This window comes from Pseudophaeobacter sp. C1-32P7, from assembly GCF_041008775.1.
GTDB classification, from domain to species: domain Bacteria; phylum Pseudomonadota; class Alphaproteobacteria; order Rhodobacterales; family Rhodobacteraceae; genus Phycobacter; species Phycobacter gallaeciensis_A.
Map to the genome: position 1 here is coordinate 171,521 of NZ_JAXGFR010000003.1, position 56,920 is coordinate 228,440.

Consider the following 56,920-nt stretch of genomic DNA (forward strand, 5'->3'; position numbering starts at 1 on the left):
ACATGAAATCGGTCTACCTGACCGCCCGCGCCCTGGTGCCGCACATGAAGAGCCGCAAAACCGGCGCCATCCTCAATGTCGCCTCCACTGCTGGCGTGTCGCCGCGCCCCAACCTCAACTGGTACAATGCCTCAAAGGGCTGGATGATCACCGCGACCCGTACCATGGCGGTGGAGCTGGCCCCCAGCGGCGTACGCGTCAACGCGATCAACCCGGTGGCCGGTGAAACGCCGCTGCTGAAATCCTTCATGGGCGAGGACACTCCCGAGGTGCGCGCCAAGTTCCTGTCGACCATCCCGCTGGGCCGGTTCTCCACGCCCGAGGACATGGGCAATGCCGCCTGTTTCCTGTGCTCGGACGAGGCCAGCATGGTCACCGGTGTCGCCATGGAAGTGGACGGCGGTCGCTGCATCTGACCCCGCGCAATCACCACTCGGAAACGACACGTCAGGAGAGCCGCCATGCGTCCCGGACCCCGCAACCTGATCACCGACGTGCCCGGCCTGCTGGTCGGCAATGCAGCGGATGATGACCTGAAATCAGGCACCACGGTGCTGACGGCCAAGGACGGCCTGACGGCCTCGGTTCACGTCATGGGCGGGGCCCCGGGGACGCGGGAAACCGATCTTCTGGCGCCCGACAAATCGGTTGCCAAGATCGACGCGCTGGTGCTGTCCGGCGGCTCTGCCTTTGGCCTTGATGCTTGTTCCGGCGTGGTGGATGCGTTGCGCGCAGCGGGCCGGGGATTCCGGCTGGGACCGGCGGTGATCCCGCTGGTGCCCGGCGCCATCATCTTTGACCTGCTGAACGGCGGCAACAAGGACTGGCAGGACAACCCCTATCGCGCCCTTGGCCGCGCCGCGTTCGAGGCCGCAAGTGAGGAGTTTGCCATCGGCACCGCCGGGGCAGGCACCGGCGCACTGACCGCCATGGTCAAGGGCGGGCTTGGCTCGGCTTCCTTCGTGCTGGACTGCGGTGTCACCGTTGGTGCCCTTGTCGCAGCCAACCCGATGGGCGCCGTGACCACGCCGGGGGATCGCCATTTCTGGGCCGCCCCGTTTGAGGTGGATGGCGAGTTCGGCGGTCTGGGACCGGACCCGAGGGGTGGATTGGGTCAGGCGCTGAACAGCCGCAAGATGCAGACCATGCGGGCGCAGGCCGGGGCCGAACCAATCCCCGAGGAGCGCGGCAACACCACCATTGCCATCGTCGCCACCGACGCCGATCTGACCAAGGCGCAGTGCCAGCGCATGGCCACCGCCGCCCACGATGGCATTGGCCGTGCCACCGTTCCCGCCCATGCGCCGGGCGATGGCGATCTGGTCTTTGCCGCCACCACCGGCGCCCGCCCTCTGGCATCGCCCGAGGCCGAGCTGGGCCAGATCGGCCATGCTGCGGCGCTGTGCCTCAGCCGCGCCATCGGTCGTGCAATCTATAACGCAGAGCCCGCCGACGGCGACCTTTTGCCCTGCTGGAGCGGTGCGTCCGGCACCCTGTCGCAGTAGCAAGATCACGCGAACTTGGGGCGGCGCGTCAAAACGTCCATTGACTATGCGCGCCAAAGACCTCGTATTCCCTACAGCCAACTCAAATTGGAGCAAGCATATGAAACGTCTGATGTCCGCCGCCGTAATTGGCCTTCTCGCCGTCCCCGCCTTCGCCGAAGGCGATGCCGCCAAGGGCGAAAAGGGATTCAAGAAATGCAAATCCTGCCACATGGTCGTCTCGGACAGCGGCGAAACCATCGTCAAGGGCGGCAAGACCGGGCCGAACCTCTGGGGTGTCGCTGGTCGTCCGGCAGGCAGCTACGAAGGGTTCAAATACGGTAGCGACATGACCGCCGCCGGTGAAGCAGGCCTGGTCTGGACCGAAGAGAACTTTGTCGCCTTCACCCACGATCCCCGTGCCTTCCTGCGCGAATATCTGGACGACAGCGGCGCGAAATCGAAAATGTCCTTCAAGCTGAAAAAAGGCGGCGAAGACATCTACGCCTTCCTGGCCTCGCACGGACCCGCCGCCTCTGAATAAGCGATAGGCGCGGATTTAATCACTACAGGCCGCGGCCCAAGGGGCGCGGCCTTTCGCGTAATTGCGCTTGATCGTGTTTGCGAATAACGAATTGAAGATGCGGTGAGCGGACCCTTGTCCAAAGCCGCTGACGGGAATTGAAACGGACCTGAACCCGCGATGACTCATCCGATCCCGGCCTGGGTGAACGGCGAACTGACGCCGGTTGAAAAGCTTGCGGCCCATGAACAAGGGCTGAAGCACAAGGCCGTGTCGGTCTTCGTGGTCAAAGGCACCGAAATCCTGATGCAGCGCCGCGCCATGGGCAAGTATCACACCCCCGGCCTGTGGGCGAACACATGCTGCACCCATCCGATGTGGGACGAGGCCTCCTCCGCCTGCGCCGTGCGTCGCATGGGCGAAGAACTTGGCATCACCGGCCTTTACCCCGAATTCCGCCACCAGCTGGAATACCGCGCCGATGTCGGACACAGCATGATCGAACACGAGGTGGTCGATGTCTTTCTGGCCCATGCCCATCGGCCGCTGAACCTGGAGCCCAATCCGGACGAGGTGATGGACACGCGCTGGATCGACTATCACGACCTGATCGCAGAGGTGCAGCGCCACCCCGACCGGTTTACCCCTTGGCTGAAGATCTATCTTGGCAACTACGCCGATGTCATCTTTGGCCCCGATCTGATCATCGCCGCTCAGGATTGAGCCTGCACAGACCGGTGCCCGGGTCTGTGCCTTCGGGGTGAGTCAGCGCGCACTTGCTCTGATCAGATGAAGCATGTTTTCTAGGGCACCAGACCGAACAGGAGAAACGCGGAATGACCCTTCTCATCGCAGGTGGCGGCATTGCCGGCCTGACACTTGGATTGACGCTGCACCAGATCGGTGTGCCCTTTCACATCTGCGAATCCGCGCCCGAGCTGAAACCGATGGGGGTTGGCATCAACCTGCAACCCAATGCGGTGCGGGAACTCTTGGATCTGGGGCTGGAAAAAGAACTGGACGCCATCGGAGTGCGCACCCGGCAGCTGGGGTTCTACACCAAGCTGGGCAAGACGATCTGGGAAGAACCGCGCGGCATGGATGCAGGCTATGCCTGGCCGCAGTATTCGGTGCACCGCGGCGCCCTTCAGATGATGCTTTATGAGGCGCTGGTGGCCCGCGCCGGTGCAGATTGCATTTCGACCGGTGCCCGCGCCACCGGCTTTGAAACCACACCCGAGGGCGCCGTGCTTTTGCTCGACGATGGGCGGCGTCTCGAGGGACGGTTGCTGATTGCGGCCGACGGCATCCACTCGGCCCTGCGCAAACAGATGTACCCGAACGAAGGCGAGCCGATCTGGAACGGCCGGATCCTGTGGCGCGCCACGACGCAGGCCCCGGTCTGGAGCGGTGGCGGCGCCATGGTGATGATCGGCCACAACGCCCTGCGCATGGTGGCCTATCCGATTTCGGACCCCGGCAACGACGGTCTGGCAACGATCAACTGGATCGCCGAGAAAAGCTTTGATCCGAGTGCCGCCTGGAAGAAGGAAGACTGGAACCGCGCGGCGGATATCGAGGATTTCGTCGGCGATTTCGAGGACTGGACATTCGACTGGATCGACGTACCCGGCCTGATCCGCGGCGCTGATGTGGTTTATGAATACCCGATGGTGGACCGCGATCCGTTGCCGAAATGGACCGACGGATCAGTGACGTTGATGGGCGATGCGGCGCATCCGACCTATCCTGTCGGCTCGAATGGGGCGAGCCAGGCCATTCTTGATGCCCGCCTGATCGGCGCCGAACTGCTGCGGCACGGGCTAACCCCTGCCGCGCTGGAAGCCTATGAGGCGGCGGTGCGCCCGCTGACCACCAACGTCGGCCTCGCCAACCGCAGCGCCGGCGGACCGGATGCGGTGCTGCAGATGGTCGAGGATCTCTGTGGCGGCGATTTCGAGACCGTCGAGGATGTGATCCCCATGGAGGATCTGGCCGCCCATGCGGCGAAGTACAAATCCATCGCCGGCTTCAGCATCGAGGAGCTGAACGCCCGTCCCCGCACGATTGCCGAAGGCGCGCAGCTGGACTGAACCACCTCGGCTGCTACAGGGGCGCTCCCGCCGCTTTCCCGTGTCATCAACGATGACGCGGTCTGCGTTGGGCTCGGCGGCGCACGATGTGCGCCGCGACAGGTTTTGCTGAGAAGCGTTTCAGGGGCAGGTCTGCCCTGAAAGCGCCTGTTCCAGTTTGGGACTGCGCCGAGTCGCCTCAAGGGTGCCCCCGCCTGCGGCGGGGCCGCTCGAGCGGCCCTTGACCCGAATCGGCGCGGGTTTGACCCGCAGGATCAGACGCCGATCACCGCCTGCACCGCCCGTTTCCAGCGACCGTAGGCGGCCTCTCTCTGGTCCGCCTCCATCGCGGGTGTAAACTGGCGATCCCGGGCCCAGGTTGCGGCAAAGCCGCTCTGGTCGGGATAAATACCGGCCTTCATGCCCGCCAGCCAGGCCGCGCCCAGCGCCGTGGTTTCCTGCATTACCGGCCGGTCCACCGGGGCGCCGAGGATGTCCGACAGGCTTTGCATGGTCCAGTCGCTGGCGCTCATCCCGCCATCGACGCGCAGGGTGACGCTATCTTCGGCGGCCTCCTGCCAGTCGGCGCGCATCGCCTCCCACAGATCGCGGGTCTGATAGGCGACGCTTTGCAATGCGGCACGGGCGAATTCCGCCGGGCCGGAATTGCGGGTGAGACCAAACATGCCACCACGGCAATCCGGTTCCCAATAGGGCGCGCCAAGGCCGGTGAAGGCCGGCACCAGGATCACGTCCTGCCCGGGGTCTGCCGAGGCCGCCAGCCCACCGGTTTCCTGCGCCGAGCCGATGATGCCCAGCCCGTCGCGCAGCCATTGCACTGCCGCACCTGCGATAAAGATCGATCCTTCCAGCGCATAGGTCGGCTGGCCATCCAGCTGATAGGCGATGGTGGTCAGCATCCGGTTGCGGGATTCAACCGGTGTCGCGCCGGTATTGAGCAATGCAAAACAACCGGTGCCATAGGTGGATTTCATCATGCCGGGCTGGAAACAGGCCTGACCGATGGTGGCCGCCTGCTGATCCCCCGCCACGCCGAGGATCGGGATTTCAGCGCCGAGATGCTCGGACGCAGCGATGCCGAAGTCTGCGGCGCAATCTTTCACTTCGGGCAGCATCTGCATCGGCACATCCAGAACCTCGCAGATCTCGGCGCTCCAGCCACCTTTGCGGATATCATACATCAGCGTGCGCGCAGCATTGGTGGCATCGGTCACATGGGCGGCGCCACCGGTCAACCGCCAGATCAGAAAACTGTCCACGGTGCCGAACATCAGCTTGCCCTCGGCCGCGCGACTGCGGGCGCCGGGCACAGTGTCGAGGATCCACTTGACCTTGGTGCCGGAAAAATAGGGATCGAGCAGCAGACCCGTCGTCTTGTGTACCAGATCGCCATGCCCGGCGGTCCGCAGCTCTTCGCAGATCGCCGAGGTGCGGCGGTCCTGCCAGACGATGGCCTTGTGGATGGCCTGACCGGTTTCCCGATCCCAGACCACCGTGGTTTCGCGCTGGTTGGTGATGCCGATGGCGGTGATATCAGATGCCGAAATGCCCTGTTCCGCGATCACCCGGCGGCAGACCTCCAGCGTGGAGGACCAGATCTCCTCGGGGTCGTGTTCCACCCAGCCGGCCTGCGGGAAATACTGCGGGAACTCCTGCTGCGCGGTATGGGCGACCTGCATCTCCCCGTCGAACAAAATCGCCCGCGTCGAGGTCGTGCCCTGGTCGATCGCCAGAATAAAACTCATCTCCTGCCCTCTCTCCTGTCTTCTGAGGGCAGACTTTAGACGCAAAAGTGTTAGCGCGACCAGACCCGACTAATCACTTAGTTGCGGAACCGCGATATTGTCGATCAGCCGCACCCCGTCGAGCCAGGCCGCCACCAGCAGCCGCGCGGGCCGGGTTGGCACCTGCAGAGGTGCCAGAGTATCGGCGCAGCGCAGATCCAGATATTCCACCTCGCCAAAGCCCACGGCCTGCAGGGCGGCACGCGCCTCAGGCTCGATCTGATCGAAGGTTTCCCCGGCAGCCAGACGATCCGCGCAGCCCGCCATGACGGGATAAAGCCGACCGGCCTTCTCCAAAGCCTCCGCCGACAGGCGCATATTGCGCGAGGACATGGCAAGACCAGAGTCTTCGCGTACGGTGGGGCAGCCTACGACTTCGATCGGGATATCGAGATCCCGCGCCATGCGGCGCACCACCATCAGCTGCTGAAAATCCTTTTCGCCGAAAAACGCCTTGTGGGCGCCGGTCTGCAGGAAAAGCTTGGCCACAACGGTGGCAACACCATCGAAATGTCCGGGCCGGAAGGTGCCCTCCAGAACGTCTGTGATACCTTCGACCGAGACCGAGGTGGCATAGCCATCGGGATAGATCTGATCGGGGTCCGGAACATAGACCACATCGACATCAAACGGCGCGAGTTTTTCGGCATCCGCCTGTTCGGTGCGCGGGTATTTGGCCAGATCCTCGGGGCTGTTGAATTGCCTCGGGTTCACGAAAATGGTCACGATGACCCGGTCGCAGGTAGCCTTGGCCGCCTCGACCAGCGACAGGTGACCGGCGTGCAGGGCGCCCATCGTGGGCACGACACCGACGAGTTCACCAGCGCGGATCCAGGTGGCATGTTGTTCGCGCAGATCCGCAAGGCGGCGCAGAATAGGAGCAGTCATCGTTTTGGTCAGTCCTTCTTGGCGCCGGGCGCCGCATCCGCGAAAACATGTTCAGCCGCCGGGAAGCTACGGCTGCGCACCTCGGTCGCGTACTCCTTGATCGCGGCCTCGGCCATGGGGGCAAGATCGGCGTAGCGTTTGACGAATTTCGGTTTGAAGGCGGCGAACATGCCCAGCATGTCATCCAGCACCAGAACCTGCCCGTCGCAGCCTGCCGAGGCGCCGATACCAATAGTCGGAATGACGATCTCTGCGGTGATCTGATCGGCCAGGACCTGCGGCACCTTTTCCAGCACCACGGCAAAGGCGCCAGCGTCGGTCACGGCGTGGGCATCGGCAATCACCGCCTCTGCCTGCTCATCGCGGCCCTGCACCTTGTAACCGCCCAGCGTGTTGATCGACTGCGGCGTCAGACCGATATGCGCCATCACCGGGATGCCGCGTTTGACCAGGAACCGGATGGTCTCGGCCATCTCGACCCCGCCTTCCAGCTTGACCGCGCCAGCACCGGTTTCGCGCATCAGCCGCGCCGCATTGCCAAAGGCCTGTGCCGGGCCTTCCTCGTAGCTGCCAAAAGGCATGTCGATCACCATCAGCGCCCGTTTCAGCCCCCGCGCCACCGCCTGACCGTGCAGGATCATCATCTCCATGGTGACGCCCAGAGGCGAGGGCAGCCCATGCAGCACCATGCCGACACTGTCCCCCACCAGAACGAAATCGCATGTGTCATCCATCAGCCCCGCCATCGGGGTGGTATAGGCTGTCAGGCTGACGATGGGATCCTGGCCCTTTCGGGCGCGGATATCTTCGGCCGTGATGGCCTTGGTCTGGAGGTTCGCGCTCATCTTCTTCCCACGTTGGTTTTGGGTTGCGGAGGGGTATCATTTCGCACCCGCAGCATCCAGTGCGCGAAATGTCTCCCCCCTGTCTCTTTCTGCCGCAACGCCAAAACGCGACAGGCTCTTGATTAACACTGCAAAATCAGGACAGACTTCTGGCAAGCCCGCCAACAAGGGCGTGTTTCCAACATCAGGGAGTTTCAAAGTGACATTCAGATCCATCCTCTTTGCCGCCGGTTCCGCGCTGGCGCTGAGCACCGCAGCCGCATGGGCCAAAGACAGCGTCACCATCGGTCTGCAGCTGGAACCGCCGCATCTGGACCCGACCAGCGCCGCTGCCGGGGCCATCGATCAGGTCCTCTACTCCAACGTCTTCGAAGGTCTGACCCGCTTCATGGGGGATGGCTCGGTTGTGCCGGGTCTCGCCAAAAGCTGGGACATTTCCGAGGACGGTCTGACCTATACATTCCACCTGCACGACGGCGTCACCTTCCATGACGGCACCACCATGGACGCCGAAGACGTGAAATTTAGCCTGGACCGCGCCCGCGCCGAAGACAGCACAAATGCGCAAAAGGCGCTGTTCTCGGACATCGCAGATGTCACCGTGGTTGATCCGATGACCGTCAAAGTCACGCTGAGCCAGCCCAACGGCAGCCTGCTGTTCAATCTGGCCTGGGGCGATGCCGTGATCGTAGCGCCGGAAAGCATCGAGGACATCAAGACCGCGCCGATGGGCACCGGTGCCTTCAAATTCGCAGGCTGGGTGCAGGGCGACCGCATCGATCTGGAAAAGAACGCCGATTACTGGGGCGCCCCCGCGAAACTGGACAAGGCCACCTTCAAGTTCATCTCGGATCCCACCGCCGCCTTTGCAGCCGTGATGGCCGAGGATGTGGATGCTTTTTCCGGCTTCCCCGCGCCCGAGAACCTGCCGCAGTTCGACGCCGATCCGCGGTTCCAGGTTCTGGTCGGTTCGACCGAGGGGGAAACCATCCTGTCGACCAACAACAAACAGGCGCCCTTTGACAATGTGAAGGTGCGCGAGGCGCTGGCCCATGCCATCGACCGTCAGGCCATCATCGATGGCGCCATGTTCGGATATGGCACTCCGATCGGCACCCATTTTGCGCCGCACAACCCGGCCTATGTGGATCTGACCGGTCAGTCCGCCTTTGATCCGGAAAAGGCCAAGGCGCTGCTGGCCGAGGCCGGTCTGCCGGACGGATTTGAAACCACCCTGCACCTGCCGCCGCCCTCATATGCCCGCCGTGGCGGTGAGATCATCGCCGCCCAGCTGGCAAATGTCGGCATCAAGGCCGAGATCATCAACGTAGAATGGGCGCAGTGGCTGGAAACCGTCTTCCGCGGCAAGAACTTTGGCCTGACCATCGTCAGCCACACCGAGCCGATGGACATCGGGATCTATGCCCGCCCGGAATACTACTTCCAGTATGACAATCCGGACTTCCAGCAGCTGATGACCGACCTGAACGGCACCACCGATCCCGATCAGCGGACCGCGATGCTGCAGCAGGCGCAAAAGATCATCGCCGACGACTACGTCAACGGGTACCTGTTCCAGCTGGCTTCTCTCAGCGTGGCAAAGGCTGATCTTCAGGGTCTTTGGGCCAATGCGCCGACACAGGCGACCGACCTGACTGCTGTCAGCTGGGCCGAATAAGCCCTGCCAATCTACCCCAACAAAGGGCGCGCTGCGGCGCGCCCTTTTTCATGCCCGCACCGTACTTTCACCCCTCCGTCGGCCAGCGGCTCGGACCAGACGGATTCGCATATCGAATCGTGAATGCCCTGAAGAAAAAATGGCTTTGATGTCTGCTGCTTAGCTCGGATTCCGCACGCTTCACGACGGCTGCGCGTTAGCCGCACAAAAGATGACCAAAATGGCGATTTTTCACGGCCAGATCACAAAAATAATAGCGCCAGTTTCACCCTCTGCGCTGCTTGCTCTGGACCGATCCCTCTGCTGATTCTAGCCTGTGTCACAATGATACAATATTCTTTCAAACGACTGCTTTCGTTGTGCCTCAGCCTCGCTGTGGCCTCTATCGTGATCTTCGCGGTGATCGAAATCGCGCCCGGCGATCCGGCATCCTTCATGCTGGGCATCAACGCCCAGCCTGACACCGTGGCGGCCCTGCGCAGTGAGCTGGGGCTCGATGAATCGAGGCTTCACCGTTACCTGACCTGGATCGGCGGCATGCTGACCGGCGATTTCGGCACCTCTTATACCTACCGCACCCCGGTGGCCGAGATGATCGCCGACCGACTGTGGGTATCGCTGCCGCTGGCGCTTTATGCGCTGGCGCTGTCGACGCTGATCGCCTTTCCCGCCGGGATCTATGCCGCCGCGCGGCGTGGGAAACCCGGGGACATGGCGGTGATGGGCGCAACCCAGTTGGGCGTCGCCATTCCGAACTTCTGGTTTGCGATGCTGCTTGTGCTTGTCTTTGCCATCAACCTGCGCTGGTTCAGCGCCGGGGGCTTTGGCGGCTGGGAAAACGGCATCTGGGCCGGGATGAAATCCCTGACCCTGCCCGCCATCGCGCTGGCCCTGCCGCAGGCGGCGATTTTGGCGCGAGTGATGCGCTCCGCCCTGCTGGATATTCTGGGGGAGGACTTCATGCGCACCGCTCGTGCCAAGGGTCTGACCCGCAGGCAGGCGCTGTGGCGGCACGGGCTGCGCAACGCGATGATCCCGGTGCTGACCATCATCGGTCTGCAGTTTTCCTTTCTGCTGGCCGGGGCGATCATCATCGAGCAGGTGTTCTACCTGCCCGGCCTTGGTCGGTTGGTGTTCCAGGCGATTTCCTCGCGCGATCTGATCGTGGTGGAATCAGTGGTGATGCTTCTGGTCTTTGCCGTGATCACCGTGAACTTTCTGGTCGATCTGGCCTATGCGCTGGTCGATCCCCGGCTGAGGAGCCGCACATGACCCCAAGCATTCCGACCTTCACTGGTCCGGCACAGCCAGACTGCGCCCGACCCTCCCCACGGGAGGACGCTTTGTTCCCTTCCAGGGACGGGCACAATCCTCAGTTCTCTAAACTGCAGGCCCGCACATGAGCCGCAGTCTAATCCTTGGCATATTCCTGTCCTCGCTGGTGGTTCTGGCGGCGTTGCTGTCCTTTGTCTGGACGCCCTTTGACCACACGGCGATGGCCATCCCGGACAAGTTGCAGCGGCCGAACGCCGTGCATTGGCTGGGCACCGATCACTTCGGACGCGACATCTTTTCGATGATCATGGTGGGCGCGCGCACCTCGCTGGCGGTAGCGCTGGTGGCCGTCGGTATCGGCATGGCCATCGGCATCCCGCTGGGGCTAACGGCGGCGGCGCGCAAAGGCTCTGTTCTGGACGAGTTGATCATGCGCGGCAACGATCTGGTCTTTGCCTTCCCGTCGCTGGTGATCGCGATCCTGATCACCGCCATCTTTGGCCCCGGCGCCATCAACGCGATCATCGCCATCGGCATATTCAATATCCCGGTCTTCGCCCGCATCACACGGGGGGCGGCCCTGTCGCTCTGGCAGCGGGAATTCATTCTCGCGGCGCAGGTCGCGGGCAAAGGCGCAGCGCGGATTTCAGCCGAGCATATCCTGCCCAACGTGGCGAACCTGCTGATCGTGCAGGGCACCATCCAGTTCAGCCTTGGCATTCTGGCCGAAGCAGGCCTCAGCTATGTCGGCCTTGGCGCGCAGCCGCCGACCCCCAGTTGGGGACGCATGCTGGCGGATGCGCAGACCATGGTCAGCTTTGCCCCGCATCTGGCGATCATTCCCGGATCGGCCATCGTGCTGACCGTACTTGGCCTCAACCTGATGGGCGACGGGCTGCGCGACTGGCTGGACCCCAAACTGCGGGAGGCCCGCACATGAGCCTGCTGAATATCACCGACCTGTCGCTCTCCATCGGCAGCCATCCGATCCTGAAGAACGTGACCCTTTCGGTCGCTGCCGGAGAGATCGTCGCCGTCACCGGCGAAAGCGGCTCCGGCAAATCCATGACCGCCTTTTCCGTCATGCAACTGCTGCCCGAGAGGACCACGATCCAAGGCCAGATCCTGCTGGAAGACACCGATCTGACCCGGCAAAGCGAAGCGCAGATGTGCGCCCTGCGCGGTCAATCTATTGGCATGGTCTTTCAGGAGCCTATGACCGCGCTCAACCCGGTCAGGACGATTGGCGATCAGGTGATGGAGACCATCCTGATACACGGCGCCATGACGAAACAAGAGGCCGAACAGCGCGCCCGCGACATGCTCGACCGGGTCGGTCTGCCTGCGGATCGCTTCCCGCTCAGCCGCTTCCCACACGAGCTGTCCGGTGGTCAGCGCCAGCGGGTCGTCATCGCCATGGCCATCGCCCTGCGCCCGAAACTGCTGATCGCGGATGAACCGACAACTGCGCTGGACGTGACCACCCAGGCCCAGATCCTCGACCTGCTGAAGGATCTGGTGCAGGAATTCGGCATGGGGCTGCTGATCATCACCCATGATCTGGCCGTGGTGGCGGATCTGGCCGACCGGATCGTCGTCATGCGCCACGGCGAAGTGGTCGAAACCGGGGAAACCGATTGGCTGCTGCACAACATGAGCCACCCCTATACGCGGATGCTCTTCGCCGCCTCCTCGCATCAGGTCACCCTGCCAACGGCCCCGGAACCGAAACCGCTGCTGGAGGTCAAGGGCGCCGTACGTGACTACCGCCTGCCGCGCAAATCACCCTTTGTGCCGCAGCAGCATTTCCGCGCCGTGAACGAGGTCACCTTTACCCTCAACCGCGGCGAGCGGCTGGGCCTTGTCGGCGAGTCAGGCTGTGGGAAATCGACCCTGACACGGGCAATTCTGGGGCTGGAGCCACTTCAGAGTGGTGAAATCCTGCTTGACGGGAAGCCGATTTCGACCGGCCACGCAGCCGAGGCGCGCCGCAAGATGCAGGTGGTGTTTCAGGATCCCTTTGGCAGCTTCAACCCGCGTCACCGGGTCGACCGGCTGATCACCGAACCCTTCTACAGCCAGCCCGATGCCCCCACCGGCAGCGCCCGCACCGATCTGATCGCGGAGACCCTGACCGCCGTCGGCCTGGGGCCGCAGGATGCGAACAAATACATTCACCAGTTCTCCGGCGGTCAGCGCCAGCGCATCGCCATTGCCCGCGCTCTGATCACCCGGCCCGAGCTGATCCTGTTCGACGAAGCGGTTTCGGCCCTTGATGTCTCTGTCCGTGCGCAGATCCTCGACCTGCTGGCCGAGCTGTGTGAGGCCTATGAGCTCACCTACCTGTTCATCAGTCACGATCTTTCGGTGGTGCGCACAATCACCGATCGCTGCCTGGTGATGCAGAAAGGCCAGATCGTCGAGGAAGGCGCCACCGAAGAGGTGCTGTCGGCGCCCCGGCATCCCTATACGCAGGCCCTGATTGCCGCCGCCCCTGTTCTGCCCGATCTGACGCAGGGAGCGGCATGAGCCTGACACTGTCCCTGATCCTGCCAAAGGAGCACGCGGTTCTGACCAGTGTTCTGGCGGGGTATTTCGAAGAAACCGCAAGCCAGGCCCGGATCGATCCGGGCGACAGGGCACGGCAGATGCTGCACCGCAAGGATGTCACCGCCTTCTGGGTGCTGAATGCCGGAAAACGCATCGGCTTTGCCCTGGTTCTGAACCTGCCCGACGACCGGCGCGAGCTGTCTGAGTTTTCGATCTTTGCCCCGCATCGCCGCCATGGCTTTGGCCGGGTGGCGGCAGAGATCCTGTTTCAGGAGTTTCCGGGGCGCTGGCGGATGGGCATTTCGGCCCAGTCCCCATCGGCCCTGGCCTTCTGGGGCACCTGTCTGAGCGTCCTGCCCGGGGTTACCGAGCTGCGCGAGGGCGCTCCTTTTACCGAGCTGCAAAGCAAAAGCTATTCCTTCCAGATTACAGGACCCACTCATGACTGAAAAAAACAATATCTGGTTCGATCCCAGTTTCTGCCTGATCGGCGGCAGCTGGCAGGCCTCGGCAAGCGGGGAGACCCTGCCACTGGTCAACCCGTCGAACGGCAACGAACTGTGCCGGATCGCCCGTGGCGGCGCCGAGGACATCGACGCCGCCGTGCGGGCTGCCGAAGCGGCGCTAGACAGCGGTTGGGGCCAGATGCCCGCATTGGAGCGTGGCCGTATCCTGTGCCGCATCGGCCAGCTGGTGCTGGAGCGGGTGGATGAGCTGGCCGCGCTGGAAGCAATGGATGTCGGCAAACCCCTGACCCAGGCCCGTGCCGATGCGGTGGCGCTGGCGCGCTACTGCGAATTCTACGGCGGCGCTGCGGACAAGGTACACGGGGAGACCATTCCCTATCTGGACGGCTACACCGTCTATACGCTGCGCGAACCGCATGGGGTCACCGGCCATATCGTGCCCTGGAACTACCCGATGCAGATCATCGGCCGCTCGGTTGGCGCAGCGCTGGCGATGGGCAATGCCTGCGTTCTGAAACCGGCAGAGGAAGCCTGCCTGACCGCGCTGGCCTTTGCCCAGCTGGCGCTGGATGCGGGCCTGCCGGACGGGGCGCTCAACGTGGTGCCGGGACTGGGCGCCGAAGCCGGCGCGGCTCTCACCGCGCACCCCGGCGTGCATCACATCTCTTTCACCGGCTCGGTGGCCACCGGCGCCCTGGTGCAGCAGGCCGCAGGCAAGAACGTGGTGCCGGTGACGCTGGAGCTTGGCGGGAAATCCCCGCAGCTGGTGTTTGACGATGCTGATCTGGATGCAGCGTTGCCGTTTCTGGTCAACGCGGGCATTCAGAACGCCGGCCAGACCTGTTCTGCCTCCTCGCGCATTCTGGTGCAGCGCGGTGTCTATGAAGAGGTCAAGACCCGCATGTCCGCCGCCTATGCAGAGCTGACTGTAGGACCGGCCCCCGAAGACCTGCGTTTGGGGCCGCTGATCTCGGCCCGGCAGAAGGAAATCGTCGAAGGCTTCCTGGCCAAGGGCGCGGATCTGACCGTGGCCGCGCAGGGGGTTATCGTTGACGGCGCGCCCGAGGACGGTGCCTATGTGCGCCCGACCCTGTTTGCCGATGTGCCCGCCGATCACGCGCTGGCGCGGGATGAAATCTTTGGCCCGGTGCAGGTGATGATCCCCTTTGACACCGAAGAGGAAGCCGTAGAGATCGCAAATTCCACCGACTACGGCCTCGTGGCCAGCGTCTGGAGCAGCGATGGCGCCCGCCAGATGCGGCTGGCAAAGAAGCTGCGTGCGGGTCAGGTCTTCCTCAACAACTATGGCGCCGGGGGCGGTGTGGAGCTGCCCTTTGGCGGTGTCGGCAAATCCGGCCATGGCCGCGAGAAAGGCTTTGAAGCGCTTTATGGCTTCTCCCAGCTGAAAACCGTCGCTGCCTATCACGGCTGACACAGCTCAACAGAAGAGGTTTTGCGCTGCGCTTTGCGCATCGCGAGGCCGCAGGCCGCGCCTTCGGCGCGGCCTGCGGGGCCCAAGGGGAAGGCTCGCATGGAACATGCAAGTCTTCCGCGCGGGAGCCACCGCCTCCGTTAGAAGCGCTTCAGACGATGACGTCGATGCGTTCCTGTTCGCCCACGCCGAATACGCGCTTGTAACGGGCAACTTCATCCGCCGGTCCCATCGCCTTTTCGGGATTGTCCGACAGTTTCACCGTGGGGCGGCCATTGGCGCTGACTGCCTTGCAGACCAGCGAGAACGGCGCCAGCGCGTCATGCGGCACCAGCCCGCGGAAATCATTGGTCAGCAAAGTCCCCCAGCCGAAGGACACCTTGACCCGGCCCGCGAACTGCGCGTGCAGCTCGGCGATCTTGTCCACGTCGAGACCATCCGAGAAGATCACCCGTTTCTGTTTCGGATCCTCTCCGCGGTCCTGCCACCATTTGATCGCGACCTCGGCGCCCGCAGCGGGGTCGCCGCTGTCGATGCGGATCCCGGTCCAACCCGCCAGCCAGTCCGGCGCGTGCTCCAGGAACCCCTTGGTGCCATAGGTGTCGGGCAGGATGATGCGCAGGTTGCCGTCGTGTTCATCATGCCAATCCGACAGCACATCATAGGGCGCGCGGGCCAGATCCTCATCCGTTTCGGCTAGGGCGGAATAGACCATCGGCAGCTCATGCGCGTTGGTGCCGATCGCCTCAACCTCGCGACGCATGGCGATGAGGCAATTGGAGGTCCCGGTGAACTTCGGTCCCAACCCCTCCATCATCGCCTGTACGCACCAGTCCTGCCACAGGAAGCCATGCCGCCGCCGGGTGCCGAAATCGGCAATCGACAGTCCGTCGATCCCGCGCAGGGCTTCGATCTTTTCCCAGACGCGGGTCATGGCGCGGGCATAAAGGACCTGCAATTCGAACCGGCCCATGTCGTTCAGAACCGCGCGCGAACGCAGCTCCATCAGCACCGCCAACGCCGGGATCTCCCACAGCATGACCTCGTGCCATTTGCCTTCGAAGGTCAGCTCGTACTGATCACCCTTGCGCTCCAAATGATAGGGCGGCAGACGCAGGCCTTCGAACCACTCCATGAAATCGGGGCGGAACATCTGGCGTTTGCCGTAGAAGGTGTTGCCGCGCAGGAAGGTGCTTTCTCCGCGGGACAGCGACAGCGACCGGATGTGATCCAGCTGTTCGCGCAGCTCGCCCTCGTCAATGAGCCGGGCCAGCGGCACCTGCGACGACCGGTTGATCAGCGAAAAGGTGACCTGGGTGTCCGGCTTGCTGCGGAACACCGACTGGCACATCAGCAGCTTGTAAAAATCAGTATCAATCAAGGACCGGATGATCGGATCGATCTTCCATTTGTGATTGTAGACGCGGGTTGCAATATCCACCGGCGGCCTCGCTCCGTTGTTTCACAACGTGATAGGGCAGGCCCACGCCCGGAGCAAGGAAATCAGCCTGCGCGCAGGTTGTGTCTGTGGCCCCCGTGGGTCAGCAGGACATCGATCAATTGTTTGCGGTTGATCGGTTTGGTGAGGAATTCGTCCATGCCCGCCGCCAGGCAATCCGCCTTGTCGGTGTCAAAGGCGTTGGCTGTCAGGGCGATGATCACCGGCTGGCGGATCTGCAACGCCCGGATTGCCCGGGTCGCTTCGAGACCGTCCATGACCGGCATGCTCATATCCATCAGGATGATATCGGGCTGAAAAGACTGGGTCAGTTCCAGCGCTCTGGCGCCATCCTCAGCCAGTTCGATCTGCACCGGGAAATCCTTGAGGAACTTCTGGACCAGGATCTGATTGACCTTGTTGTCCTCCGCCACCAGCAAACGCAATCCGTTCAGCGCCGCGGGCACCTCTTCGTCAACAACGGAGGCGCCACAGGCCTGCTGGGCAGCGGCGGCAGGATCTTTCGCTTCCTGGAAGGGCAGGCGCACCGTGAAACAGGATCCCTGCCCCGGCTCAGACGCGACGGTGATTTCCCCGCCCATGGCCACTGCGAGGCGACGCGAGATGGCAAGCCCCAGACCGGTACCGCCAAAGCGGCGGCTGATGGCGGCGTCTGCCTGCGAGAACCGTTCGAATATCTTGCTCAGCATGTCCTTGCTGATCCCGATCCCGGTGTCGGCGACATGTATCGTGATGTCCCGGCCGCTGTCGCTGTTTTCCGCCATCAGCGTGACCTTGACCTGGCCGGTCTCGGTGAACTTGATGGCGTTGCCAACCAGATTGGTCAGGATCTGACCAAGCTTGCGGTCATCGCCATTCAGCAACGCCGGAACGGTATCATCGCACTCAAAGACCAGCTTCAGCCCCTTGGCATCGGCCTGCGACTTCAGCAGGCGGATGGTGTTTTCACAGCAGCGGCGGGCATTGAAATCCACGGCATCAAGGGACACCTCGCCCGAGTTCAGCTTGGACAGGTCAAGGACATCGTTGATCAGATCCAGCAACGTCCGGGCCGAACTAAGGATGGTATCCGCATAGAGTTTCTGATCTTCATCCAGGTCGGTGTCTTCGAGCAGCTGCGCCATGCCGATCACCCCGTTCATGGGGGTGCGGATTTCGTGGCTCATGGTGGCAAGGAATTCGGATTTTGCCCGCGCGCCTTCCTCGGCGGCGAGGCGGGCCTTTTCCAGCTTGGCGGCGTATTCCTTGGACTCGGTGATATCGCGTTCTACCGCGATATAGGTGGTGACGGCGCCGGTATCGTCGCGCATCGGCACCTGATTGGTCTCCAGCCAGAGCGTTTTCCCGTCCCGCCGCTGGTTCAGCACCTGTACCCTGAAGGGCTCCTCCCTCTTGCGCCCTTCGACAATGACGTCAAGGCTCGCCGGGTCGGTGTCCGGGTGGTTCAGAAGATCACCGGGCTGACGGCCGATCGCCTCTTCCGCGCGCCATCCCGTGATCCGCGTGAAGGCATCGTTGACCCAGATGATATTGCCGGTCTTGTCCATCAGCATGACACTGTCATTGGCGTGACGGGCCACCAGCGCCAGCCGCTGGGTCTCAAGTTGCTGCGCATAAAGGCGCTGATAGGCGGTCTCCAACTCCTGCCGCTGAAGGGCCTGGGCCAGCAGGCTGCTACGGGTGCGGTGGAAACCGCGCGTCGTAAAGGTCAGCAGCCAAATCAGCGAGCCAAAGAATACCAAAAGCCCGGCGAAATGAAGCTGCGTGTCCGTGCTGCTGCCGCGCAGCACCGGCCCCCGCACGATAAGTATCAGGATAGGCGTCGCCGTATAGATCGCCAGACGGAAGAACACCGCGATCCGGTGGAAGGGAAACAGCAAGCCTGCGTTGATCGCCGCGCTGGTCAGCAGGGCAATGGAAAACAGCTGGTCATGCCGTTCCGAAAACTCCGGCGACCCTGCATCCACATAAACGGACCAGAGCGGCGCCGTGGCCGCGATGGCAACGCCAATCCCGTGAAGGGCTGCCGTCGCGGAACTGACGCTCCGCACCCGTTTTTCAGCGGCGGCATCCCGGCGCAGGCGATTGCGGGCCTGATGCAGATACCAGCAGTCCAAAAGGTCGGGGAGCATCGACGCCAGAAAGCTGAGAAGAGCGACAGCAGGCAAGATGAGATAGGCCAGCGCAAGGGACACCAGCACCGCAAACACAAGGCGCGACTTGAAACCCTTGATGCGCCCTCTGGAATAGCGATCAAACAAGCCGGCCGAGCTATACTTCTGGTAGTGGCTTGTCAGCGGTCCATTACCAGACATGCGCTGCTCATTCATCGTCTATCCTTGCGCGTGTCAATCCGCTCTTTGAATTAACGAAACTCCCTTTAAGAAACACTAAGCAGGTCCCTGGCCCAAATGGACACCCGCCTCCTGCATGTCCTTCAAGGCTGTATTGAGCGATCCCTCCAGATCGATGGCACGGCAGGCCGAGAGATCAACCCGGACATCAAATCCCAGCCGCGCGGCATCCAGCGCCGAGAAGGCAACGCAGAAATCCGTTGCCAGGCCTACCAGCGTCAGATCCATCAAGTCCCGATTGCGCAGGTATCCTTCAAGCCCGGTCGGCGTGGTCTTGTCGTTCTCGAAAAAGGCCGAATAGCTGTCCACTGCCGCACGAAACCCTTTACGGATGATCAGATCCCCGTCCTGCCGCAGATCCTTGTGAAAGGCAGCGCCGGGGGTACCCTGCACACAGTGATCGGGCCACAGAACCTGCGGTCCATAAGGCATCTCGACCAGGCCAAAGGCAGCTTCGCCCGGATGGCTGGAGGCAAAGGAGGAGTGTCCCGCCGGGTGCCAGTCCTGGGTCAGGATGACCGCATCATAGCGATCCATCATGGCGTTGATCGGGGCGGTGACCTCTTCGCCGCCGGCCACTGCAAGCGCACCACCACAGCAAAAGTCATTCTGAACATCTATAACGATCAAAGCACTGGGCATGAAACTATCCTGTCTCGTTTCACAAGGCGTAGGGCGCAGCATCTGTTGCGTCAATCCCCGCGCCCACTGCGGGACGCAGCATTCCGACATGCTGCCTGATCGGCAACGCGACCAATTACCACGCTGAAAAGCCGGGCCGTCACGACAGCCCATCTTGCAGGATTTTCGGACTCTGGTGTAAAGGGCTGGCTATGTACACCATCGCTGCCTTGTATCACTTCACCCGTTTTTCCGACCCCGACGCTTTGCGGGGGCCGCTGCTGGATCTCTGCCTCGCACAGGAGGTCAAAGGCTCTCTGTTGCTGGCGCGTGAGGGGATCAACGGCACCATTGCCGGTCCGCGCGCCGGGATCGACGCCGTGCTGGCGCATATCCGCGCCCTGCCCGGATGCAGCGATCTGGAGTGGAAAGAAGCGACCGCTACCGATGCGCCCTTTGGACGGATGAAAGTCCGTCTGAAAAAAGAGATCGTGACCATGGGCCAGCCCGATGTGGACCCCAAGGCCCGCGTCGGCAACTACGTCGAGCCGGAAGACTGGAACGATCTGATCCGCTCGGACGATGTGGTGGTGATCGACACCCGCAACGATTACGAGGTGGCGATTGGCACCTTCGAAGGCGCGATCGACCCCGAAACCAGCAGTTTCCGGGAATTCCCCGCTTGGTGGGAGGCCAACAAGGACCGTTTCCACAACAAGCGGGTTGCGATGTTCTGCACCGGCGGAATCCGCTGCGAGAAGTCCACCAATTTCCTGCTAGGTCAGGGCGTAGAGGATGTCTACCACCTGAAAGGCGGCATCCTGCGCTATCTAGAGGAGGTTCCGGAACAGGACAGCAGCTGGCAGGGGGAGTGCTTTGTCTTCGACAACCGTGTCTCTGTCGGGCACGGGCTGAAGGAAGGTCCGCATGAGCTGTGCCACGGCTGTCGTCGCCCGCTGCTGCCCGAGGACAAGTCGCGCCCCGAGTACGAGGCCGGGGTCTCCTGTCATATGTGCATCCATGAGACCAGCGAGGCCGACAAAGCCCGGTTCCGGGAGCGGCAGAAGCAAATGCAACTGGCCCGGGCGCGCGGGGCGGATCATCTGGGCACGATTGCCCTTTAAGGTGGACCGTTCTGTAAACCCTCAGAAATACGCCTTAAAGCAGAATAGTTTCCTCCACGATACCGCTCTTGGTGGAATTTTAATCTTGCATTCTCTTCACGACTTTTTCATTTTATTTAATTGTAGCCAGCGACTCCTATCAAGGCTTGCGTATTTCAAAGCTCGATCGCTGGTGCTTGTGCCATTTTGCACAGTCAATTTTAGAAATGTTGAGATGAGGTGATTTCGATGATCAATTGCTCAGCCGAGCTGCTGCACCGTCCAGAGGAAGCGGCCAATATTAAACTTGGAAAAGTATCGATCCCCAGCCTGTTCCGCGACCTGCCCGAAGCCGTCATCGTAGCGGATGAAAACCGCCGCATCGTCTGGGCCAACAATGCCGCGTTAAGCATGTTTGGCCACACCATCGATCAGATGGTCGGCCACAGCACCGCCATTCTTTACCCCACTGAAGAAGGCTACCTGTCCGCAGGCGCGGCACATTTCAATCCATCCGGATCCGCAGAGCAACATAATTACGAAAGCAACTATTTGCGATCAAATGGAAAAACCTTTTTAGGCGAAACAACAGGTGGCCCAATTCGCGATTCCCGTGGCGTCGTTCTGGGGTATTTCGGTATTACCCGCGACATTTCAAAACCGCGCGCTTTTGACGAATTGCTCGCCAGGCTCTATCAGGTTTCTTCGGATCAAGAGCTTGAGACCAATGAAAAGATCCGTGAAATTCTCAAAATGGGTTGCGCCCATTTTCAAACGGATTCGGCTTTGGTTAGCTGGGTTCACGGCGAAGACTACACCGTGCTCTACAGCTATTCCCAGATCGCGGAAATCGAACGCGGCAGCCGGTTCAAGATCGCCGATTGCTGCTGCGCACGCGCGATGGAGGCCAATGGCCCGATTGCCTGCAGCTCGGCGCAGGAGGTCGGAGACGCGCCCCACCCCTGTTACAGTCTGTTTGTTCTTGAAACCTATATCGGGGTACCGTTGGTGGTCGATGGCGAACGGTTCGGCACGGTCAACTTCACCTCATCAGAACCGCGCACGCCCTTTGAGAGCAGCGATCTGGAGCTGATCAAGATGTTTGCGGCCTGGATTGCCCAGCAGCTGAGCATCGAAAAGGCGACAAACCAGTTGCTCGAAATCAGCTGATCGCCCACCCCGCGACACGCAGGCTCGTCAGCCGACATATAGACCGGCTGACGGAACGCAATTCTGTGGATCAGAAGTCCAGGTTTTCCACGCTCAGCGCGTTTTTCTGGATGAATTCGCGGCGCGGTTCGACCACATCACCCATCAGCTTGGTGAACAGATCGTCGGCCTCGACCATGTCGTCCACGCGCACCTGCAACAGGGTGCGGGCGTCCGGGTCCAGCGTGGTTTCCCACAGCTGATCCGGGTTCATCTCGCCCAGCCCCTTGTAGCGCTGCAGCGACAGGCCTTTTTCACCCTCTTCCAGAATCGCCTTCAACAGCTCCAGCGGACCGTGGATCAGCTGGCTGCGCTCCTTGCGTACCAGCGTCGCGGTCTGGCCGTAGATCTCCTGCAGGCTTTGGGTAAAGCTGCCGGTCTTGCGCGCCTCACCCGAACGCAGCATCGGACCATCCAGCGTGCGGACCTCCTCAACGCCGCGCAGGATGCGGGCCAGACGGATACCGTGATCCTGGGTGATGCGGCCCTGCCAGCCCTTTTCATACTCCAGTGCAATCAGGTCGAGCCGCTTGGCAACCCTGTCGGCAACGCCCTGCAGGTCGGCATCCACCGCGCCGGGAACAAAGGCACCTGCAACGGCGGCCTGCTCCAGAATATGGCGGGGGTAATGGGTCGGGAAGGCATCGATGACACGGCGCAGCTGACGCGCCTCATCCACCACGCGGGCCAGATCCTGCCCGACGATTTCCTCGCCCGATCCCAGCTTCAGAACCGCGCCTTCAACGCCCTGATGGATCAGGTAATCATCCAGCGCCGCCTGATCCTTCAGGTAGACCTCGGATTTGCCACGGGCCACCTTATAAAGCGGCGGCTGGGCGATATAGAGATAGCCGCCCTCGATCAGCTCAGGCATCTGGCGATAGAAGAAGGTCAGCAGAAGCGTCCGGATATGGGCGCCGTCCACGTCCGCATCGGTCATGATGACGATCTTGTGGTAGCGCAGTTTGGAGATGTCGAACTCATCCCGGCCAATACCGGTGCCCAGCGCCATCACCAAGTTACCGATCTCCTGGCTTCCCAGCATCCGGTCGAAGCGCGCGCGCTCCACGTTCAGGATCTTACCGCGCAGGGGCAGGATTGCCTGCGTCTGGCGGTCACGACCCGTCTGAGCAGAACCCCCAGCGGAGTCACCCTCGACGAGGAAGACTTCGGTTTTCGAGGGGTCTTTCTCGGAACAGTCCTTCAGCTTGCCGGCGAGGAAGTTCACATCCATTGCCGTCTTGCGCCGGGTCAGCTCGCGCGCCTTGCGGGCGGCTTCGCGGGCCAGGGCGGCTTCGATGATCTTGCCGACAATTTCCTTGGCCTGGGTCGGGTTTTCCTCGAACCACTCGGCCAGTTTCTCGTTCACCAGGCTTTCCACCACCGGGCGCACCTCGGAGGAGACCAGTTTGTCTTTGGTCTGAGAGGAGAACTTGGGATCCGGCACCTTGACCGACAACACACAGGTCAGACCTTCGCGGGCGTCGTCACCGGTGAAAGAGACCTTCTCCTTCTTGGCGATCCCGGAAGACTGCGCGTAGTTGTTGATGGTCCGCGTCAGCGCACCGCGGAAGCCCGCCACATGGGTACCGCCATCGCGCTGTGGAATGTTGTTTGTAAATGGCAGCACGGTTTCATGGTAGCTGTCGTTCCACCACATCGCCACTTCGACGCCGATGTCGTCCTTTTCACCCACGATATAGATCGGGGCATCCATGACCGGGCTTTTCGACCGGTCGAGGTACTTGACGAATTCCTTCACACCGCCTTCGTAGAACAGCTCTGTCTCAAGCCGCTCGGCCGGGCGTTCATCGATCAGGATGATCCGCACACCAGAGTTGAGGAAGGCAAGTTCCCGCAGACGCTTTTCCAGCGTTTCAAAGGAGTATTCGAGGTTCGAGAACGTGTCGGTCGACGCCAGGAAGCGGACCTCGGTGCCGGTACGGTCACCGCAGTCGCCCACGACCTCAAGGTGCTTGGCCGTGTCGCCGCGCTCGAACCGCGCGATGTGCTCCTTGCCATTGCGCCAGATGCGCAGCTCCAGCCAGTCGGACAGGGCGTTCACAACCGAAACACCCACGCCGTGCAGACCGCCAGAGACCTTGTAGGAGTTGCTGTCGAATTTGCCGCCCGCGTGCAGCTGAGTCATGATGACCTCGGCCGCCGAGACGCCCTCTTCGGCGTGGATATCCACCGGAATACCGCGCCCGTTGTCGCTGACAGAAACGCTGGAATCGGCGTGAATTTTCACCGTCACGGCGTCCGCGTGGCCCGCCAGTGCCTCGTCGATGCCATTGTCGACGACCTCATACACCATATGGTGCAGGCCCGATCCATCGTCGGTGTCCCCGATATACATGCCGGGGCGTTTGCGAACCGCCTCCAAGCCTTTGAGAACTTTGATGGAATCCGCACCGTATTCGGCGGGGGCGTGCTCGTTTCCGGACATTCGCGCGTTCCTGTTTTTGCTTTCAGATTTTATACGCAGTCCGGGGGGGAATGTCACGCGCACGCGCCCCTTTTATTCTTGGATTCAAGCGGCTTTTGCCCCCAGACCGGCGACTTTTTGCAGCCACCCCTCGACCTTCTTGCCCTTGGCATCCGTGGCAGGCGCAAAGGAGGAGAACCGGGTCGGCTTCACACCGACAAAGCCAAGGATCTGACGGCTGATGATTTTCTTGATCGCATTGCTGTAAATCAGCCTCAGCAGCAGTGGGGGCGTGTCCGATGTCAGCAGCACCCGGGCGGTCTTGCCGGTCAGCATCGGTGCCGGAACTCCCATCATGTTCGGGTTGCGGGTGTCAAACGTCCGGCCCGGCAGTAGCGCGCGATCAAAGACGCCTTTCAGCTTGGCCGGGATCGCACCCCACCACAGCGGCGTTGCCACCACCACGTGGTCGGCCCACTCCAGATCTGCAAGGAAGGCTTCCAGATCCGGCTCCAGCGGCTTGGGGTTCTTATAGCCGCCCTGCCCGTAATCCATGTCGAACTGCATGGCAGAGATATCGTGAAAGCGCACCGCGTGACCCTTGGCCTTGGCCGAGGTGGCATAGGTATCGCACAGCGATTTCGACAGCGAGGTTTCACCGGGGTGACCATTCAGGACGATGATTTTCTTGGTGGACATCTGACACTTCCTACAACTAAATTGACCTTGGTCAGTTTATTGACTCAATAAATGACCCTGGTCAATATTTAAATTGACCAGGGTCACATTTTCTTGATGAGGACGCAGATGCCGCGACAGCCCCAGAAACGCCGACTAGAAACCCGTGCCAAACTGCTGGAGGTCACAGCCGAGCTTGTTGCGACCGAAGGTTACAGCGGTCTCAAAGTTGAAGACGTTGTAAACCGCGCAGGCGTGGCCAAGGGCACGCTGTTTTCCCACTTCCGAGACAAGGACGGACTGCTCGCGGTGCTGATCGGGGCCGAGGTGATGCGCCATCTTGACCAGATGGAGGAAAAGGGGGCGCCAGACAGCCGAGAGGCCCTGCTGGAACGTATCGCACCCCTGCTGGAGTATGTGGCCGGAGACCGGGTGATCTTTGATCTGCTGCTGCGTTATTCAGGATCCACCGGCACCGAAACGGATGAGGTGGTGACCGAAGGCTTTTATCGCCAGATCGCCATCTGGGGCGATTGGATCACACAGCTGCAACAGGCAGGGCTGGTGCGCGACGATTACCCGGCGCAATTCCTGGCCGAAGGCATTCAGGCCTTTCTCAATCAGGTGATCGCGATCTGGTTCTGCATGTCCAGTCCCAACGAGCAGACCCCACTGGACGCGCTGCGCCCATTTCTAGAGGCCTGGTTGGCGCCGCAGGCCTGACCCGGGGCCAACAAGGCGTCAGGAAAAGGGAATGATCAGCCCGACGCAGATCAAGAGGCCGCCGGACACCAGATTGACCTTCTTCAGGGCTGATGGCGACGACAGCAACGCCCGCAACCGGTGCACCAGCGCCGCCAGTATCAGGTTGCCCATCAGCGGCACCAGAAAGGACAGCGTCACGATCACTGCCACATCCACCTTTGTGACCGAAGACAGATCAAAGAACCCGGGCAGCAGCCCCATGTAGAACAGGATCGCTTTGGGATTGCCCAGAATAACGGCAATCCCGGCCATGAACCCAGCCCAGGTGCCGGGGCGGAGCAAAGCGCTGTTTTCCTGAATGCGCGCGCCCGCGTGGCGGATCAGGGTGATCCCCATGAACAGGAACATCAGGCAGGCGACCCAGCGCAGGGCGGTCATGATGCCTGCAAACTCGGACACCAGCCAGGACATGCCCGCCACCGCCACCAGCGGCCACAGGATATCGCCGCAAGCCACTCCCAGCGCCAGTGGCCAGGCGGCATGAAACCCGCCGGACACCGCCCGCGCCAGCAGCGCCAGCCAGACCGGACCCGGGGTGAGGAACAGAACGAACAGCCCGCCCGCATAAAGCACCAGATCCCAGATCGACAGGGTCATGACCGCACCTCTACCTTTGATCCGCCTTCGCCCTCGGTGATTTCCAGCATCTGGGCGCGACCACCCATTTCTGCAAACAGCTCTGCCTCGGTCCCCGTCATCCAGGCCTGCGCCCCCAGCGCACAGATCTCATCATAAAGCGCGGCGCGGCGGGCCGCGTCCAGATGCGCTGCGACCTCGTCCAACAACACGATCGGCGGCGCCCCTTCGCGCCCCGCAAGCGCACGGGCATTGGCAAGGATCAGCGAGACCAGCAGCGCCTTCTGCTCTCCGGTGGAGCAATCGCGGGCCGGTACGCCCTTGGCCGCATAGGTCCCGATCAGATCGGTGCGATGGGGGCCGACCAGCGTGCGCCCCGCCGCCAGATCACGGAACCGGCTTTCGGCCAGCGCCTCGCGCAGGTCCTCTGCGCTTGCGGGCATGGTTCCTTCGGTCTGGATCAGCTCCAGTTCAGCCACGGGAAAGGCGGTTTCGGCGGCCGCCTGCGCCTCTTGCAGCAGCGACACCGCCGCAATACGCGCGGCGCTGATGCGGTGGCCGGTCTCGGCCATCTGCGTTTCCAACACCCGGTACCAGGCCGGATCGCGGTTCTGATCTTTCAGCAGGCGGTTGCGTTCGCGCATCGCCTTTTCATAGGCCAGCGTCGCCTCGGCATGGGAGGGATCAAAGCTGAGCACGATACGATCCAGAAACCGGCGACGGCCCTCGGCGGCTTCGATCCACAGGCGGTCCATCGCAGGGATCAGCCAGACCACGCGGCAGATCTGCCCCAGTGCGATCTGGTTGGAGGCCTTGTTGTCGATCCTGACCTGCCGGGCGTTGCCGCCTTCGGACCAGGTTTCCACCTCGTAGGACTGTGTGGGGGCCTGCAGAGTCGCCTTCAATTTCCACCCCAGCGCCTCGGGGCGGCGGGTCATTTCCGCAGCGCTGGCGCGGCGCAGGCCGCGGCCCGGGGAAAACAGCGATACCGCCTCAAGGATATTGGTCTTACCCGCCCCATTTGGCCCGAACAGCGCCACGGGCCGCCCATCCAAATGCAGTTCCGCCCGCAAATGCGAGCGGAAGTGAGACATTGTCAACTCTGTCAGGGCAAGCACTTAGGGCGCCCCTTTCCTGATAGTGAGAACCCTATGCCGGGTCCGTAGCGCCGGATCGGTGCAGTCAGACGCGCATCGGCATGACGACGTAAACCGCGCTTTCGTCATTGCCTTCGCGCATCAGGGTCGGATCGCCGGAAGAGTTGAACAGGAACACCGCGTTTTCCCGATCCACCTGGCTGGCGATCTCCAACAGATACTTGGCGTTAAAGCCGATTTCCAGGCGCTCGTCGCTGTAGGCAACCGCCAGCTCTTCCTCGGCAGCGCCGCTGTCGGGCGCGTTGACCGACAGGATCAGGCGATCTTCTTCCAGCTGCAGCTTGACCGCGCGGGAACGTTCCGAAGAGACGGTAGCGACCCGGTCCACAGCCTTGGCGAATTCGGCTGCATCCACTTCCAGACGGCGGGTGTTCCCCACCGGAATGACGCGGGTGTAATCCGGGAAGGTGCCGTCGATTACCTTGGAGGTCAGGGTGATGTTCGGGGTGGCAAAGCGAACCTTGGTCTCGGAGACGGAGACGGCGATGTCCATCTCGTCATCGTCCAGCAGCTTGCGCAGCTCACCCACGGTTTTACGCGGCACGATCACGCCCGGCATATCCTCGGCGCCCATCGGCAACGGCGCGTCGATCCGCGCCAGACGGTGACCATCGGTCGCCACGCAGCGCAGCGCCTTGCCGCCCTCAGAACTGTCGGCCACATGCATGTAGACACCGTTCAGGTAATAGCGCGTCTCTTCGGTCGAAATCGCAAATTTCGACTTGTCGAACAGGCGCCGCAGCATGGCCGCGTTGGCGGTGAAATTCGAATGATACTCGGACGAGGCCATTACCGGGAAATCTTCGCGCGGCAGGGTCGCCAGCGAGAAGTTCGACCGGCCTGCCTCGACCGTCAGGCGGCCTGTGGCGGCATCGGCAGTCAGCGTCACGAGCGCGCCATCGGGCAGTTTGCGCACGATTTCATGCAGGGTGGTCGCAGCCACGGTGGTCGCCCCGGCGCGCTCAACCTGCGCGGGGGCCTTGTCGACCACTTCGATGTCCAGATCGGTGGCGCGGAACTGGGCGGTATCGCCCTCGGCTTCGATCAGCACATTGGCGAGGATCGGAATGGTGTTACGCCGCTCTACGACCGATTGTGCCTGGGCCACAGCCTTGAGAAGCGTGCCGCGTTCGATGCTGATCTTCATGTCCCTTGTCCTTTTTGTCTTGCCTCAGGCAGTGGCCGGGATAAGCAAATTAGCGGTTTACCCCTGCCATACAAGGCTTTTTATCGACTTCTCCAAGGGAAAGGAGGCAGCGTCAAGGGGCCTGTGATCGGCAGGGCGCAGAACACCGTCAAACGTTGCCCGCTGGCATACAAATGGCATCCCGGTCCTGCATGGAAAAACGGCCCCGGATTTCCGGGGCCGCATTGTCACGTCTCGGTCGGATCGCGCTTACGCCTCCAGGGAGCGGCGCAGCATTTCGACGTCTTCGGCGATCTGGCCGTCGGTCGTCTTCAGCTCTTCAATCCGTTTCACACCATGCATCACGGTTGTGTGGTCACGCCCGCCAAAACGGCGGCCGATTTCCGGCAGCGACCGGCTGGTCAACTGCTTGCACAGATACATCGCCACCTGACGCGGCCGCGCATAGGAACGCAGGCGCTTGGGGCCGATGATATCCGACATACGGATGTTGTAGTATTCCGACACCTTGCGCTGGATCTCTTCGACGGTGATTTTACGTTCCGAGGCGCGCAGCACATCGGCCAGACAGTCCTGTGTCAGATCCATGTCGATCTCGCGCCCAACGAGCGAGGCAAAGGCAAAGAGACGGGTCAGAGCGCCTTCGAGAACACGCACGTTGGTCGAGATGCGATGCGCCAGGAATTCGAGCACGCCATCAGCGATTTCAAGGCCCGGATAGGTTTCGCGGTGCTGCTGCACCTTGGTCTGAAGGATGCCGAGACGCAGTTCGTAATCGGTGGGGTGCAGATCCACCACCAGACCACATTGCAGACGCGATTTCACGCGGTCCTCAAGATCCTTGATCTCACCCGGGGCACGGTCCGCCGAAATGATGATCTGCTTGTTCTGGTCCACCAGCGCATTGAAGGTATGGAAGAATTCTTCCTGCGTAGAATCCTTGCCCGCAATGAATTGCACGTCATCCACCATCAGCACGTCGACCGAGCGGAAAAGGTGTTTGAAGTCCATCATCTTGCGTTCGCGCAGCGCCTGCACAAAGCGGTACATGAACTGTTCCGCCGACAGATAAAGCACGTTCAGCTGCGGGTTCTGTTCTTTCAGCTCCCAGGCGATGGCGTGCATCAGGTGGGTTTTACCCAGGCCAACACCGCCATAGAGCACCAGCGGATTGAAGGTCACCGGACCACCCTCGGCCACGCGGCGCGCAGCGGCATGGGCCAGTTCGTTCGGTTTGCCGACAACAAAGCTGTCAAAGGTGAACCGCGGATCCAGCGGTGCCGCCTGCAAGGCATCCAACCCGTCACGCGACGACGAAGACGACGCAGCCGCATCCTCGGTCCGCGCAGCAGCGCCTGCCTGAACAGTACTCGCCTCGGCCATTTCGGCAAAGGGTTCAGCGGCCCGTTCCGTCTGCCGCACCGGGCGGGCAGGTGAGTTGGCAGCCACCTTAAACGCAAGCCGCTGTACCGATTCACCGGACATGCTGAGCTCGTGCAGAATCAGATCTGCAAAGTTCTGGCTGACATAGTTCCCCATGAAGTTCGTCGGCACATGAAAGACCGCAACGCCTTCATCGACCGAACTGAATTCAAGCGGCTCGATCCAGGTGGTGAAATTGTTTTGACCGACTGTCTTGAGCAATCGTTGTCTGAGCTGTCCCCATTTTTCTTCCGTCATGCTACGCCTCACGCGTCCCCAAAAGCAGCGGCCATTTTCGACCTATCGTTTCATCAAGCCTCCCCGTCCGGAGGCGCGTTCACACACAGGACATTCGGTGCGTGCCGGTTAGACCAGACGCAGTACCCATGTCGGGCGGTACGGATCCTGAAACACACACAAAATCCTTCGACCGCCGCACAACACGCGTTGAGTCGATATGCACCAAAATCGAAACAAGACCATGTGCCAGATCATCTGGCACGGCTCTGGTATCAGACCACTGCGATCTGGCATGACCGCAATACATCTGAGCCCTGGAAGTGATCTTAATGCCCGTTAAGATCACCGCGAGCAGCCTGTCCCCCAGCGAGTGAATCGCTGTATTAGTGGTAGCAATTTGTGGGGGGAAGCGGCAACGAAACTATGATGTTGACTCGTGCTTTGGCCGCAAAGAATCTCTCGCGCCTGCAGCACTGGCTTAAGAAGCGATCAAAAAAGAAAGGCACCGCAAATCGCGATGCCTTCCGTAAAAAACCCACCAATGGCAGATTTCAGATTTCTTAAGATTTAACCCAGCGCTTTGACGCGGGCTGCCAGGCGGGACACTTTCCGCGAGGCGGTGTTCTTGTGGTAGACGCCTTTGGTCACGCCGCGCATCAGTTCGGGCTGGGCTGCGCGCAGAGCTGCGGTTGCTGCCTCTTTATCGCCGGATGCGATTGCTTCTTCAACTTTGCGCAGGAAGGTACGGATGCGCGAACGACGGGCTTTGTTTACGGCAAAACGCTTTTCGTTCTGACGGGCGCGTTTCTTTGCCTGGGGCGAATTTGCCATGGTGTCTGACCTTTGTATCGAGTTCGTGTTTTTCAATAGACGCAATGCCAGCCGAACCCGGATCCGACCACCGGTGTGATTCTAGCCTAGGCGGGCTGCACGCGCATGTATGGCGGAGGTCTATACAGAGGCTGCCGAACCTTGGCAAGGCCAATAGACACGAGGCCGGTTTTCAAAAAGAAAGGGCAGGCCGCGCCTGCCCTTTCGCATTCATATCGGTACGGGCGGCTTACTTGTCGCGGAATTGCGCTTCGCGCTTTTCAAGGAAGGCCGCCATGCCCTCTTTCTGGTCTTCGGTGGCGAACATCGAATGGAAGACGCGGCGCTCGAACAGCATGCCTTCGCTCAGCGGCAGCTCGTAAGAGCGGTTCACGGTTTCCTTGACGGCCATCGCGGTCAGCAGGGATTTCTCGGCGATCTTCTGGGCTGCGCCCATCGCTTCTTCGATCAGCTTCTTGCCGGGCACCACGCGCGACACCAGACCTGCGCGCTCAGCTTCTTCGGCGGTCATGAAACGACCGGTCAGGTTCATGTCCATGGATTTGGATTTGCCGACGAAACGCGTCAGACGCTGGGTACCGCCGATACCGGCGATGACGCCGAGGTTGATTTCGGGCTGACCGAACTTGGCCGAATCTGCCGCGATGATGAAATCGCAGAGCATCGCCAGCTCGCAGCCACCGCCCAGCGCATAGCCGGATACCGCGGCAATGATCGGCTTGCGGACGGCCGTGATGCGATCGTTCACAAAAGCAAAGAGATTGGTCGAGAACACCTCGGTGAAGCTCATCGAAGACATCTCTTTGATGTCGGCGCCTGCGGCAAATGCCTTTTCCGAACCTGTCAGAACGATGCAGCGCACCTTATCGCTGGCGTCGGCCTCTTCCAGGGCGGCGCAGAGTTCAGTCAGCAGCTCTTGATTGAGCGCGTTCAACGCTTCGGGTCGGTTCAGCTTGATGAGGCAAACGTGGTCCTTCACTTCGACGTTGATCGTCTCATAGGCCATGGGTATCGCTTTCGATTGTTCCGTTCAGAAACGAGTCATTATCACGAGACATATCTCGTTCAAGCTATCTTTGGCACTTGCCACAGTAGAAAGACGATCGCCCGGATTGGGTGATTCTCGCAATGGTTCCGCCGCATCCCTCCCGCCGACACGGCTCTCCCTCGCGGCCGTAGACATCAAAGGTATGCTGAAAATATCCAAGTTCTCCATTGGCTTGTCGGAAATCTTTCAGCGAGGAGCCACCGGCGCGAATGGCATCTTCCAACACGGTGCGGATGATCGGCACCAGCGCCGCCACGCGCGGCGCGGCAATCTGCCCTGCCTTTCTTTTGGGCGAGATCCCGGCCCGGAACAGCGTTTCGCAGACGTAGATATTGCCCAGACCGGCGATGATTCCCTGATCCAGAAGCGCCGATTTCACCGGCGTGTTGCGTCCCTTGAAGGCAGCGGTCAGGTGATCTTCGTGGAAATCATTGCCAAGCGGCTCAGGCCCCAGCACCGACAGCAGCTTGTGCTGCTCTGCCGTGGAGGTCTCCAAGAGGTCCATCGCCCCAAACCGGCGCGGATCGTTGAAGGTGATGCGCGCGCCATTGTCCATGTCCAGCACTACATGGTCGTGCTTCTGGGCCTGCGGATGTTCATATACGAAACGCCCCAGCGGATCCCCCGACACCGTCATGCGCCCCGACATGCCCAGATGCACCAGCAGGGTTTCCCCCGTATCGAGATCGGCCAGGATGTATTTCGACCGGCGTCTCAGTGCATTGACCCGGGCTCCGGTCAACCTCTCCGCCATACGATCCGGGAAGGGCCAGCGCAGATCCGGGCGGTTCACTGCAGCCCGCGTTATCACCGCGCCTTCCATTGCAGGCGCCAAACCTTGGCGCACCGTCTCGACCTCTGGCAATTCTGGCATTACATCGCTCCTGACACTTTAGATGCATGGGCCGCATTGTGCCCGACCGCAAGCGCCCTATAACTGGGACGAACCTAGGAAAACGGCAAGCCGCATGAGCGATACAAACGACACCACCACCCATTTCGGCTTTGAAACCGTTCCCGAGCGGGAAAAGGCGGGCCGCGTGCAGGGCGTCTTCAACTCTGTTGCCTCGAAATACGACGTGATGAACGACGTGATGAGCGTCGGCATCCACCGCATCTGGAAGGATGCGATGATGGACTGGCTGGCGCCGCGCCCCGGTCAGCGTCTTCTGGACGTGGCAGGCGGCACCGGCGACATTTCCTTCCGCTTCCTGAAACGCGCCGGGCACGGGCATTCCACCGTGTTGGATCTGACCCAGCCAATGCTGGAGGAAGGCCGCATGCGCGCAGAAGCCGCTCAGATGGCCGACAGCCTGGATTGGGTCACAGGCGATGCCATGGCGCTGCCGTTCAAGGACAATACCTTTGACGTCTACACGATCTCCTTCGGGATCCGGAACGTCACCCGCCCGCAAAAGGCGCTGGAGGAGGCCTACCGCGTGTTGAAACCCGGTGGCCGCCTGATGGTGCTGGAATTCTCGCAGCTCCCGAATGACGGCATGCAGAAGCTTTATGATCTTTACAGCTTCAACGTCATCCCCCGGATGGGCAAGCTGATCGCCAATGACTACGACAGCTATCAGTATCTGGTCGAATCGATCCGCAAATTCCCCGACCAAGAGACCTTCCTTCAGATGGTGAAGGACGCCGGGTTCGCAAACGCCAAATACCGCAACCTGTCCCTGGGCATCGCGGCGCTGCACTCCGGCTGGAAGATCTGATCCATGCGCGGTCCCCACAACATTATCCGCCTGATCCGCACCGGCGCCACGTTGGAGCGTACCGGCGCCATGAACGTGGTACTGGACGCCTTTGAAGCGCCAAAGCCGCTGCGCATCCTGGCGCATACCCTTGGCTGGCCATTCAAATGGCTGGGCTACAAGGGCGATCCACAGATGCCCGCCGCGACCCGCGCTCTGACTGCGCTGGGACCGGCCTACATCAAGTTCGGACAGGTCCTGTCCACCCGCCCCGATGTAGTGGGCGATGATCTGGCCCAGCAGCTGCGCGTCCTACAGGACAAATTGCCCCCCTTCCCGCGCGAAGTTGCGATGGCCGAAGTGGCAAAAGAGCTGGGCCGACCGGTGGATGAGGTCTTTTCCGAGTTCAGCGAGCCGATTGCCGCCGCCTCGATCGCGCAGGTACATCGGGCGCGGCTGGCAGATACCGGAGAATACGTCGCCGTAAAGGTGCTGCGCCCCGGCATTGAACGCGCCTTCCGCAAAGACGTGGACGCCTTCTATTTCGCAGCGCGCATCGTCGACCTTTTCGCCCCTGGCGCCCGGCGCCTGCGCCCCATGGATGTGATCGAACATTTCGACGGCGTGGTACAGGGTGAGCTGGACCTGCGCCTGGAAAGCGCCGCCGCCTCGGAATTTGCCGCCAACACGGGACAGGACGAGGGCTTTACCCTGCCGCCGGTTCAATGGAACCACTCGGCCCGCCGGGTGATGACACTGGGGTGGGCCGATGGGGTGCCGCTGGGTGACAATGACGCCATCGATGCGGCGGGCCACAACCGGCAAGAGCTGGGCGCGCGGGTGCTGACTCTGTTCCTGCGCCATGCGCTGCGCGATGGCTATTTCCACGCCGACATGCATCAGGGCAACCTCAAGGTCGCCTCCAACGGCAACATCATCGCCTATGACTTCGGGATCATGGGCCATATCGACGAATACACCCGCCGGGTCTATGCCGAGATCCTGTTCGGCTTCATCCGCCGCGATTACAAACGCGTCGCCGAGGTGCATTTCGAGGCCGGCTATGTACCCGCCGACCGCGACGTGGATGAATTCGCCCGCGCCCTGCGCGCGGTGGGAGAGCCGATCTTCGGCATGGATGCCAGCCACATTTCGATGGGGCGGCTGCTGAATTACCTCTTCGAGGTGACAGAACGCTTTGGAATGGAAACCCGGACCGAGCTGATCCTGTTACAGCGCACCATGGTCGTTGTTGAAGGTGTCGCCCGTTCGCTGGATCCTCATATCAACATCTGGGAAGCAGCCCGCCCCGTGGTCGAGGATTACATCAAGAAATCCATCGGCCCGCGCGCCGTGGCCTCGGACCTGATCAGCACCGCCCAGGTCATGGCCCGCTTCGGCCCTCGCCTGCCCGCGCTGGTGGAACGCGCCCTGATTGCCCAGGTGCAAGGCGGCGAAACGCAGAAACGCGGATCATGGGGATGGCTTGCCCCCGCCCTGATCGGAGCCGGGGCAGGTGGGCTGTGTGTGGGCCTGCTGGCGCTTGTTCTTTAAATTGGCCTGACAATCCGACCTGCTCTGGCGCACCGCGCCAAAAACCGAAGTAGTTTTGAAAACGGAAATTGCCGCAAACCGCATTGGTCCCCTTTGCGGGACGAAGCTGCCGTTCAAACCACGGGCATCGGTCGGCTACTTTTGTAACTTCAATTGGTTTCAGGGGCTGGGAAATTCAAAATCGACATGGCAAGGAAACCAGCGAAAACTATCATCGGGAAGCCTGCCCACAACGCATCACCGGGATCAACGGCTACCTGAAATATCCCTAGAGCACCGATTGCTAAAATTACGATCCAGCCAATTATCGCCGTCCATCTACCAAGAGGCTTTCGTCGGAGACTTTGATAAAGAATAGATGAAGTTATCGTGAGCGGAACAAAGGCTACCGCGATTAAAGATGAACCTAATACTACATCGGTCAAACGGCCTTGTCCCGAACGCAGGCAATCGCTCATCCCACAGAGACCTAACCAGCCAAACACCAAAAATAGAAGCATCGAGGCTAAGAACGTAGGGACGATGTAAAGCAAGAATTTCAAAACGGAATTCCCTAATTGGGCTGAGAACATACCCCAGAGACAATTCAATGCAGCGATGTTTTTACTGTGGGTATAGGTTCAAACCGGACCAGCATGATTTGGGGCCACTCCCTCGAAACTAAAACAGGCTCTCCCGCGCGGATTTGCCCTCTTTTCGGAGGTCTGCATCCCCTTGGGCCCGGCTCGACGCCAAAGGCGTCGAGCCGGGCCCAAGGGCGCAAGGTGTGCGGCGGCATAGCCGCCAGATCCCGAGCACGCGCGGGAGTGCCACGCGCGCTGTCTGTGGTGGATCAGAGGCGTTCAATCGCCAGGGCAATGCCTTGACCGCCGCCGATGCACATGGTGATGAGGCCCAGCTTGCCGCCGGTGCGCTCCAGCTCATAAAGCGTCTTGATGGTGATGATCGCGCCGGTTGCGCCCACCGGGTGGCCCAGCGCGATGGCGCCGCCGTTAGGGTTCACCTTGGCGGGATCCAGACCCAGCTCCTTGTTCACCGCCAGCGCCTGTGCAGCAAAGGCCTCGTTCGATTCCACAACATCGAAATCGCTGGCCTTTAGGCCGGTTTTCTTCAAGAGGTTCTGCACCGCAGGGACCGGACCGATGCCCATCACCTCGGGCCGCACGCCGGCGTGGGCGTATCCAACCACCCGCGCCTTGGGCGTGAGGCCCGCCTTTTCAGCCGCTTCGGCCCGCGCCATGACAATCGCCGCCGCGCCATCGTTGATGCCCGAGGCGTTGCCTGCCGTCACGCGACCGTCCTTCTGGAACACCGGGCGCAGCCCCGCCAGCGCCTCCAGCGAGGTGGCCTTAGGGTGCTCATCCACCTCAAACGGCACCATGTCGCGCTTCACTTTCACCTCGACCGGCGTGATCTGGCTGGCGAAATACCCGGCCTCAATCGCCGCTGCCGCGCGGGTCTGGCTGGCGAGCGAGAATTCATCCATCTGCTCACGGGTGATGTCGTGCTCATCCGCGACGTTTTCGGCCGTCACACCCATGTGGCCCGTGCCAAAGGGGCAGTTCAGCGCGCCCAGCATCATGTCGAGCGATTTCACATCACCCATTTTTGCGCCCCAGCGCTGCTGTTGCATGATGAAGGGGCTGCGCGACATATTCTCGGCGCCGCCGGTCAGCGCGTAATCCGCGTCACCCAGCATCAGCGACTGGATGCCGGACACGATCGCCTGCGCACCCGAGCCACACAGCCGGTTCACGTTCATCGCGGGCGTGCCATTGGGCACGCCTGCCTGCATCGCCGCCACGCGGGACAGATACATATCGCGCGGTTCGGTGTTGATCACATGGCCAAAGACCACGTGGCCGATCTGTTCCGGCGCCACGCCGGACCGCTCCATCGCCGCCTTAGAGGCCACGGTCGCCAGATCGATGGGCGCGGTATTGGCCAGCGCACCGCCAAAGGTGCCGATGGCGGTGCGGGCGCCGTCCAGGATCACGATATCGGTCATTTTTCTCTCCTCACGAGTCAGTTGCGCGCATTATGCAGATGCAGCATCCGCTGTCTTGTCAAACGTACCGTCATTGACAAATCAAGACGCAAACCGCACGGTTCCGTTATGCCGGAAAACACAGACGATATCCTGACATTACTGCCATCGCGCCTGAAAGAGGCCCGCCGCGCCAAGGGCCTAAGCCTGGAAGCCGTGGCGAACCTGTCGGGCGTCTCGCGCTCCATGGTCAGCCAGATTGAGCGCGGTGAATCCAGCCCCACGATTGCCACCTTATGGAACCTGACGCGGGCGCTGCAGGTGGATTTTGCCGGGCTGCTGGACGCCGCTGACAAGGCGGACCGGATCGAGGTGCTGCGCGACGGTGATGTGCCCACCATCGACAATATGGGGCAAGGCTGCCGGATCCGCATCCTCTCCCCGCCCGAGGACGCAGGCGGGCACGAGGTCTACGACATCCTGTTCGAAACCGGCGGCGCGCTGGACAGCCAGCCGCACGGGCGCGGCACAGCCGAGCATCTGACGGTGCTGGAGGGCGACATCGCTGTCACATCTGGCAGCGCCCATATGCGCCTGCACACAGGGGATACCGCGCGCTATGCCGCCGATATACCCCACAACATCACCGCACCAGATAACGCTGCGCGGGTCTTTCTGATCGTCAAGAACGGCTGAACCCGATCCGGAACCGATCCTGTTGGCCTGTCGCGCATGCGGCAGGCACGCCCCTGCCCGCCCCCGGGCGGGCGCTGAGCACATTGATGCCATCCGGTCATTAGATTCCAATACCATCTCACTCCAAAATTCCATCTTCACGGATATTTTTCCGCCATTAAGAATTTCCCCTATTTGGGAATCAAATCCGTTATGATAGACACACTTCCGACGTAGAAGGAGATTCCCCATGTCCAACGCCTTTTTGACCGATATCGCCAAGACCCTGGACGCGATCGAAGCCGAAGGTCTGACCAAGCGGGAACGAATGATTACCTCCCCGCAGGGGGGCGAAATCACGGTGGGCGACCGCGAGGTCATCAACCTCTGCGCCAACAACTATCTGGGACTGGCGGATCACCCCGATCTGATCTCCGCCGCCTGCAATGTCATGGATGACAAGGGGTTCGGTATGGCCTCGGTCCGGTTTATCTGCGGCACCCAGGACATCCACCGCGAGCTGGAGCAGAAGCTGGCAAAGTTCCTGAACAAGGATGACGCCATCCTCTTTGCCGCCTGTTTTGATGCAAATGGCGGGCTGTTCGAACCTCTGCTCGGCCCCGAGGATGCCATCATCTCGGACAGCCTCAACCATGCCTCGATTATCGACGGGGTGCGCCTGTGCAAAGCGAAACGCTATCGCTACCTCAACAGTGACATGAATGATCTGGAGGCCTGGCTGAAACAGGCCCGCGAGGATGGCGCACGCCATATCATGATCGCCACCGATGGCGTCTTTTCGATGGATGGCTACCTGGCCAAACTGCCTGAGATCCGCGCGCTCGCGGACAAATACGACGCCGTGGTGATGGTGGACGATTGCCACGCCACGGGGTTCATGGGGCCGCATGGCGCCGGGACGCCGGATCATTTCGGTGTCGATGTGGACATTCTGACGGGAACTTTGGGCAAAGCACTTGGGGGGGCCATCGGCGGTTATATCGCCGGGCCGCAGCCAGTGATCGACCTGCTGCGGCAGCGGGCGCGGCCCTATCTGTTCTCCAATTCGCTGCCGCCCTCCATCGTTGCTGCCGGGATCGAGGCGCTGAACCTTGTCGAACAGGGCGCGGATCTGCGCACACGCCTGTTCGAGAACACCCGGTTCTGGCGCGCGGGGCTGGAAAGCCTAGGCTTTGATCTATTGCCCGGCGAGCATCCCATTGTCCCGGTGATGCTGGGCGAGGCGCAGCTGGCGCAGGACATGGCGGCGCAGCTTTTTGACGAAGGCGTCTATGTCTCTGGCTTCTTCTTCCCGGTGGTGCCGCGCGGCCAGGCGCGTATCCGCACCCAGATGAACGCGGCCCTGACGCAAGAAGAACTGACCCGCGCCCTTGCCGCCTTTGGCAAGGTGGGCAAATCGCTGGGAGTGATCTCATGACACGGCCTGACAGGATACCGAACACCATGAAGGCCCTGGAAAAATCCAGACCCGAAGAGGGCCTCTGGATGGTCGAGGCCCCGGTGCCCGAGATCGGCGCGGATGATGTGCTGATCAAGATCAACAAGACCGGTATCTGCGGCACCGATCTGCATATCTGGAACTGGGACGACTGGGCGCAACGCACTGTGCCCGTCCCGCTGATCACCGGGCACGAATTCGCCGGGGTGATCGTCGAGCTGGGACGCAACGTGACGGATCTGAAGATTGGTCAACGCTGCTCGGGCGAAGGGCATCTGATCGGCCATCACTCGCGCCAGTGGCGGGCTGGCAAGTTCCATCTGGATCCCGAAACCCGCGGCATCGGCGTCAACGAACAGGGTGCCTTTGCCGAGTATCTGCGATTGCCCGCCTTCAATGTGGTGCCTTTGCCGGATGAAATCCCGGATGACATCGGCGCGATTCTGGACCCTCTGGGCAATGCGGTTCACACCGCGCTCAGCTTTGATCTGGTGGGGGAGGACGTGCTGATCACCGGCGCCGGACCCATCGGCATCATGGCCGCAGCGGTTGCCCGCCACGTTGGTGCGCGCCATGTGGCGATCACCGATGTGAACCCGGCGCGGCTGGCCCTTGCCGCAAAGGTCGCGGATGTCCGTGCCGTGAACGTGGCTCAGGAAGACTTGCAAGACGTCATCGCGGAACTGGGCATGACCCAGGGCTTTGATGTCGGGCTTGAGATGTCAGGAAACCAATCCGCGCTTGATCAGATGATCGAAGCACTGGTGATGGGCGGCAAGATCGCGCTTCTTGGCATTCCGCCCGGAAAATCCCCGGTCGACTGGAGCCGCATCGTCTTCAAGGCGATCACCCTGAAAGGGGTCTACGGGCGCGAGATTTTCGAGACATGGTACAAGATGATCGCCATGCTGCAGAACGGCCTCGATATCTCGGAAATCATCACAAACCGATTCGGAATAGATTCGTTCAAAGATGGCTTTTCCACCATGAAATCCGGTCGGTGCGGCAAGGTGATTCTAGACTGGACCTGACCAAACGGCGCGGAGAGAACAACGCCCAAAATCATGCGCAATACCCAATAAAACAACAAAAAACCGTCCTATTAAGGGGCGGTTTGCAATCTGGTCAAGCGCGATAAATTGGCGTGACTGGCGCTAAAACATGTCATCCCAGAACCGAGAAGAAAAACAGAATAAAACTCGTAAAGCAGCGTCCAGCCACAGTTCACTATTAGCACACTTCTCTGTGATTTGCGACGAAAAGCGCTGGGATTCTGCGTAAAAAACGCGGTTCTTTTGGTTAGGCGGAGCCTATGCTTTTGCGCCCCTGATCGCTCAGCAGCCAGCAGTCCTTTCCTTCGAAGACGGCAGCACTCAGCGGGCGGCCAAAGCCTGCGCCGCTGTCCAGATTGACACGGTTGCCGCGATGCTCAGCGCTTGGGACATGGGTGTGGCCATGCACCACCAGCCAGGGGTGTGGGCGGGTGTCGTCGAGGAATTCATGCCGGATCCAGATCTTGTCATCCTCGGTCTGCGCCTGCAGCGGCACGCCGGGACGGATGCCCGCATGGACGAACAGCAGCTCTCCCTGTTCATGGTGGCTGGGCAGGGCCGCCAGAAAATCCCGGTGGCGCTCCGGCACGGCGGCGCGCGCTTCTTCGTGCACCTCGTGGATACGCGCCCGTTCCGGAACATCGACCCCGTAAGAGGCCAACGTCTGCACCCCGCCGATCTTCTCGTGCAGCCAGTGATAGCCGACCAGCAGTCGGGCATCGTTACGCGGATAGTCCTCCATGAACATCGAGAACATGCGGTCGTGGTTGCCCATCAGGCAGGTCCAGTTCTTGCCCGCCGCCTGCCCTTCGATCAGCAGATCCAGGACACCCCGGCAATCCGGCCCACGATCAACGTAATCGCCAAGAAACACCACCTGAGCCTCCGGGCCGCCATCCGCCACGATCCGCTCCAGCGCCTCTTCCAGCATCTCGCGCTGTCCGTGAATGTCTCCTATGGCGTAGATCGGCGCGGGCATGGGCATCTCCTTGGCTGCGATACGGAATAGATGGCCGATGCACCGCCCTATCACAAGGGGCAGCCTGTAGGACGCCGAAGGTTAGCCGCGAATGACGCCCCCTGCCCGGTGGCGCAGCGCGGGAAATAAGTGGATCGAAAACCGGAAACCGGTCACAGTTGTCGCCACCTGCCGCAACCGATCCGCCATTCAAGGCGGGCATGGGATGATACGGCAGGCGTTTTTGGTGAGTTCAAGGGGGACGATCAGATGAAAGGTATTTCATCCGCATTTTTCATTGTCGCGGTCAGCGCGGCGCTTGGGGGTATGGTCTGGGGCATCCAGATGGCCGCGACGGGCGATCACGTCCTGTCGCCGGCGCATGGGCATCTCAACCTGATCGGCTGGGTCAGCTTTGCGATCTTCGGCTTTTACTATCATCTGGTGCCAGCCGCGGATCAGGGGCTGCTGCCAAAGCTGCATTTTGCGCTGTCTGCCGCCGGGCTGGGCCTGATCGTGCCGGGCATTGCCATGGCCATTGCCAGTCACAATGAAATGCTGGCCAAGCTTGGTTCGGTACTGACGCTGGCTGGGATGCTGGTGTTTTTCGTGGTCGTGCTGCGGACGATCCGGAAATAAGCGGCGCGCGGCGCAGAGGCACATGAAAAAGCCGCCCCGGATCATGGGGCGGCTTTTCCGATTTCGTGGCCTGCGGCAGTTTACTTGACGTCGAACTGCAGCGGCTTGATCTGGTTGAACAGGCCGGTTTCGGCCAGTTTGGCGCGGGCCTCGGCCGGGACCACACCATCGACATACAAGAGCGCGATCGCTTCACCGCCAGCCACAGCGCGGCCCAGGGTAAAGTTCGCGATGTTGACGCCGTGATCGCCCATGGTCTTACCCAGGGTACCGATGATGCCCGGCACGTCGTTGTTGGTGGTGTAGAGCATGTGCTCACCCACTTCGGCGTCGATGTTGATGCCCTTGATCTGGATGAAGCGCGGCTTGCCATCCGAGAACACGGTGCCCGCGATGGAGCGTTCACGCGTCGGGGTCGCCACGGTCACCTTCACGTAGCCTTCAAAGGCACCGGACTGTTCCTGGTTGGTGGTCGACACCTTGATGCCGCGTTCCTTGGCGATCATCGGGGCCGAGACCATGTTCACATCCGGGTTGATCGACTTCATGATCCCGGCAATCAGCGAGCAGTTCAGCGCCTCAAGGTTCATCTCGGACGCGCAGCCATCATAGAGGATGTTGATCGCCTTGATCGGCTCGTCATCGGTCATCTGGCCGATGAAGGCACCCAGATGCTCGGACAGCTTGATCCAGGGGCCCATGACCTTGGCTTCTTCCGCCGTGACCGAAGGCATGTTGAGCGCGTTCTCTACGGCGCCGGTCAGCAGGTAGTTGGCCATCTGCTCGGCCACCTGCAGGGCGACGTTTTCCTGCGCTTCGGTGGTGGCGGCGCCCAGGTGCGGGGTGCAGACCACATTGGGCAGGCCAAACAGCACGTTTTCCTTGGCCGGCTCTTCCGAGAAGACGTCGAAGGCCGCACCGGCAACGTGACCGGATTTCAGTGCTTCCGCCAGCGCCTCTTCATCGACCAGGCCACCACGGGCACAGTTGATGATGCGCACGCCCTTCTTGGTCTTGGCGAGGTTTTCAGCCGACAGGATGTTCTTGGTCTGATCGGTCAGCGGCACGTGCAGGGTGATGAAGTCGGCGCGGGACAGCAGTTCGTCCAGCTCGACCTTTTCGACGCCCATCTTGTCGGCCTTCTCCTGACCGAGGAAGGGATCATAGGCGACGACTTTCATCTTCAGGCCACGGGCACGGTCACAGACGATGCCGCCGATGTTGCCCGCACCGATGACGCCCAGGGTCTTGCCGGTGAGTTCGACACCCATGAACTTGGATTTTTCCCATTTGCCCGCGTGGGTAGAGGCGGAGGCTTCGGGGATCTGGCGAGCAACGGCGAACATCATCGCGATGGCGTGTTCGGCGGTGGTGATCATGTTGCCAAAGGGCGTGTTCATCACGATCACGCCTTTTTTCGACGCGGCTTCCTTGTCGATGTTGTCGGTGCCGATACCGGCGCGGCCGATCACCTTGAGGTTGGTGGCGTTCTCGAGGATCTTCTCGGTGACCTTGGTGGCCGAGCGGATGGCAAGACCATCGTAGTTGCCGATCACCTCGGCCAGCTTGTCCTTGTCCTTGCCCAGGTCGGGCTGGAAGTCGACCTCGATGCCGCGATCACGGAAGATCTGAACGGCGGCTTCGGAGAGTTTGTCGGAAATGAGTACTTTGGGGGCCATGTCTGGTGGTCCTTTGTGCGGGGGCCTGTGGAAAGGCCGTCAATTTTGAACGAGGGAAGCGTCCGACCCTAGTGGGTGCAAAGCGCCCTCCTGGGGGAGGGTCGGGCGCTGCCCGGCGGTGCCGCCGGGCGCAGTCACTTGATCAGCCTTGCGCGGCGATCTCGGCCTCAAAGGCCCATTCGAGCCAGGGCAGCATGGCCTCGATATCCGAGGTTTCGACCGTGCCACCGCACCAGATCCGCAGGCCGGCAGGCGCGTCACGATAGGCGCCGATGTCCAGCGCGATGTTTTCCGCTTCCAGACGTTTGGCCACGGCCTTGGCAAAGGCGGCGCCGTCCTTGATGCGGTCATCGGTGAACTTCAGGCAGACCGAGGTGTTCGACAGGGTCGCCGGATCCTTGGCCAGGAAATCGATCCAGTCGTGCAGTTCGACGAAATCGGCAACCGCCTTGGTGTTGGCATTGGCGCGGTTCTGCAGCCCTTCAAGACCGCCAACCGAACGCGCCCAGTCCAGCGCGAAGAGGTAGTCTTCGACCGCCAGCATAGAGGGCGTGTTGATGGTCGCCCCGGAGAAGATACCGTCGATCAGCTTGCCGCCCTTGGTCAGGCGGAAGATTTTCGGCAGCGGCCATGCGGGCGTGTAGCTTTCCAGGCGCTCAACCGCGCGCGGGGAGAGGATCAGCATGCCGTGGGCCGCTTCGCCGCCCAGCACCTTTTGCCAAGAGAAGGTGGTCACATCCAGCTTGTCCCAAGGCAGGTCCTGCGCAAAGGCCGCCGAGGTGGCATCGCAAAGGGTCAGACCTTCGCGATCCGCCGGGATCCAGTCGCCATTCGGGACGCGAACACCCGAGGTGGTGCCGTTCCAGGTAAAGACGACGTCATTGGCAAAATCGACCGAGGCCAGATCGACGATCTCGCCGTAATCTGCGGTCTTGGCGACGGCATCCAGTTTCAGCTGCTTGACCACATCGGTGATCCAGCCGGAGCCGAAGCTCTCCCAAGCGAGCATCTCGACGCCGCGGGCGCCCAGAAGGCTCCACATGGCCATTTCCATGGCACCGGTGTCCGAGGCGGGCACGATGCCGATCTTGTAGTCAGCGGGGATCCCCAGAACTTCGCGGGTGCCTTCGATGGCGGCCTTCAGCTTGTCCTTGCCGACAGCGGCACGGTGCGAGCGGCCCAGAGGCGCATCTGCGAGTTTGGTCAGATCGAATGTGGGGGGTTTGGCACAGGGGCCAGAGGAAAAACGCGGATTGGCCGGCCGCGTAGCCGGTTGCTGGTTAGCCATTGATGCTATCCTTCCAGATAAATGCCCCTCGTTGGGGAGGGGTGTCCCACGGACGGAGCTAAGGCCTGCCGCGCGGCCGCGCAATACGCAAAACGACAGATTGCGGCGATCTGGCGCGCAATTGCGACCCTTCCTGACGCCTTTCGGAAACTTTCCACCCCGGATCGGCACCCGATCCGCCCCGTACAGGCTCTGTCATTGCGGCGAGGTATGGGATGCTGTTGTCTGTCTCCATGGTGTTTCGAATCGGATTTCGCGGATGAGCAAACTGGCGCTGGTGACCTATTCCTTTGCGCTGCTGCTGATGGTGGGCTGGCTGCTGACCGCCGGTCAGGCCGTGCTGTTGCCGATCCTCGTGGCCGTGATCGCCGTCTACATCCTGACCACCGCCGCCGAGGTTCTGGCCGATGTGCCGGGTTTCAGCCGCCTGCCCCGTACTGCGCGGCGGCTGCTGGTGCTGCTGGCCATCCTTGCCGCCTTCATGGTGCTGGCCTCCTTCATTACGGCCAGCGCCACGGCGATCTCTGCCGCCCTGCCGCAATACGCCGCCAATCTCGATAAGCTGCAGCACGATTTCCTGACCTATCTCGGCGTCGACGAGGTGCCCAGCTGGGCCAATCTGGGCGAAAGCCTGCTGGACCTGATCGACGCCACCACGCTGATGCCCGCGATGCTTGCCACCATCAGCAACGGCGGCACCCTGATCGTCAGCGCCGCGCTATACGCCGTGTTCATCCTGACGGAACTGGACCGGCTGCCGGAAAAGACCCTGATGGCGATGCGCGAGCCGGAAGATGCCGAGCGCACACTGGAGCTGGCCCGCAAGATCAACGACAAGATCGGCGGGTATCTGGCAGCAAAGACGCTGGTGAACGTCATTCTGGGGCTGGTGTCCTATGCGATCCTTCTAATGCTGGGGATTGCCCACCCGGCCTTCTGGGCGATCCTGATCGGGCTGCTCAATTACATTCCCTATATCGGCTCGATCATCGCGGTGTTCTTTCCGGTCACCATCAGCCTGATCCAGTTCGGCTCCTTCGGCCACGCGGCGCTGGCGCTGGTGACGCTGATGACGCCGCAGATGATCATCGGTTACTACGTTGAGCCGAAATACCTTGGGCATTCGGTCAACCTCAGCCCGTTCTCGGTTCTTCTGGCGCTGGCGCTGTGGACCGAGCTTTGGGGCATGACCGGCGCCATTCTTGCGGTACCACTAACCGCGATGGTGATGATCATCCTGGCCGAAATCCCCACCACCCGCTGGCTGGCGGTGCTGATGTCCCAAAACGGCAAGGTCTAACCACTGGCGCGGGCACACATGCGCGATTGGCCGCAGGGGCTGGCCCCGGCGATCCCGCCTCGCTATGACAGGCCGCAATTCACACTGTTCCTGTCTCTCCCCCGCTCCGGAGCCTGCCCATGTATACCGTCACCCTGCTTTGCAATCCTGCGGCGCCCTGCCTTGAGGCGACCCTGGTCGAGTCCCTGCGCAATGCCTGGGGCGGCGGCGAGGCCCTGTGGCTGGCCCCCGACGCGGCCGCCGAGTTTGTGCTGGAGACACTGCCGGATAACCAATGGGACGTCTGGCAGGACCTGCAGAACATGGCCGTTGATCTGGTCATCCAGCCGACCGAGGGACGTCGCAAACGCATGCTGCTGGCGGATATGGATTCCACCATGATCCAGCAGGAATGCATTGACGAGCTGGCAGAGGTTGCTGGCGTCGGGGAACGGGTAAAGGATATCACCGCCCGCGCGATGAACGGCGAGCTTGATTTCGAAGGCGCCCTGACCGAACGGGTCGGCCTGCTGAAGGGCCTGCCCGAGGGCATGATCACCGAGGTTCTGAACACCCGTATCACCCTGATGCCGGGCGGGGCAGAGCTCGTCGCCACGATGAAGGCAAACGGCGCCTATACGGCGCTGGTCTCGGGCGGGTTCACCGCCTTTACCGCGCGGGTCGCGGGCCAGCTGGGCTTTGACGAAAACCGCGCCAATACCTTGCTGACGGCAGAGGGCACACTGACCGGGGATGTGGCCCGCCCGATCCTGGGACGCGAGGCCAAGGTCAACGCGCTGGAAGAGATCACCGCCCGGCTGGGTCTGACTGAGGCGGAGGTGATCGCCGTCGGGGATGGTGCTAATGATCTTGGCATGCTCAGCCGTGCGGGCGCAGGCGTTGCGCTGCACGCCAAGCCGTCGGTGGCGGCGGAATGTGATATCCGGATCAATCACGGGGATCTCACTGCGCTGCTTTATGTGCAGGGCTATGCCCGCAGCGATTTCCAGGCCTGATAGACGTGCTCGACCTATTGCCCGGCTTTGAGGTCGGGATCGAAACCCTTCTGCTGTTGATGACAGCCGGGTTTCTTGCCGGGTTCATCGATGCCGTCGCCGGGGGCGGCGGACTGATCACGGTTCCCGTGCTGCTGATCGCGGGAGCCACCCCGGTCACAGCCCTGGCCACCAACAAAATTCAGGGCCTGTTCGGCGCCGCCACCGCCGCCCTGTCCTATGCCCGCGGCGGCCATGTGGACCTGCGTCGGCAGGGGGGATCAGCACTGATCGCCTTTGTCGCAGCGATCGCCGGGGCACTTCTGGTCTCGGTTCTGCCGACAGAGTGGATCCGGATGATCCTGCCACTGCTGCTGATCGGAATCGCGGTCTTCTTTGCCACCAAGAAGGGGCTTGGCGATCTCGACCGCGCGCGCCGCCTGTCACCTGCCTTGTTCGCAGGTACCATGGTGCCGCTCTGCGCAGCCTACGATGGGCTGCTGGGACCGGGTGCGGGCAGTTTCTACATGCTCGCCTTCGTGTCGCTGGCGGGCTACGGCATTCTCAAGGCAACGGCCCATACCAAGCTGCTGAACCTCTCCTCGAACGCCGGGGCGCTGGTCGCCTTTGCCTTTGTTGCGACGCCCTGGTGGATGACCGGACTGGCCATGGGTCTTGCGCAGATCGCAGGGGCGCGGCTGGGCGCCGGGCTGGCGCAGAAGATTGGCGCTCGGTTGATCAAACCGCTGCTGGTTCTGACTTCGGTGGCGCTGGCGATGAAACTGATCTTCGAAATGCTCTAAAGCCAGAACCCCGGGCCGACGAGAAGGCGCGCCATATAGCGTCCGGGCCTCTCCCGCGCCCGCAGGTGCAACGGCCCTGGGGCCGTCACCCCATGACGGCCTTGGGCCCAGCGCCGCGCATCGCGCGGCGCCACGCCCAACGGGAGGGCGGCTTTTCAAAAGCTGACCGACGGGCGGGAGCCCGCCCTTGCGATTCAGAATGCCAGTGCGGCAGCGGGACGGATGGCGCCGCAATCGATATTGCGCCGGTTCAGAAGCGGCGCATTCAGATATTTGCGGGTTTCCGGGTGATCCGCCTCCAGAACGCCAAGCCCTACAAGAATGGCCGCAATGGCGCATTCGCTGGCCCGGGTTGCGCCATCGGTGATCTTCAGCGCAACGCCCAGCTGCTGCTCGGGCAGGATGGCGACGAACACCGCCTCTGCCCCGGTCTTGATCGCCACCCGGCCGCCCATGGCGCGCATCAGGTTGGTGCAGGCGCGGGTTTCCCCGGCGACCAGCTCGGGGTGTTTCGCCATCGCCGCCACCAGCTGCGCCGCCCCTTCAGAGGCCCGGTCGGACCGTGTGTGCGCCGAGGCAAACCAGCCCATCGCCCGCGCCAAACCGTGCACGGTGGTGGCAAAATTCGGCGCCGAGCAGCCATCGATACCATATCCGGGGCTCTCCAGTCCGGTGACCTCTTCAAAGGCAGACAGGCAGGCCTGCTGCACCGGGTGATCGATCTCGACATAATCCGCCCCACCGCCAAGATGCTGGTTCAGGGTCAGGAAGCCCGCGTGTTTGCCCGAGCAGTTGTTGTGCACCTGGCAGGGGCTTTGATCGGTCTTGATCAGCTCATTGCGCGCCGGGATGTCGGCCGGTTCCTGCGGGCCGCAGCGGAAATCACTATCCGCCAGCCCCAGCTGACCGAGCCAGGCATTGACCCGGTCGGTGTGGATATGGGCGCCATTGTGCGAGGCACAGGACAGCGCCAGCTGCTCGGATGTCAGCCCGTATTTCGCGGCGGCGCCAGAGGTCATCAACGGCAGCGCCTGGATCATCTTGGCCGAGCTGCGCGGATAGATCACCGCCTCCGGGTCACCCCAGCTGCGCACGATCTGGCCGCTGGCGTCACAGATGACCGCATGCCCCAGATGCAGGCTTTCCAAAAGGGAGCCACGCCAGATCTCGGCCATAGGTACGGGTTTATTCATGATATCTGCCTCGCTTCTTGGCGAAATCCTGCCAAAACGCACTTTCGCTCGTGGTGATTGTTACGTTAGTGTGCTTCAGTAAGGCAAGCAGGGGAAACGGGCAAAGACGGCGGTCACAACGCTGCCAGCCCCGGTACGATTTCCCTGAAATTGAGGTTATGACAGTCTTGGAGTCGGGACAAATGGCATCGAAACTCGCCCGCTTGGCCGCGGGCCTGTGTGTGGCCGCATTGGCCACCAGCGCGAACGCACAGCAAGCAAAAACGGATAACCGCGTTGGCGCCAACGTGGATTGGAGCGTTTTTCAGGGCGAAAACCCAACCGAATGCTGGGGCGTTTCCGCCCCCAAGGAAACCGTCAATACGCGTGATGGTCGGGTTGTCGCCGTGCGCCGCAGCGACATTCAGCTGTTCGTGCTCTATCGCCCGGATGACAGTGACAAAGGTCAGGTCAGCTTTACCGGTGGATACCCCTTCGCGCCCGGATCGACCGTCAACATGGTGATCGGGGATTCCGAATTCGAACTCTTCACCGAAGGTGAATGGGCCTGGCCCGCGACCCCAGCGGATGATGCTAAAATCATCACCGCGATGAAACGGGGATCAGACGCGGTGCTGACCGCCCGTTCGGCTCGCGGCACCCAAACCAAGGACCGGTTCTCCTTGCTTGGGTTTACTGCCGCAGTCGAGGATGCGGAAAAGCGCTGCACCCAGTAATTAAGCCGGGCCCTTCGCATAAAAGTACCGTTTTGCCCCGGCCGCGACAGCAGTCGGGGCTTTTGCTATTGCCCCACCCCAAGCCCCTCTGCAGTGGTATCTGGGGAGGAAATCTTTTGATCTTTGGTCAAACTCCTATATAGAGCCGCATCCAGCCCATAAATCCGAGTCGCCCTGCCATGACCGCCAACGCGCCGATCACCCAAGACGTTCTGACCCTGCCCCGCAAACAGCCCGAGGGCGGCAAGATCAACCTTGTGGGTCTCACCCGCGAGCAGATGCGCGCGGCGCTGATCGAGCACGGCACGCCGGAAAAGCAGGCCAAGATGCGGGTCGGGCAGATCTGGCAATGGATCTACCAATGGGGCAAACGCGACTTTGCTGAGATGACCAATCTCGCCAAGGCCTATCGCGCCCAGCTGGCCGAGCATTTCGAAATCGCCATCCCCGAGATGGTCAGCAAGCAGGTGTCGACCGATGGCACCCGCAAGTATCTGGTGCGCATCGCCGGCGGGCACGAGGTCGAGGTGGTCTATATCCCCGAGGAAGGCCGCGGCACCCTGTGTATTTCCAGCCAGGTGGGCTGCACCCTGACCTGCTCCTTCTGCCACACCGGCACCCAGAAGCTGGTGCGCAATCTGACAGCGGGTGAAATCGTCGGGCAAGTTATGATGGCACGCGACGATCTGGAAGAATGGCCGGTGCCGGGCGCGCCCAAAGACGAAACCCGTCTTTTGTCGAACATCGTTCTGATGGGCATGGGCGAGCCGCTTTATAATTTCGAGAACGTGCGCGATGCGATGAAGATCGCCATGGACCCCGAGGGGATTTCCCTGTCGCGCCGCCGGATCACCCTGTCCACTTCGGGCGTGGTGCCGGAAATCGCCCGCACCGCCGAGGAAATCGGCTGCCTGCTGGCCGTGTCCTTCCACGCCACCACGGATGAGGTGCGCAACAAGCTGGTGCCGATCAACAAGCGCTGGAACATCGAGGCGCTGCTGAACGCGCTGCGCGATTATCCGCGCCTGACCAATTCCGAACGCATCACCTTTGAATATGTGATGCTGAAGGATGTGAATGACAGCGACGAAGACGCGCATCGTCTGGTAGAGCTGATCAAGGGCATTCCGGCCAAGGTGAACCTGATCCCTTTCAACGAATGGCCCGGCGCGCCCTACAAACGGTCGTCGAACAATCGCATCCACGCCTTTGCCAATATCATCTACCAGGCAGGCTATGCCTCACCGATCCGCACTCCGCGCGGTGAAGATATTCTGGCGGCCTGCGGTCAGCTGAAATCGGCCACCGAACGCGCCCGCAAGAGCCGCAAGCAGATCGAGGCCGAGACAGGCACATCGTCCTGAGGCTCGCGATAGGCCGACTGAGAAAAGGCAGACCGCCACACCGGTCTGCCGAAACGCGCGAGACGGTATTTCTATAGGTACAGAATATCGCCTTCAGTCAGAGACCCGGTAAAGCCTTCCAGCCGTATCTCGAACCAGGAACCGTAGCTGAGCACTGTGTCTCCGCCATCCTGCTGCGCGTTCATTTCTCCAAAGTATGCGGGATCGACCTGCGAAACATCGATTACATCGACGCCGGATGTGAAATCGGTGATGGTATTCACATCGTAGAAATCATCGTCCGTGAAGACGAAGACATCCGCGCCACCGCCACCGGTCAGGACGTCATCTCCGTCGCCACCGTTCAAAATGTCGCTGCCGCCGCCTCCCAGCAAGCGGTCGTTTCCGTTGCCACCTTCAAGAGTGTCCGCGCCCCGCGCACCGGTCAACCGATCGTCACCGCCGCCACCGAAGATCTGGTCATGTCCGCCGCGTCCGTGGAGCACATCGGAATCGTCCTCGCCGCCCGAGTAGTCTTCCTCTCCGATGCCGCCATAAAGTACATCACTGCCGCCACCACCATTCAGCTTGTCATTGCCGAGCCCGCCGATCAGCGTGTCCTGTCCTGCGCCGCCGCGCATCACGTCTTTTGCTTCGCGGCCGATGAGCTGGTCGTCTCCCCCGCGCCCCACCAGCACGGTGGCCTGATCGGTGGAGACCATCACATCGTCCTCGCCCGTCGCGCGGATCTTGACCTTGCCCACGCGATTGAGCCCGACATTCCAACCTTCAAAGGCGCTGGCGTCACCATAGATGTTCTGCAGAGCCTGGGCGTCCATTGTTCCGAGATCCGTGACGCTGTAGCCATCATAGCTGTAGGTCATCACGGTGTTTTCCTGATTATCCAGGCTCTCTTTCAGGGTCAGATCCCCGTCATGCGGATGCTTCAGCCCCATCGAATGCCCCAACTCGTGCAGCATGGTTTCGTATCCATAGCTACCGGGGCTGAGTGCGCTGGTCCCGATCGCAAGGTCCCCCTGACTGGTGTGACCGTCCTGAGATAGCGCGATATCGGCCCAGCCGCCCGCACTGCCACCGTTGAAACCGAAGACATTGACCATGGCCGGGCCGTCCACCTCGACGAACCGTATCCCGGCTGTGGCCTCAAACTCTTCTGTCACCTGCCGGAAATAACCGCGCTGCACCTCACTGAAGGACCAATAGGAGTTCGCGCCATAGGGATCTGTCGATACCGGCGCCAGATCCTGCGTTTCGACGAAACTGTAGGTGACAACGACCTGCGTGCCCACGGATGTCTGTCCGTTCCAGCGAAAGACGTCATCGTCCAGATAATATAATAGGGCCGAATAATCGGATACCTCAGACATCCCAATCTCCACACACCAATTCCACGCATCAACGTTTCGTCAGGGAATGTGGCTGCCATGCGGCTTGAGATTGGCGGAAACCGCGCAGTTCAGCGCATCTTTAATAAGTTTTTAATAATTTCAGGGATTAAACGGGAATGATTGAGGTCCGAATATCGCCATTTAGCGAAATGGGCTGCCTCATTTTTTCCTATATTCGGGTGCAATTTCGCCATTTGGCTAGAACAGTTTCGATTCCGAAAACAATGCTGTTGAAAAGGGAATCGCAATGCAACAGGAACCCATCGAAACCCGCACTGTTGGCGCCATTGAACCGGGCGTTCTGACCATGATCCGGGATGAGCGTGAAAAGGCGCTGAGCACCCGTGAATGGCAATTTCGCCTGCGTGGCTATGGCTATGGCATCAAGACGATCGAAGGCGAACAGATCCTGACCCGTCTGCCCCAGGGCATCGCGGTTGGCGTGTTGCCGCCGGAGTTTTTCTGAGCCCGCCCGCATCCCCCACGCATTGGTGACGGATGCGGTGCGGCCGAATTTGGCTCGGCAGCCTGATTACATGTCGCGGTCCGGCAAAGCGCCGCGCGCCGGAGCAGGCTCCCAGTTATCGATAATCTCCACGGCCTCTTGTGCCGTTTCGACGAACCGGAACAGATCAAGATCCTGTTCGGAAATGGTCCCGGCATCCGCCAGGGCCTCCCAGTTGATGATCTTTTCCCAGAACGCGCGCCCGAATAGAATGAAGGGCACCCGTTCCATGCGGCCGGTCTGGATCAGGGTGAGGCTCTCGAACAGCTCATCCAGGGTACCAAAGCCACCCGGAAAGACGGTGATCGCCCGGGCCCGCATCAAAAAGTGCATCTTGCGCACCGCGAAATAGTGGAAGTTAAAGCTGAGATCCGGCGTCACATAGAGGTTCGGTGCCTGCTCATGCGGCAGAACGATGCCAAGGCCGATCGAATGCCCCCCGGCATCGCTGGAACCGAGGTTCCCTGCCTCCATCACGCCCGGCCCGCCGCCCGTCACGATGACATTGTGCTGTCCAACAGTCTCCAGGGATGTCAGCGTCATCAGCCGGGCAAATTCCCGCGCCTCATCGTAGAAATGAGAAAGCTCCGCAAGGGTCTGCGTGCGGGCCTGCTCCTTGTTTTGCGGGCTGGGAATGCGCGCACCGCCGAACATGACGATGGTGCTTTCGATCCCCTTTTCATCCAGCAGCAACTGCGGTTTCAAAAGTTCCAGCTGCAACCGCACCGGGCGCAGCTCGTCCCGCAGCATGAATTCATTGTCGTCAAAGGCCAGCCGATAGGACGGGGAACGGGTCTGCGGCGTATGCGGCAGATGTTCGGCCCGGCTCCGGTCGGATTGGGCGTCGGGAAACCGGCTTTTGCGATCGTCGCTCATGTGAAAAGACCTGCATGTTATGCTCAACTGCTGCCATGTCTATCGTTGCCCTGCCTCCGGCGCCAGCCCGCACACACCGCTCGCCCCTTGCACCCGGAGCGAACTGGCGTAGTCTCCCGCCGAAAGACAAGAAAAGGCGGACGATATGGATTGGACAGGCGATATCGCAGCAGCGGCAGAGCGCATTCGGGACCACGTGCAGGTGACCCCCGTGTTGCAGACGAAAGGGTTTGATCTGGACCGGCCGATCGAGCTGAAGCTTGAACACATGCAGCATACCGGCAGCTTCAAGGCGCGTGGCGCCTTCAACACCCTGCTCAGCTGTGATGTTCCAGATGCAGGCATCGTCGCAGCCTCGGGCGGGAACCACGGCGCGGCCGTGGCCTATGCCGCCAGCAAACTGGGTCATCGCGCCCGCATCTACGTGCCCGAGATGGCAGGCCCCGCGAAAATTTCACTGATCCGCGACACCGGCGCCGATCTTCAGGTGGTGCCCGGTGCCTATGCCAATGCGCTGGAACTGGCGCAGGCCTATGAACAGGAAACAGGCGCCATGCAGGTGCATGCCTATGATGCGCTCGGCACCGTGGCGGGTCAGGGCACCTGTTTCGCCGAATGGCAGGATCAGGGGCTAAAGGCCGACACCGTGGTGATAGCGGTCGGCGGTGGCGGGCTGATCGCCGGGGCGCTGGCCTGGTTCAATGGCACCAAGAAGATCGTCGCGGTCGAACCCGACACCTCCTGCGCGCTCAATGCCGCCCTTGCCGCCGGGGCACCAATCGATGTTGAGGTTTCAGGCGTCGCCGCCAACGCACTTGGCGCCAAACGCATCGGGTCGATCTGCTATGATCTGGCGCAGGCGCGCGGCGTCACATCGGTAACGGTTCCGGACGAGGCCATCACCCGCGCGCAGCATGCCCTGTGGCGCGAGCGGCGCATCCTGACCGAACCGGCGGGCGCAACCGCACTGGCGGCACTGATGTCCGGCGCCTACCAGCCTGACCCTGGCGAACGTGTGGCCGTGCTGGTCTGTGGTGGCAATATCGCCCCAGATCCGCTGCAGCCGCAGGGCTAAGGCTTGCGGCAAGGCCAAAGGCACCCTATCGCAGGGCCATGACCGCCACGATCGCAGACAGGATCTATAGCGCGCTGAGCGAGCGCATCGTCACCGGGCAATTGCCCGCGGGCGAAAAGCTGCGTCAGGATCATATCGCCCGCGAATTCGACACCAGCCATGTGCCAGTGCGCGAAGCGCTGTTGCGGCTTGAGGCGCACGGGCTGGCGCGGTCAGAGCCGCGCCGGGGCACCCGCGTCAGCGCGCTGGATCCGGCCGAGATCCGCGAGGTGATCGAAATGCGGGTGGCGCTGGAGGTACTGGCGCTGACCCATGCCTTCCCCCGGCTCAGCGACGCCGACATCGAGACCGCCGACGCGGCACGCATCGCCTGCGACGAGGCCGAGGACATGGCAAACTGGGAACGGCTCAACCGGCAATTCCACCGCATCATCCTGGCGCCCTGCGGGATGCCGCGGCTGCTGGCCTCGATCGACGATTTGCATATCGCAGCGGCGCGGCACCTGTTTGCCAACTGGCAGCACCAGTGGCGGCAGCGCGCCGACAAGGACCACGCCGCCATCATACAGGCCATGATGCGCCGCGATGCGGCAGCAGCCTGTGAAATCCTGCGCCGCCACCTGCGCCGGGTGCGATAGATCGTCTGAGGACGCTCAAAGCCGCTGTTTCACCGCAATCCGCACATGACCTTCCCACCGAATACCGCTATGAAAGCGCGAAACGACATTCTTGCCGGAGATACACGCATGTCCAACGCACAGCTGGAAACCGCAATCGAAGCCGCCTGGGAGGCTCGTGACACCATCACACCCACCACCACCGGCGAGCAGCGCGAAGCAATCGAAGATACGCTTAACGCGCTCGACAGCGGCAGCTTGCGCGTGGCCGAAAAGCTGGAGAATGGCGACTGGCACGTGAACCAGTGGGCGAAGAAAGCCGTTCTGCTGGGCTTCCGCATCAAGGACATGGAAATCCAGTCCGGCGGCCCGCAGGGCTCTGGCTGGTGGGACAAGGTCGACAGCAAGTTCCTGGGCTGGGGTGAAAACCAGTGGAAGGCCGCGGGCTTCCGCGCGGTGCCGAACTGCGTCGTGCGCAAATCCGCCTTCATCGCGCCGGGCGTGGTCCTGATGCCCTCTTTCGTGAACCTCGGCGCCTACGTCGATGAGGGCACCATGGTCGACACCTGGGCCACCGTCGGCTCCTGCGCGCAGATCGGCAAGAACGTACACCTGTCGGGCGGCGTCGGCATCGGCGGCGTTCTGGAACCCATGCAGGCCGGCCCGACCATCATCGAGGACAACTGCTTCATCGGCGCCCGTTCCGAAGTGGTCGAAGGCTGCATCGTGCGCGAAGGTTCGGTGCTGGGCATGGGCGTCTACATCGGCAAGTCGACCAAGATCGTCGACCGTGAAACCGGCGAAGTGATGTATGGCGAAGTCCCGCCCTATTCGGTTGTGGTCTCCGGCTCCATGCCGTCGAAGAACGGCATCAACCTTTACTGTGCGGTAATCGTGAAGCGCGTCGATGCGCAGACCCGCTCCAAGACCGGCATCAACGAGCTGCTGCGCGACTGATCCCGGCCTGGACTGGCACTGTTTGAAACGCGCCCCCTCCGGGGCGCGTTTTTCGTTACAGGATACCCGGCAGATTCAGCTGGTGCTCACGCGCGCAGTCCTTG

At 61.6% G+C, this 56,920-nt stretch carries 54 protein-coding genes (2 of these 54 cut by a window edge); 29 read left to right on the forward strand and 25 right to left on the reverse strand.

The genetic code is table 11. The annotated features are described in order from the left end of the window. The 5 genes from SM763_RS05755 to SM763_RS05775 all read left to right on the forward strand — a co-directional run. On the forward strand, positions 1-416 hold the 3' portion of the coding sequence (locus SM763_RS05755; protein ID WP_368997946.1) for an SDR family oxidoreductase. Its footprint begins 331 nt before the window's first position; only the last 416 of its 747 coding nucleotides appear in the window; its start codon lies beyond the left edge, outside the window; it ends in the stop codon at positions 414-416. A gap of 45 nt (positions 417-461) precedes the next feature. Then, a complete protein-coding gene (locus SM763_RS05760) occupies positions 462-1,505 on the forward strand; it encodes a P1 family peptidase (protein WP_368997947.1) in 1,044 nt (347 codons plus the stop codon). Between the two features lie 100 nt (positions 1,506-1,605). After that, positions 1,606-2,028 (forward strand): c-type cytochrome, encoded by a 423-nt coding sequence (locus SM763_RS05765; RefSeq protein ID WP_274829449.1) that lies wholly within the window; start codon positions 1,606-1,608, stop codon positions 2,026-2,028. A gap of 159 nt (positions 2,029-2,187) precedes the next feature. After that, positions 2,188-2,730 carry an isopentenyl-diphosphate Delta-isomerase gene (gene idi / locus SM763_RS05770; RefSeq protein WP_065272222.1) on the forward strand — a complete coding sequence of 181 codons (543 nt, stop codon included), beginning with the start codon at positions 2,188-2,190 and terminating at the stop codon, positions 2,728-2,730. Between the two features lie 113 nt (positions 2,731-2,843). Then, complete coding sequence (locus SM763_RS05775) at positions 2,844-4,100, forward strand: flavin-dependent oxidoreductase (protein ID WP_368997948.1); 1,257 nt, start codon at positions 2,844-2,846, stop codon at positions 4,098-4,100. A gap of 254 nt (positions 4,101-4,354) precedes the next feature. Here SM763_RS05775 and glpK read toward each other — a convergent pair whose 3' ends face one another. The 4 genes from glpK to SM763_RS05795 all read right to left on the reverse strand — a co-directional run bounded on the left by glpK (position 4,355) and on the right by SM763_RS05795 (position 7,833). Further along, positions 4,355-5,845, reverse strand: coding sequence for a glycerol kinase GlpK (glpK, locus tag SM763_RS05780; protein WP_368997949.1), 1,491 nt, complete (start codon positions 5,843-5,845; stop codon positions 4,355-4,357). Between the two features lie 69 nt (positions 5,846-5,914). Further along, complete coding sequence (panC, locus tag SM763_RS05785; protein ID WP_368997950.1) at positions 5,915-6,772, reverse strand: pantoate--beta-alanine ligase; 858 nt, start codon at positions 6,770-6,772, stop codon at positions 5,915-5,917. Between the two features lie 8 nt (positions 6,773-6,780). Next, the gene (gene panB, locus SM763_RS05790; RefSeq protein ID WP_368997951.1) at positions 6,781-7,617 is read right to left on the reverse strand and encodes a 3-methyl-2-oxobutanoate hydroxymethyltransferase; all 837 of its coding nucleotides are present in this window, start codon (positions 7,615-7,617) and stop codon (positions 6,781-6,783) included. 36 nt (positions 7,618-7,653) lie between these two features. Continuing rightward, entirely contained in the window at positions 7,654-7,833 is a 180-nt protein-coding gene (locus tag SM763_RS05795) for a hypothetical protein (protein WP_368997952.1), read from the reverse strand. Here SM763_RS05795 and SM763_RS05800 point away from each other — a divergent pair. The 6 genes from SM763_RS05800 to SM763_RS05825 all read left to right on the forward strand — a co-directional run bounded on the left by SM763_RS05800 (position 7,817) and on the right by SM763_RS05825 (position 15,019). Continuing rightward, entirely contained in the window at positions 7,817-9,295 is a 1,479-nt protein-coding gene (locus tag SM763_RS05800) for an ABC transporter substrate-binding protein (protein ID WP_368997953.1), read from the forward strand. The genes SM763_RS05795 and SM763_RS05800 overlap by 17 nt on opposite strands. 324 nt (positions 9,296-9,619) lie before the next feature. Then, the gene (locus tag SM763_RS05805; protein ID WP_368997954.1) at positions 9,620-10,567 is read left to right on the forward strand and encodes an ABC transporter permease; all 948 of its coding nucleotides are present in this window, start codon (positions 9,620-9,622) and stop codon (positions 10,565-10,567) included. A gap of 127 nt (positions 10,568-10,694) precedes the next feature. Further along, complete coding sequence (locus SM763_RS05810) at positions 10,695-11,510, forward strand: ABC transporter permease (RefSeq protein WP_274831628.1); 816 nt, start codon at positions 10,695-10,697, stop codon at positions 11,508-11,510. Next, a complete protein-coding gene (locus tag SM763_RS05815) occupies positions 11,507-13,099 on the forward strand; it encodes an ABC transporter ATP-binding protein (protein WP_368997955.1) in 1,593 nt (530 codons plus the stop codon). Before SM763_RS05810 ends, SM763_RS05815 begins: the two co-directional genes overlap by 4 nt. After that, positions 13,096-13,569 (forward strand): GNAT family N-acetyltransferase, encoded by a 474-nt coding sequence (locus tag SM763_RS05820; protein WP_368997956.1) that lies wholly within the window; start codon positions 13,096-13,098, stop codon positions 13,567-13,569. The genes SM763_RS05815 and SM763_RS05820 overlap by 4 nt, the downstream gene beginning before the upstream one ends. Beyond that, positions 13,562-15,019 carry an aldehyde dehydrogenase family protein gene (locus SM763_RS05825; protein WP_368997957.1) on the forward strand — a complete coding sequence of 486 codons (1,458 nt, stop codon included), beginning with the start codon at positions 13,562-13,564 and terminating at the stop codon, positions 15,017-15,019. Before SM763_RS05820 ends, SM763_RS05825 begins: the two co-directional genes overlap by 8 nt. A gap of 151 nt (positions 15,020-15,170) precedes the next feature. On the opposite strand, the gene pncB is transcribed toward SM763_RS05825, so the two are convergent. The 3 genes from pncB to pncA form a co-directional block, all read right to left on the reverse strand. Further along, positions 15,171-16,460 (reverse strand): nicotinate phosphoribosyltransferase, encoded by a 1,290-nt coding sequence (gene pncB, locus SM763_RS05830; RefSeq protein ID WP_368997958.1) that lies wholly within the window; start codon positions 16,458-16,460, stop codon positions 15,171-15,173. 62 nt (positions 16,461-16,522) lie between these two features. Beyond that, positions 16,523-18,793, reverse strand: coding sequence for a PAS domain-containing hybrid sensor histidine kinase/response regulator (locus tag SM763_RS05835; protein WP_368997959.1), 2,271 nt, complete (start codon positions 18,791-18,793; stop codon positions 16,523-16,525). Positions 18,794-18,868: 75 nt separating this feature from the next. Then, positions 18,869-19,474: a bifunctional nicotinamidase/pyrazinamidase gene (gene pncA, locus SM763_RS05840; protein WP_368997960.1), complete on the reverse strand. Its 606-nt coding sequence runs from the start codon at positions 19,472-19,474 to the stop codon at positions 18,869-18,871. A 191-nt stretch (positions 19,475-19,665) separates the two neighbouring features. Here pncA and trhO point away from each other — a divergent pair, with 191 nt between their 5' ends. Together trhO and SM763_RS05850 are read left to right on the forward strand one after the other, a co-directional pair. Further along, on the forward strand, positions 19,666-20,577 hold the full coding sequence (gene trhO / locus SM763_RS05845; RefSeq protein WP_274831634.1) for an oxygen-dependent tRNA uridine(34) hydroxylase TrhO: 912 nt from the start codon (positions 19,666-19,668) through the stop codon (positions 20,575-20,577). A gap of 228 nt (positions 20,578-20,805) precedes the next feature. After that, positions 20,806-21,726 carry a GAF domain-containing protein gene (locus SM763_RS05850; protein WP_368947848.1) on the forward strand — a complete coding sequence of 307 codons (921 nt, stop codon included), beginning with the start codon at positions 20,806-20,808 and terminating at the stop codon, positions 21,724-21,726. Between the two features lie 70 nt (positions 21,727-21,796). On the opposite strand, the gene gyrB is transcribed toward SM763_RS05850, so the two are convergent. Both gyrB and SM763_RS05860 read right to left on the reverse strand, forming a co-directional pair. Continuing rightward, a complete protein-coding gene (gene gyrB / locus SM763_RS05855; RefSeq protein ID WP_065272206.1) occupies positions 21,797-24,214 on the reverse strand; it encodes a DNA topoisomerase (ATP-hydrolyzing) subunit B in 2,418 nt (805 codons plus the stop codon). Between the two features lie 84 nt (positions 24,215-24,298). Next, positions 24,299-24,892 (reverse strand): NAD(P)H-dependent oxidoreductase, encoded by a 594-nt coding sequence (locus SM763_RS05860; RefSeq protein WP_368997961.1) that lies wholly within the window; start codon positions 24,890-24,892, stop codon positions 24,299-24,301. Positions 24,893-25,000: 108 nt separating this feature from the next. Here SM763_RS05860 and SM763_RS05865 point away from each other — a divergent pair, with 108 nt between their 5' ends. Beyond that, complete coding sequence (locus SM763_RS05865; protein ID WP_368997962.1) at positions 25,001-25,594, forward strand: TetR/AcrR family transcriptional regulator; 594 nt, start codon at positions 25,001-25,003, stop codon at positions 25,592-25,594. 18 nt (positions 25,595-25,612) lie between these two features. Here the strand turns inward: SM763_RS05865 and SM763_RS05870 are convergent, their stop codons facing one another. From SM763_RS05870 to mutM, 7 genes are all read right to left on the reverse strand, one after another. Further along, a complete protein-coding gene (locus SM763_RS05870) occupies positions 25,613-26,233 on the reverse strand; it encodes a LysE family translocator (RefSeq protein WP_368997963.1) in 621 nt (206 codons plus the stop codon). Continuing rightward, positions 26,230-27,330: a DNA replication/repair protein RecF gene (recF, locus tag SM763_RS05875; RefSeq protein ID WP_274829429.1), complete on the reverse strand. Its 1,101-nt coding sequence runs from the start codon at positions 27,328-27,330 to the stop codon at positions 26,230-26,232. The genes SM763_RS05870 and recF overlap by 4 nt, the downstream gene beginning before the upstream one ends. A 64-nt stretch (positions 27,331-27,394) precedes the next feature. Beyond that, the gene (dnaN, locus tag SM763_RS05880; RefSeq protein ID WP_065272201.1) at positions 27,395-28,516 is read right to left on the reverse strand and encodes a DNA polymerase III subunit beta; all 1,122 of its coding nucleotides are present in this window, start codon (positions 28,514-28,516) and stop codon (positions 27,395-27,397) included. A gap of 249 nt (positions 28,517-28,765) precedes the next feature. Beyond that, on the reverse strand, positions 28,766-30,196 hold the full coding sequence (gene dnaA / locus SM763_RS05885) for a chromosomal replication initiator protein DnaA (protein ID WP_274831649.1): 1,431 nt from the start codon (positions 30,194-30,196) through the stop codon (positions 28,766-28,768). Between the two features lie 549 nt (positions 30,197-30,745). Further along, complete coding sequence (gene rpsT / locus SM763_RS05890; RefSeq protein WP_065272199.1) at positions 30,746-31,009, reverse strand: 30S ribosomal protein S20; 264 nt, start codon at positions 31,007-31,009, stop codon at positions 30,746-30,748. Between the two features lie 229 nt (positions 31,010-31,238). After that, positions 31,239-32,015, reverse strand: coding sequence for an acryloyl-CoA hydratase (acuK, locus tag SM763_RS05895; RefSeq protein WP_065272198.1), 777 nt, complete (start codon positions 32,013-32,015; stop codon positions 31,239-31,241). A gap of 64 nt (positions 32,016-32,079) precedes the next feature. Next, positions 32,080-32,931, reverse strand: a complete 852-nt coding sequence (gene mutM / locus SM763_RS05900) for a bifunctional DNA-formamidopyrimidine glycosylase/DNA-(apurinic or apyrimidinic site) lyase (protein ID WP_368997964.1) — start codon at positions 32,929-32,931, stop codon at positions 32,080-32,082. Between the two features lie 94 nt (positions 32,932-33,025). Between mutM and ubiE the strand changes: the two genes are divergently transcribed. Both ubiE and ubiB read left to right on the forward strand, forming a co-directional pair. Then, entirely contained in the window at positions 33,026-33,778 is a 753-nt protein-coding gene (gene ubiE, locus SM763_RS05905; protein WP_065272196.1) for a bifunctional demethylmenaquinone methyltransferase/2-methoxy-6-polyprenyl-1,4-benzoquinol methylase UbiE, read from the forward strand. Between the two features lie 3 nt (positions 33,779-33,781). Then, a complete protein-coding gene (ubiB, locus tag SM763_RS05910; protein WP_274867799.1) occupies positions 33,782-35,311 on the forward strand; it encodes a 2-polyprenylphenol 6-hydroxylase in 1,530 nt (509 codons plus the stop codon). A gap of 149 nt (positions 35,312-35,460) precedes the next feature. Here ubiB and SM763_RS05915 read toward each other — a convergent pair whose 3' ends face one another. Together SM763_RS05915 and SM763_RS05920 are read right to left on the reverse strand one after the other, a co-directional pair. Next, positions 35,461-35,853, reverse strand: coding sequence for a hypothetical protein (locus SM763_RS05915; protein WP_274831651.1), 393 nt, complete (start codon positions 35,851-35,853; stop codon positions 35,461-35,463). Between the two features lie 290 nt (positions 35,854-36,143). Beyond that, a complete protein-coding gene (locus SM763_RS05920; RefSeq protein WP_368997965.1) occupies positions 36,144-37,319 on the reverse strand; it encodes an acetyl-CoA C-acyltransferase family protein in 1,176 nt (391 codons plus the stop codon). Between the two features lie 108 nt (positions 37,320-37,427). Between SM763_RS05920 and SM763_RS05925 the strand changes: the two genes are divergently transcribed. The 3 genes from SM763_RS05925 (at position 37,428) to tdh (ending at position 40,463) form a co-directional block, all read left to right on the forward strand. Beyond that, entirely contained in the window at positions 37,428-37,994 is a 567-nt protein-coding gene (locus SM763_RS05925) for a helix-turn-helix domain-containing protein (protein WP_368997966.1), read from the forward strand. 229 nt (positions 37,995-38,223) lie between these two features. Beyond that, positions 38,224-39,411 carry a glycine C-acetyltransferase gene (locus SM763_RS05930; protein WP_274837919.1) on the forward strand — a complete coding sequence of 396 codons (1,188 nt, stop codon included), beginning with the start codon at positions 38,224-38,226 and terminating at the stop codon, positions 39,409-39,411. Further along, positions 39,408-40,463 carry an L-threonine 3-dehydrogenase gene (tdh, locus tag SM763_RS05935; RefSeq protein ID WP_368997967.1) on the forward strand — a complete coding sequence of 352 codons (1,056 nt, stop codon included), beginning with the start codon at positions 39,408-39,410 and terminating at the stop codon, positions 40,461-40,463. The genes SM763_RS05930 and tdh overlap by 4 nt, the downstream gene beginning before the upstream one ends. A gap of 268 nt (positions 40,464-40,731) precedes the next feature. Here tdh and SM763_RS05940 read toward each other — a convergent pair whose 3' ends face one another. Continuing rightward, on the reverse strand, positions 40,732-41,463 hold the full coding sequence (locus SM763_RS05940; protein WP_368997968.1) for a metallophosphoesterase family protein: 732 nt from the start codon (positions 41,461-41,463) through the stop codon (positions 40,732-40,734). Between the two features lie 249 nt (positions 41,464-41,712). Here SM763_RS05940 and SM763_RS05945 point away from each other — a divergent pair, with 249 nt between their 5' ends. Further along, positions 41,713-42,081 carry a hypothetical protein gene (locus tag SM763_RS05945; RefSeq protein ID WP_368997969.1) on the forward strand — a complete coding sequence of 123 codons (369 nt, stop codon included), beginning with the start codon at positions 41,713-41,715 and terminating at the stop codon, positions 42,079-42,081. A gap of 80 nt (positions 42,082-42,161) precedes the next feature. On the opposite strand, the gene serA is transcribed toward SM763_RS05945, so the two are convergent. Together serA and SM763_RS05955 are read right to left on the reverse strand one after the other, a co-directional pair. Then, positions 42,162-43,760 (reverse strand): phosphoglycerate dehydrogenase, encoded by a 1,599-nt coding sequence (gene serA, locus SM763_RS05950; RefSeq protein WP_274867807.1) that lies wholly within the window; start codon positions 43,758-43,760, stop codon positions 42,162-42,164. A 142-nt stretch (positions 43,761-43,902) separates the two neighbouring features. Beyond that, positions 43,903-45,048 carry a phosphoserine transaminase gene (locus SM763_RS05955; protein WP_274829416.1) on the reverse strand — a complete coding sequence of 382 codons (1,146 nt, stop codon included), beginning with the start codon at positions 45,046-45,048 and terminating at the stop codon, positions 43,903-43,905. Positions 45,049-45,307: 259 nt separating this feature from the next. Here SM763_RS05955 and SM763_RS05960 point away from each other — a divergent pair, with 259 nt between their 5' ends. From SM763_RS05960 to SM763_RS05970, 3 genes are all read left to right on the forward strand, one after another. Further along, entirely contained in the window at positions 45,308-46,348 is a 1,041-nt protein-coding gene (locus tag SM763_RS05960) for an AI-2E family transporter (protein WP_274839660.1), read from the forward strand. Positions 46,349-46,467: 119 nt separating this feature from the next. Further along, entirely contained in the window at positions 46,468-47,343 is an 876-nt protein-coding gene (gene serB / locus SM763_RS05965) for a phosphoserine phosphatase SerB (RefSeq protein ID WP_274839661.1), read from the forward strand. Positions 47,344-47,402: 59 nt separating this feature from the next. Beyond that, positions 47,403-48,125 (forward strand): TSUP family transporter, encoded by a 723-nt coding sequence (locus tag SM763_RS05970; RefSeq protein ID WP_368998054.1) that lies wholly within the window; start codon positions 47,403-47,405, stop codon positions 48,123-48,125. Between the two features lie 194 nt (positions 48,126-48,319). Here the strand turns inward: SM763_RS05970 and SM763_RS05975 are convergent, their stop codons facing one another. Next, positions 48,320-49,318, reverse strand: coding sequence for an asparaginase (locus SM763_RS05975; RefSeq protein WP_368997970.1), 999 nt, complete (start codon positions 49,316-49,318; stop codon positions 48,320-48,322). 182 nt (positions 49,319-49,500) lie between these two features. On the opposite strand from SM763_RS05975, the gene SM763_RS05980 reads away from it, so the two are divergent. Together SM763_RS05980 and rlmN are read left to right on the forward strand one after the other, a co-directional pair. Further along, positions 49,501-50,034 carry an invasion associated locus B family protein gene (locus tag SM763_RS05980; RefSeq protein WP_274829412.1) on the forward strand — a complete coding sequence of 178 codons (534 nt, stop codon included), beginning with the start codon at positions 49,501-49,503 and terminating at the stop codon, positions 50,032-50,034. A 179-nt stretch (positions 50,035-50,213) separates the two neighbouring features. After that, positions 50,214-51,398, forward strand: coding sequence for a dual-specificity RNA methyltransferase RlmN (gene rlmN / locus SM763_RS05985; protein ID WP_065272183.1), 1,185 nt, complete (start codon positions 50,214-50,216; stop codon positions 51,396-51,398). 71 nt (positions 51,399-51,469) lie between these two features. Here rlmN and SM763_RS05990 read toward each other — a convergent pair whose 3' ends face one another. Then, positions 51,470-52,765 carry a type I secretion protein gene (locus SM763_RS05990; protein WP_368997971.1) on the reverse strand — a complete coding sequence of 432 codons (1,296 nt, stop codon included), beginning with the start codon at positions 52,763-52,765 and terminating at the stop codon, positions 51,470-51,472. A 268-nt stretch (positions 52,766-53,033) separates the two neighbouring features. Here SM763_RS05990 and SM763_RS05995 point away from each other — a divergent pair, with 268 nt between their 5' ends. Continuing rightward, a complete protein-coding gene (locus tag SM763_RS05995; protein WP_065272181.1) occupies positions 53,034-53,252 on the forward strand; it encodes a hypothetical protein in 219 nt (72 codons plus the stop codon). A 66-nt stretch (positions 53,253-53,318) separates the two neighbouring features. Here the strand turns inward: SM763_RS05995 and SM763_RS06000 are convergent, their stop codons facing one another. Beyond that, positions 53,319-54,167: an LOG family protein gene (locus tag SM763_RS06000; RefSeq protein ID WP_368997972.1), complete on the reverse strand. Its 849-nt coding sequence runs from the start codon at positions 54,165-54,167 to the stop codon at positions 53,319-53,321. A 145-nt stretch (positions 54,168-54,312) separates the two neighbouring features. Between SM763_RS06000 and SM763_RS06005 the strand changes: the two genes are divergently transcribed. From SM763_RS06005 to dapD, 3 genes are all read left to right on the forward strand, one after another. Further along, on the forward strand, positions 54,313-55,242 hold the full coding sequence (locus tag SM763_RS06005) for a threonine/serine dehydratase (protein ID WP_368997973.1): 930 nt from the start codon (positions 54,313-54,315) through the stop codon (positions 55,240-55,242). 38 nt (positions 55,243-55,280) lie between these two features. Then, entirely contained in the window at positions 55,281-55,880 is a 600-nt protein-coding gene (locus SM763_RS06010) for a GntR family transcriptional regulator (protein WP_368997974.1), read from the forward strand. A 108-nt stretch (positions 55,881-55,988) separates the two neighbouring features. After that, positions 55,989-56,816 (forward strand): 2,3,4,5-tetrahydropyridine-2,6-dicarboxylate N-succinyltransferase, encoded by an 828-nt coding sequence (gene dapD, locus SM763_RS06015; protein WP_368997975.1) that lies wholly within the window; start codon positions 55,989-55,991, stop codon positions 56,814-56,816. Positions 56,817-56,871: 55 nt separating this feature from the next. Here dapD and hutU read toward each other — a convergent pair whose 3' ends face one another. After that, a protein-coding gene (gene hutU, locus SM763_RS06020; protein WP_368997976.1) for a urocanate hydratase crosses the window boundary here: on the reverse strand, positions 56,872-56,920 show its final stretch. The gene runs 1,619 nt beyond the window's last position; the window shows 49 of its 1,668 coding nt (coding positions 1,620-1,668); its start codon lies off the right edge, out of view; it ends in the stop codon at positions 56,872-56,874.

Coding starts and splice junctions, on each gene's coding strand:
- SM763_RS05760 (WP_368997947.1), top strand. CDS start 462: ATGCGTCCCGGACCCCGCAACCTGATCACCGACGTGCCCGGCCTGCTG.
- SM763_RS05765 (WP_274829449.1), top strand. CDS start 1,606: ATGAAACGTCTGATGTCCGCCGCCGTAATTGGCCTTCTCGCCGTCCCC.
- idi (WP_065272222.1), top strand. CDS start 2,188: ATGACTCATCCGATCCCGGCCTGGGTGAACGGCGAACTGACGCCGGTT.
- SM763_RS05775 (WP_368997948.1), top strand. CDS start 2,844: ATGACCCTTCTCATCGCAGGTGGCGGCATTGCCGGCCTGACACTTGGA.
- glpK (WP_368997949.1), bottom strand. CDS start 5,845: ATGAGTTTTATTCTGGCGATCGACCAGGGCACGACCTCGACGCGGGCG.
- panC (WP_368997950.1), bottom strand. CDS start 6,772: ATGACTGCTCCTATTCTGCGCCGCCTTGCGGATCTGCGCGAACAACAT.
- panB (WP_368997951.1), bottom strand. CDS start 7,617: ATGAGCGCGAACCTCCAGACCAAGGCCATCACGGCCGAAGATATCCGC.
- SM763_RS05795 (WP_368997952.1), bottom strand. CDS start 7,833: ATGGATCTGAATGTCACTTTGAAACTCCCTGATGTTGGAAACACGCCC.
- SM763_RS05805 (WP_368997954.1), top strand. CDS start 9,620: ATGATACAATATTCTTTCAAACGACTGCTTTCGTTGTGCCTCAGCCTC.
- SM763_RS05810 (WP_274831628.1), top strand. CDS start 10,695: ATGAGCCGCAGTCTAATCCTTGGCATATTCCTGTCCTCGCTGGTGGTT.
- SM763_RS05815 (WP_368997955.1), top strand. CDS start 11,507: ATGAGCCTGCTGAATATCACCGACCTGTCGCTCTCCATCGGCAGCCAT.
- SM763_RS05820 (WP_368997956.1), top strand. CDS start 13,096: ATGAGCCTGACACTGTCCCTGATCCTGCCAAAGGAGCACGCGGTTCTG.
- SM763_RS05825 (WP_368997957.1), top strand. CDS start 13,562: ATGACTGAAAAAAACAATATCTGGTTCGATCCCAGTTTCTGCCTGATC.
- SM763_RS05835 (WP_368997959.1), bottom strand. CDS start 18,793: ATGTCTGGTAATGGACCGCTGACAAGCCACTACCAGAAGTATAGCTCG.
- pncA (WP_368997960.1), bottom strand. CDS start 19,474: ATGCCCAGTGCTTTGATCGTTATAGATGTTCAGAATGACTTTTGCTGT.
- trhO (WP_274831634.1), top strand. CDS start 19,666: ATGTACACCATCGCTGCCTTGTATCACTTCACCCGTTTTTCCGACCCC.
- SM763_RS05850 (WP_368947848.1), top strand. CDS start 20,806: ATGATCAATTGCTCAGCCGAGCTGCTGCACCGTCCAGAGGAAGCGGCC.
- gyrB (WP_065272206.1), bottom strand. CDS start 24,214: ATGTCCGGAAACGAGCACGCCCCCGCCGAATACGGTGCGGATTCCATC.
- SM763_RS05860 (WP_368997961.1), bottom strand. CDS start 24,892: ATGTCCACCAAGAAAATCATCGTCCTGAATGGTCACCCCGGTGAAACC.
- SM763_RS05865 (WP_368997962.1), top strand. CDS start 25,001: ATGCCGCGACAGCCCCAGAAACGCCGACTAGAAACCCGTGCCAAACTG.
- SM763_RS05870 (WP_368997963.1), bottom strand. CDS start 26,233: ATGACCCTGTCGATCTGGGATCTGGTGCTTTATGCGGGCGGGCTGTTC.
- dnaN (WP_065272201.1), bottom strand. CDS start 28,516: ATGAAGATCAGCATCGAACGCGGCACGCTTCTCAAGGCTGTGGCCCAG.
- dnaA (WP_274831649.1), bottom strand. CDS start 30,196: ATGACGGAAGAAAAATGGGGACAGCTCAGACAACGATTGCTCAAGACA.
- rpsT (WP_065272199.1), bottom strand. CDS start 31,009: ATGGCAAATTCGCCCCAGGCAAAGAAACGCGCCCGTCAGAACGAAAAG.
- acuK (WP_065272198.1), bottom strand. CDS start 32,015: ATGGCCTATGAGACGATCAACGTCGAAGTGAAGGACCACGTTTGCCTC.
- mutM (WP_368997964.1), bottom strand. CDS start 32,931: ATGCCAGAATTGCCAGAGGTCGAGACGGTGCGCCAAGGTTTGGCGCCT.
- ubiE (WP_065272196.1), top strand. CDS start 33,026: ATGAGCGATACAAACGACACCACCACCCATTTCGGCTTTGAAACCGTT.
- ubiB (WP_274867799.1), top strand. CDS start 33,782: ATGCGCGGTCCCCACAACATTATCCGCCTGATCCGCACCGGCGCCACG.
- SM763_RS05920 (WP_368997965.1), bottom strand. CDS start 37,319: ATGACCGATATCGTGATCCTGGACGGCGCCCGCACCGCCATCGGCACC.
- SM763_RS05925 (WP_368997966.1), top strand. CDS start 37,428: ATGCCGGAAAACACAGACGATATCCTGACATTACTGCCATCGCGCCTG.
- SM763_RS05930 (WP_274837919.1), top strand. CDS start 38,224: ATGTCCAACGCCTTTTTGACCGATATCGCCAAGACCCTGGACGCGATC.
- tdh (WP_368997967.1), top strand. CDS start 39,408: ATGACACGGCCTGACAGGATACCGAACACCATGAAGGCCCTGGAAAAA.
- SM763_RS05940 (WP_368997968.1), bottom strand. CDS start 41,463: ATGCCCGCGCCGATCTACGCCATAGGAGACATTCACGGACAGCGCGAG.
- SM763_RS05945 (WP_368997969.1), top strand. CDS start 41,713: ATGAAAGGTATTTCATCCGCATTTTTCATTGTCGCGGTCAGCGCGGCG.
- serA (WP_274867807.1), bottom strand. CDS start 43,760: ATGGCCCCCAAAGTACTCATTTCCGACAAACTCTCCGAAGCCGCCGTT.
- SM763_RS05955 (WP_274829416.1), bottom strand. CDS start 45,048: ATGGCTAACCAGCAACCGGCTACGCGGCCGGCCAATCCGCGTTTTTCC.
- SM763_RS05960 (WP_274839660.1), top strand. CDS start 45,308: ATGAGCAAACTGGCGCTGGTGACCTATTCCTTTGCGCTGCTGCTGATG.
- serB (WP_274839661.1), top strand. CDS start 46,468: ATGTATACCGTCACCCTGCTTTGCAATCCTGCGGCGCCCTGCCTTGAG.
- SM763_RS05970 (WP_368998054.1), top strand. CDS start 47,403: ATGACAGCCGGGTTTCTTGCCGGGTTCATCGATGCCGTCGCCGGGGGC.
- SM763_RS05975 (WP_368997970.1), bottom strand. CDS start 49,318: ATGAATAAACCCGTACCTATGGCCGAGATCTGGCGTGGCTCCCTTTTG.
- SM763_RS05980 (WP_274829412.1), top strand. CDS start 49,501: ATGGCATCGAAACTCGCCCGCTTGGCCGCGGGCCTGTGTGTGGCCGCA.
- rlmN (WP_065272183.1), top strand. CDS start 50,214: ATGACCGCCAACGCGCCGATCACCCAAGACGTTCTGACCCTGCCCCGC.
- SM763_RS05990 (WP_368997971.1), bottom strand. CDS start 52,765: ATGTCTGAGGTATCCGATTATTCGGCCCTATTATATTATCTGGACGAT.
- SM763_RS05995 (WP_065272181.1), top strand. CDS start 53,034: ATGCAACAGGAACCCATCGAAACCCGCACTGTTGGCGCCATTGAACCG.
- SM763_RS06000 (WP_368997972.1), bottom strand. CDS start 54,167: ATGAGCGACGATCGCAAAAGCCGGTTTCCCGACGCCCAATCCGACCGG.
- SM763_RS06005 (WP_368997973.1), top strand. CDS start 54,313: ATGGATTGGACAGGCGATATCGCAGCAGCGGCAGAGCGCATTCGGGAC.
- SM763_RS06010 (WP_368997974.1), top strand. CDS start 55,281: ATGACCGCCACGATCGCAGACAGGATCTATAGCGCGCTGAGCGAGCGC.
- dapD (WP_368997975.1), top strand. CDS start 55,989: ATGTCCAACGCACAGCTGGAAACCGCAATCGAAGCCGCCTGGGAGGCT.